At 58.5% G+C, this 55,949-nt stretch carries 57 protein-coding genes and 1 tRNA gene (2 of these 58 cut by a window edge); 36 read left to right on the top strand and 22 right to left on the bottom strand.

Annotated elements, in window-relative coordinates; genetic code table 11:
- Positions 1–153, bottom strand: the beginning of a protein-coding gene (locus GSF67_RS14450) for a DoxX family protein (RefSeq protein WP_006310072.1). Its footprint begins 297 nt before the window's first position; only the first 153 of its 450 coding nucleotides appear in the window; the start codon lies at positions 151–153; its stop codon lies off the left edge, out of view.
- A 136-nt stretch (positions 154–289) separates the two neighbouring features.
- Between GSF67_RS14450 and GSF67_RS14445 the strand changes: the two genes are divergently transcribed.
- Together GSF67_RS14445 and GSF67_RS14440 are read left to right on the top strand one after the other, a co-directional pair.
- Complete coding sequence (locus GSF67_RS14445) at positions 290–595, top strand: SelT/SelW/SelH family protein (RefSeq protein ID WP_006310071.1); 306 nt, start codon at positions 290–292, stop codon at positions 593–595.
- Between the two features lie 119 nt (positions 596–714).
- Positions 715–801, top strand: a tRNA-Leu gene (locus GSF67_RS14440).
- A 188-nt stretch (positions 802–989) separates the two neighbouring features.
- On the opposite strand, the gene GSF67_RS14435 is transcribed toward GSF67_RS14440, so the two are convergent.
- Positions 990–1,373, bottom strand: coding sequence for a pilus assembly protein N-terminal domain-containing protein (locus GSF67_RS14435; RefSeq protein ID WP_010970742.1), 384 nt, complete (start codon positions 1,371–1,373; stop codon positions 990–992).
- A 443-nt stretch (positions 1,374–1,816) separates the two neighbouring features.
- Between GSF67_RS14435 and GSF67_RS14430 the strand changes: the two genes are divergently transcribed.
- The 9 genes from GSF67_RS14430 to GSF67_RS14390 all read left to right on the top strand — a co-directional run bounded on the left by GSF67_RS14430 (position 1,817) and on the right by GSF67_RS14390 (position 10,733).
- On the top strand, positions 1,817–2,008 hold the full coding sequence (locus tag GSF67_RS14430; RefSeq protein WP_006310069.1) for a Flp family type IVb pilin: 192 nt from the start codon (positions 1,817–1,819) through the stop codon (positions 2,006–2,008).
- A 101-nt stretch (positions 2,009–2,109) separates the two neighbouring features.
- Entirely contained in the window at positions 2,110–2,622 is a 513-nt protein-coding gene (locus GSF67_RS14425) for a prepilin peptidase (RefSeq protein ID WP_006310068.1), read from the top strand.
- A gap of 133 nt (positions 2,623–2,755) precedes the next feature.
- On the top strand, positions 2,756–3,562 hold the full coding sequence (cpaB, locus tag GSF67_RS14420) for a Flp pilus assembly protein CpaB (protein ID WP_006310067.1): 807 nt from the start codon (positions 2,756–2,758) through the stop codon (positions 3,560–3,562).
- Positions 3,559–5,142, top strand: a complete 1,584-nt coding sequence (locus GSF67_RS14415; RefSeq protein ID WP_006310066.1) for a type II and III secretion system protein family protein — start codon at positions 3,559–3,561, stop codon at positions 5,140–5,142. Before cpaB ends, GSF67_RS14415 begins: the two co-directional genes overlap by 4 nt.
- Before the next feature lie 56 nt (positions 5,143–5,198).
- Positions 5,199–5,891: a CpaD family pilus assembly protein gene (locus GSF67_RS14410; RefSeq protein ID WP_006310065.1), complete on the top strand. Its 693-nt coding sequence runs from the start codon at positions 5,199–5,201 to the stop codon at positions 5,889–5,891.
- Positions 5,892–5,925: 34 nt separating this feature from the next.
- Complete coding sequence (locus GSF67_RS14405) at positions 5,926–7,209, top strand: CpaE family protein (RefSeq protein ID WP_006310064.1); 1,284 nt, start codon at positions 5,926–5,928, stop codon at positions 7,207–7,209.
- Positions 7,210–7,242: 33 nt separating this feature from the next.
- Positions 7,243–8,718 (top strand): CpaF family protein, encoded by a 1,476-nt coding sequence (locus GSF67_RS14400; RefSeq protein ID WP_006310063.1) that lies wholly within the window; start codon positions 7,243–7,245, stop codon positions 8,716–8,718.
- A gap of 14 nt (positions 8,719–8,732) precedes the next feature.
- Positions 8,733–9,737, top strand: a complete 1,005-nt coding sequence (locus GSF67_RS14395) for a type II secretion system F family protein (RefSeq protein ID WP_006310062.1) — start codon at positions 8,733–8,735, stop codon at positions 9,735–9,737.
- A 9-nt stretch (positions 9,738–9,746) separates the two neighbouring features.
- Positions 9,747–10,733, top strand: coding sequence for a type II secretion system F family protein (locus GSF67_RS14390; protein ID WP_006310061.1), 987 nt, complete (start codon positions 9,747–9,749; stop codon positions 10,731–10,733).
- A 63-nt stretch (positions 10,734–10,796) separates the two neighbouring features.
- Here GSF67_RS14390 and GSF67_RS14385 read toward each other — a convergent pair whose 3' ends face one another.
- Positions 10,797–11,621, bottom strand: a complete 825-nt coding sequence (locus tag GSF67_RS14385; protein WP_006310060.1) for a tetratricopeptide repeat protein — start codon at positions 11,619–11,621, stop codon at positions 10,797–10,799.
- A gap of 142 nt (positions 11,622–11,763) precedes the next feature.
- Here GSF67_RS14385 and GSF67_RS14380 point away from each other — a divergent pair, with 142 nt between their 5' ends.
- Entirely contained in the window at positions 11,764–13,158 is a 1,395-nt protein-coding gene (locus GSF67_RS14380) for a leucyl aminopeptidase (protein WP_006310059.1), read from the top strand.
- Positions 13,159–13,216: 58 nt separating this feature from the next.
- Here GSF67_RS14380 and pncB read toward each other — a convergent pair whose 3' ends face one another.
- The 8 genes from pncB to GSF67_RS14340 form a co-directional block, all read right to left on the bottom strand.
- Positions 13,217–14,521, bottom strand: a complete 1,305-nt coding sequence (gene pncB, locus GSF67_RS14375; RefSeq protein ID WP_006310058.1) for a nicotinate phosphoribosyltransferase — start codon at positions 14,519–14,521, stop codon at positions 13,217–13,219.
- A 191-nt stretch (positions 14,522–14,712) separates the two neighbouring features.
- On the bottom strand, positions 14,713–15,072 hold the full coding sequence (locus tag GSF67_RS14370) for a hypothetical protein (protein ID WP_006310057.1): 360 nt from the start codon (positions 15,070–15,072) through the stop codon (positions 14,713–14,715).
- Positions 15,073–15,167: 95 nt separating this feature from the next.
- On the bottom strand, positions 15,168–16,019 hold the full coding sequence (locus GSF67_RS14365; protein ID WP_006310056.1) for a C40 family peptidase: 852 nt from the start codon (positions 16,017–16,019) through the stop codon (positions 15,168–15,170).
- An 18-nt stretch (positions 16,020–16,037) separates the two neighbouring features.
- Positions 16,038–16,382 carry a helix-turn-helix domain-containing protein gene (locus GSF67_RS14360; protein ID WP_010970731.1) on the bottom strand — a complete coding sequence of 115 codons (345 nt, stop codon included), beginning with the start codon at positions 16,380–16,382 and terminating at the stop codon, positions 16,038–16,040.
- A gap of 364 nt (positions 16,383–16,746) precedes the next feature.
- The gene (locus GSF67_RS14355; RefSeq protein ID WP_006310054.1) at positions 16,747–17,853 is read right to left on the bottom strand and encodes a DUF475 domain-containing protein; all 1,107 of its coding nucleotides are present in this window, start codon (positions 17,851–17,853) and stop codon (positions 16,747–16,749) included.
- 291 nt (positions 17,854–18,144) lie between these two features.
- Entirely contained in the window at positions 18,145–19,071 is a 927-nt protein-coding gene (locus tag GSF67_RS14350) for a DMT family transporter (protein WP_174019720.1), read from the bottom strand.
- 116 nt (positions 19,072–19,187) lie between these two features.
- Positions 19,188–20,069 carry a LysR family transcriptional regulator gene (locus GSF67_RS14345; RefSeq protein ID WP_006310051.1) on the bottom strand — a complete coding sequence of 294 codons (882 nt, stop codon included), beginning with the start codon at positions 20,067–20,069 and terminating at the stop codon, positions 19,188–19,190.
- A complete protein-coding gene (locus tag GSF67_RS14340; protein ID WP_035214537.1) occupies positions 20,066–20,356 on the bottom strand; it encodes a putative quinol monooxygenase in 291 nt (96 codons plus the stop codon). Before GSF67_RS14340 ends, GSF67_RS14345 begins: the two co-directional genes overlap by 4 nt.
- A gap of 198 nt (positions 20,357–20,554) precedes the next feature.
- Here GSF67_RS14340 and GSF67_RS14335 point away from each other — a divergent pair, with 198 nt between their 5' ends.
- The gene (locus GSF67_RS14335; RefSeq protein WP_006310049.1) at positions 20,555–22,051 is read left to right on the top strand and encodes a CoA-acylating methylmalonate-semialdehyde dehydrogenase; all 1,497 of its coding nucleotides are present in this window, start codon (positions 20,555–20,557) and stop codon (positions 22,049–22,051) included.
- A gap of 96 nt (positions 22,052–22,147) precedes the next feature.
- Here GSF67_RS14335 and GSF67_RS14330 read toward each other — a convergent pair whose 3' ends face one another.
- Positions 22,148–23,197, bottom strand: coding sequence for a Fe(3+) ABC transporter substrate-binding protein (locus GSF67_RS14330; RefSeq protein WP_006310048.1), 1,050 nt, complete (start codon positions 23,195–23,197; stop codon positions 22,148–22,150).
- 173 nt (positions 23,198–23,370) lie between these two features.
- Here GSF67_RS14330 and rirA point away from each other — a divergent pair, with 173 nt between their 5' ends.
- The 7 genes from rirA to GSF67_RS14295 all read left to right on the top strand — a co-directional run bounded on the left by rirA (position 23,371) and on the right by GSF67_RS14295 (position 29,636).
- Positions 23,371–23,841 (top strand): iron-responsive transcriptional regulator RirA, encoded by a 471-nt coding sequence (gene rirA / locus GSF67_RS14325; protein WP_006310047.1) that lies wholly within the window; start codon positions 23,371–23,373, stop codon positions 23,839–23,841.
- Positions 23,842–24,008: 167 nt separating this feature from the next.
- Positions 24,009–25,055, top strand: coding sequence for an AbrB family transcriptional regulator (locus GSF67_RS14320; protein ID WP_006310046.1), 1,047 nt, complete (start codon positions 24,009–24,011; stop codon positions 25,053–25,055).
- Between the two features lie 150 nt (positions 25,056–25,205).
- Complete coding sequence (locus GSF67_RS14315) at positions 25,206–26,117, top strand: ABC transporter substrate-binding protein (protein ID WP_006310045.1); 912 nt, start codon at positions 25,206–25,208, stop codon at positions 26,115–26,117.
- 83 nt (positions 26,118–26,200) lie between these two features.
- A complete protein-coding gene (locus tag GSF67_RS14310) occupies positions 26,201–27,367 on the top strand; it encodes an ABC transporter permease (RefSeq protein WP_006310043.1) in 1,167 nt (388 codons plus the stop codon).
- Positions 27,364–28,302, top strand: a complete 939-nt coding sequence (locus tag GSF67_RS14305; protein WP_006310041.1) for an ABC transporter ATP-binding protein — start codon at positions 27,364–27,366, stop codon at positions 28,300–28,302. The genes GSF67_RS14310 and GSF67_RS14305 overlap by 4 nt, the downstream gene beginning before the upstream one ends.
- Positions 28,299–29,039, top strand: coding sequence for an ABC transporter permease (locus GSF67_RS14300; RefSeq protein WP_006310037.1), 741 nt, complete (start codon positions 28,299–28,301; stop codon positions 29,037–29,039). Before GSF67_RS14305 ends, GSF67_RS14300 begins: the two co-directional genes overlap by 4 nt.
- 108 nt (positions 29,040–29,147) lie before the next feature.
- Positions 29,148–29,636, top strand: a complete 489-nt coding sequence (locus tag GSF67_RS14295; RefSeq protein ID WP_035214535.1) for a gluconokinase — start codon at positions 29,148–29,150, stop codon at positions 29,634–29,636.
- A gap of 90 nt (positions 29,637–29,726) precedes the next feature.
- Here GSF67_RS14295 and GSF67_RS14290 read toward each other — a convergent pair whose 3' ends face one another.
- The 9 genes from GSF67_RS14290 to GSF67_RS14250 all read right to left on the bottom strand — a co-directional run bounded on the left by GSF67_RS14290 (position 29,727) and on the right by GSF67_RS14250 (position 40,624).
- Positions 29,727–31,028, bottom strand: coding sequence for an FAD-binding oxidoreductase (locus GSF67_RS14290; protein ID WP_006310035.1), 1,302 nt, complete (start codon positions 31,026–31,028; stop codon positions 29,727–29,729).
- A 1-nt stretch (position 31,029) separates the two neighbouring features.
- The gene (locus GSF67_RS14285; protein WP_035214563.1) at positions 31,030–32,391 is read right to left on the bottom strand and encodes a glutamine synthetase family protein; all 1,362 of its coding nucleotides are present in this window, start codon (positions 32,389–32,391) and stop codon (positions 31,030–31,032) included.
- 172 nt (positions 32,392–32,563) lie between these two features.
- Entirely contained in the window at positions 32,564–33,811 is a 1,248-nt protein-coding gene (locus GSF67_RS14280; RefSeq protein WP_006310033.1) for an FAD-binding oxidoreductase, read from the bottom strand.
- Between the two features lie 99 nt (positions 33,812–33,910).
- A complete protein-coding gene (locus GSF67_RS14275) occupies positions 33,911–35,539 on the bottom strand; it encodes an ABC transporter ATP-binding protein (protein ID WP_006310032.1) in 1,629 nt (542 codons plus the stop codon).
- The gene (locus tag GSF67_RS14270) at positions 35,536–36,036 is read right to left on the bottom strand and encodes a PIN domain-containing protein (RefSeq protein WP_006310031.1); all 501 of its coding nucleotides are present in this window, start codon (positions 36,034–36,036) and stop codon (positions 35,536–35,538) included. The genes GSF67_RS14275 and GSF67_RS14270 overlap by 4 nt, the downstream gene beginning before the upstream one ends.
- The gene (locus GSF67_RS14265) at positions 36,036–36,332 is read right to left on the bottom strand and encodes a hypothetical protein (protein WP_035214534.1); all 297 of its coding nucleotides are present in this window, start codon (positions 36,330–36,332) and stop codon (positions 36,036–36,038) included. The genes GSF67_RS14270 and GSF67_RS14265 overlap by 1 nt, the downstream gene beginning before the upstream one ends.
- A gap of 66 nt (positions 36,333–36,398) precedes the next feature.
- On the bottom strand, positions 36,399–37,544 hold the full coding sequence (locus GSF67_RS14260; protein ID WP_006310027.1) for an ABC transporter permease: 1,146 nt from the start codon (positions 37,542–37,544) through the stop codon (positions 36,399–36,401).
- Complete coding sequence (locus GSF67_RS14255) at positions 37,544–38,638, bottom strand: microcin C ABC transporter permease YejB (protein WP_006310022.1); 1,095 nt, start codon at positions 38,636–38,638, stop codon at positions 37,544–37,546. Before GSF67_RS14255 ends, GSF67_RS14260 begins: the two co-directional genes overlap by 1 nt.
- A gap of 141 nt (positions 38,639–38,779) precedes the next feature.
- The gene (locus GSF67_RS14250) at positions 38,780–40,624 is read right to left on the bottom strand and encodes an extracellular solute-binding protein (RefSeq protein ID WP_006310020.1); all 1,845 of its coding nucleotides are present in this window, start codon (positions 40,622–40,624) and stop codon (positions 38,780–38,782) included.
- Between the two features lie 202 nt (positions 40,625–40,826).
- Between GSF67_RS14250 and mepA the strand changes: the two genes are divergently transcribed.
- From mepA to dapB, 4 genes are all read left to right on the top strand, one after another.
- Complete coding sequence (gene mepA / locus GSF67_RS14245; protein WP_006310018.1) at positions 40,827–41,882, top strand: penicillin-insensitive murein endopeptidase; 1,056 nt, start codon at positions 40,827–40,829, stop codon at positions 41,880–41,882.
- A gap of 99 nt (positions 41,883–41,981) precedes the next feature.
- Positions 41,982–42,365: a methylglyoxal synthase gene (locus GSF67_RS14240; protein ID WP_006310016.1), complete on the top strand. Its 384-nt coding sequence runs from the start codon at positions 41,982–41,984 to the stop codon at positions 42,363–42,365.
- Between the two features lie 27 nt (positions 42,366–42,392).
- A complete protein-coding gene (locus tag GSF67_RS14235; RefSeq protein WP_006310013.1) occupies positions 42,393–43,415 on the top strand; it encodes a glucokinase in 1,023 nt (340 codons plus the stop codon).
- Between the two features lie 141 nt (positions 43,416–43,556).
- Positions 43,557–44,384: a 4-hydroxy-tetrahydrodipicolinate reductase gene (gene dapB / locus GSF67_RS14230; RefSeq protein WP_006310011.1), complete on the top strand. Its 828-nt coding sequence runs from the start codon at positions 43,557–43,559 to the stop codon at positions 44,382–44,384.
- Positions 44,385–44,393: 9 nt separating this feature from the next.
- Here dapB and phnF read toward each other — a convergent pair whose 3' ends face one another.
- Positions 44,394–45,131: a phosphonate metabolism transcriptional regulator PhnF gene (gene phnF / locus GSF67_RS14225; RefSeq protein WP_035214533.1), complete on the bottom strand. Its 738-nt coding sequence runs from the start codon at positions 45,129–45,131 to the stop codon at positions 44,394–44,396.
- Positions 45,132–45,213: 82 nt separating this feature from the next.
- Here phnF and phnG point away from each other — a divergent pair, with 82 nt between their 5' ends.
- From phnG to GSF67_RS14165, 12 genes are all read left to right on the top strand, one after another.
- Positions 45,214–45,675 carry a phosphonate C-P lyase system protein PhnG gene (gene phnG, locus GSF67_RS14220; protein WP_006310008.1) on the top strand — a complete coding sequence of 154 codons (462 nt, stop codon included), beginning with the start codon at positions 45,214–45,216 and terminating at the stop codon, positions 45,673–45,675.
- Positions 45,675–46,283: a phosphonate C-P lyase system protein PhnH gene (gene phnH, locus GSF67_RS14215; RefSeq protein ID WP_006310007.1), complete on the top strand. Its 609-nt coding sequence runs from the start codon at positions 45,675–45,677 to the stop codon at positions 46,281–46,283. Before phnG ends, phnH begins: the two co-directional genes overlap by 1 nt.
- Before the next feature lies 1 nt (position 46,284).
- A complete protein-coding gene (locus GSF67_RS14210; RefSeq protein WP_006310006.1) occupies positions 46,285–47,394 on the top strand; it encodes a carbon-phosphorus lyase complex subunit PhnI in 1,110 nt (369 codons plus the stop codon).
- A gap of 133 nt (positions 47,395–47,527) precedes the next feature.
- Positions 47,528–48,430 (top strand): alpha-D-ribose 1-methylphosphonate 5-phosphate C-P-lyase PhnJ, encoded by a 903-nt coding sequence (locus GSF67_RS14205; protein WP_006310001.1) that lies wholly within the window; start codon positions 47,528–47,530, stop codon positions 48,428–48,430.
- Positions 48,427–49,203, top strand: coding sequence for a phosphonate C-P lyase system protein PhnK (gene phnK / locus GSF67_RS14200; protein ID WP_006310000.1), 777 nt, complete (start codon positions 48,427–48,429; stop codon positions 49,201–49,203). Before GSF67_RS14205 ends, phnK begins: the two co-directional genes overlap by 4 nt.
- Before the next feature lie 67 nt (positions 49,204–49,270).
- A complete protein-coding gene (gene phnL, locus GSF67_RS14195) occupies positions 49,271–49,978 on the top strand; it encodes a phosphonate C-P lyase system protein PhnL (protein WP_006309999.1) in 708 nt (235 codons plus the stop codon).
- Positions 49,975–50,592, top strand: coding sequence for a DapH/DapD/GlmU-related protein (locus GSF67_RS14190; protein ID WP_006309998.1), 618 nt, complete (start codon positions 49,975–49,977; stop codon positions 50,590–50,592). The genes phnL and GSF67_RS14190 overlap by 4 nt, the downstream gene beginning before the upstream one ends.
- A 237-nt stretch (positions 50,593–50,829) precedes the next feature.
- Entirely contained in the window at positions 50,830–51,690 is an 861-nt protein-coding gene (phnC, locus tag GSF67_RS14185) for a phosphonate ABC transporter ATP-binding protein (protein ID WP_006309997.1), read from the top strand.
- A gap of 85 nt (positions 51,691–51,775) precedes the next feature.
- A complete protein-coding gene (phnD, locus tag GSF67_RS14180; protein ID WP_006309996.1) occupies positions 51,776–52,681 on the top strand; it encodes a phosphonate ABC transporter substrate-binding protein in 906 nt (301 codons plus the stop codon).
- 70 nt (positions 52,682–52,751) lie between these two features.
- Positions 52,752–53,738 carry a phosphonate ABC transporter, permease protein PhnE gene (gene phnE / locus GSF67_RS14175; RefSeq protein WP_050813462.1) on the top strand — a complete coding sequence of 329 codons (987 nt, stop codon included), beginning with the start codon at positions 52,752–52,754 and terminating at the stop codon, positions 53,736–53,738.
- A complete protein-coding gene (phnE, locus tag GSF67_RS14170) occupies positions 53,738–55,087 on the top strand; it encodes a phosphonate ABC transporter, permease protein PhnE (RefSeq protein ID WP_006309993.1) in 1,350 nt (449 codons plus the stop codon). Before phnE (GSF67_RS14175) ends, phnE (GSF67_RS14170) begins: the two co-directional genes overlap by 1 nt.
- Before the next feature lie 274 nt (positions 55,088–55,361).
- Positions 55,362–55,949, top strand: partial view of a DUF1045 domain-containing protein gene (locus GSF67_RS14165; protein ID WP_176072028.1) — the 5' portion only. Its footprint extends 111 nt past the window's final position; only the first 588 of its 699 coding nucleotides appear in the window; its start codon is at positions 55,362–55,364; the stop codon falls past the right edge of the window.

Raw genomic sequence — 55,949 nt, 5'->3', positions numbered from 1 at the left:
GAGAGGATTGACGATCTTGCCAAACCCATGGGTAACAAGAAGAAGCCCGGCCGCGACGCGCAGAATGGTCTCCACCAGATCATGGGTCGAATTATAAAGCGGCGCGACCGCCGGAACGAAAAGACGCTGACGATTATTCTCGAACTGGGCCATAGGATCTCCACGTTTCAGCCTTCGACAGCTTCTCTGTTCGCAAAGCCATATGATAAGAACAAGCACGCGCCCGGTAAAAACATGAGTATTAAAGTTGACATTATCGTGAGCATATTGCGCTGAAGGAGATTTTGGGATGTCCGAGACAAAACCCCGCATAGCCATTCGCTACTGCACACAATGCAACTGGCTGCTGCGCGCAGGCTGGATGGCGCAGGAAATCCTGCAAACCTTCGCTTCTGATATCGGCGAAGTCAGTCTCATTCCTTCGACCGGCGGCCTGTTCGAGATCACAGTTGATGGGACGATCATATGGGAACGCAAACGCGATGGCGGTTTTCCCGGCCCAAAAGAACTCAAGCAGAGAATCCGTGACATCATCGATCCGGAGAGAGACCTCGGTCATGTCGACAGAACGAAGCACGAGGGCCTCGACACCTGACCAGGCGACATGTTTCAACAGCCCGGATTAAGTTTTTTCCCTTTAAAATCAATGATCGTCATAAAAGTTCAAAAAGTCTGTTGACACCGGGCGGCTGCCCTCGTACATCGCTCTCCGTCGCCCAGATGGCGGAATTGGTAGACGCGCCAGCTTCAGGTGCTGGTACTCGAAAGGGTGTGGAGGTTCGAGTCCTCTTCTGGGCACCATTCCATTTTTGATCTTAGCCAGATCAAATACTTATCCGAAAAAAAAAGCAACATATAGCCGACCGGCAAATGCCGGGAAGCATGTTGCTTTTTTCGTCTTTTTCACGTTCAGAAAAGCTGAAGACGAGCGACTTCCGTTTCCATCGGAAGGCCTGCTGTCATGTCAGAATGATGCAAAAAGTGCCCTGTCAGGGCTGAGCGTCCTTGTCGCCGCTATTTTGCGAATGCTGTTCGCAATTCGGCGTACAGGACAGCACCGTGCGCTCCGTCTGGCGGAATACACGAACCGTATTACCCTCGTCGATGGAGACGAGAATGCGCTCATCCACGATGGGATTGCCTTCGGCATCAAGAAGCACAAGATTGGTCGTGCCAAAACTGCGCCCGGTTAGAACGATGGTCGTTGCATCAGCGACCGTGGCATCAGCGACCTTGGAGTTTCCGACGATAACCTTGCTCACGGGACGGTCGAGGCGGAGAACGCGGGCGTGATTCATCGAAACGCGCAATATATCGTCCTGGGCAAAAACCGGCTGCGCCGCAGCCCCGAGGAAGACGGACAAGCCGACCATGATTTTCGCCAGTTTTCCGGATGACACGCGTTTGGCCCTTGCTTACTATCAGCACAGTTTATTGCGCCACAGAATGCGCGGTTTTAGTGAATGAAGCGTTAAATGGCACGAATCCGCAATGCGGATGATCGTCACGTGTAACGAGATGGTATTTTCATCACTCTTCAATCGCCTCAAAACTGAACATGTGCGTCTCCGTGAAACGGCACTTCTAAAAAAGAGAAAAGTGATAAGGCTTAAAATACACTTATTTATCCGCAAATATAAAAATGCAGAAAATACTTTTCATTTTTATTTACCAAGAGGAACTCATCCTTCCGTTTACTTTGAGTTAATCGTTTTTTTTAAGCGCTTGGAAATCGCTCGGCTGTAGTTTGAACGCAACCGAACAACGGAGAACAGTTGTCGGCGTGCTGAACCAAACAAGATTTAGGAGAGACCTCATGACCAAGATTTTCGCTCGTTTCCTCAAGGACGAATCCGGCGCGACCGCCATCGAATACGGCTTGATCGCTGCCCTCATTTCTGTCGCCATCATCGGCGGCGCTTCAACGCTCGGCGGCAAGCTCAAGGACACATTTACCTTTATTGGCAAGTCGTTCACGGACTCCAAGGCTTCGACCGGCGGCGTCTGATCATTGAAAAGCATCGTGCAGGTGACGACCCCACACAAGTGCGGACGTTGCCTGCATTTTCGCGTGGCCGGCAGCACTAGGTCAACGAAGGTAGGCTATTTATGATTGTCGCGGCAATTTTTCTTATTCTTCCGCTTTGCCTTTGTTTTGCTGCTTTAAATGACCTTTTCAGCATGACGATCCCTAACGTGATAACCGTCGTGCTTTTATTGTCTTTCGCTTTTATCGCTCCCTTCGCGGGAATGGATTTTCAGACATTTGGTTTGAGTTTAGCGGGCGGACTGATTGTATTTCTTGGCTGTTTCGCGCTTTTTGCCGCCAATGTCATGGGCGGAGGCGATGCTAAGCTCTTAACTGGAGCGGCAGTGTGGTACGGTTTCAACATTTCTCTGGTAGAGTTTCTACTTGCCGTAACACTGGTCGGCGGAGCATTAACAGTCGGCATCCTGCTTCTGCGATCTCGGTCACAGGAAATCATGGCTTTCGGAATTCCCATTCCCGATTCCCTGATGGTTGCGCAGAAAATTCCCTACGGAATTGGTATCGCGATTGCGGGGCTTCTAACCTATGGCGAAGCTCCTCTCGTCAAAGCAGCGATCGCCAGTATTTTATAATTTCAAAAACTCTTATTTTTATCCTGAGATTAGAAGTTTGTTAACCACATACTTCAGGACAATATTAACCATAAATATACCAATCACGCGCCATCCTAAGGGAAGAAGAATCTGATTCCCTCAAGGATCGAGCATGAAACCGTCGCGTATCGTCATTCTTTCCGTTGCCCTGGTGGCCGCCGGTCTTGCCGGCCTCGTCGCCATGCAGATTTCCGGCGCGAAGCAGGTCATCGAAAAAGCGGAAACGATTATCCAGAAAGAACCGACGGTCAACGTTCTCATCTCTTCCGTCAATCTGCCCGTCGGCAGCCGTCTGAACGACAGCTCCATGCGCTGGACACCCTGGCCACAGGGCAATGTGGTCGACAGTTTCATAACGCAAGCGAAAAGGCCCGACGCCATCACCGAGCTCGCGGGCACGGTCGTGCGGTTGCCCCTGTTCGAAGGTGAGCCGATCCGGCCGGAAAAAGTGGTCGATTCCAGCACCCGCATCATGTCTTCGCTTTTGCCCGCCGGCAAACGCGCCGTCGCTACCGAGATTTCCGTCTCGACCGGTGCGGGTGGCTTCGTACTGCCGAACGACCGGGTTGATGTCATCATGGTCCGCAAGGGCGAGAATGGTAACTTCCTGACCGAAAATGTTTTGAACAACGTCCGTGTTCTGGCGATCGACCAGCAGATCAAGGAAGGCGAAGACGGCATAGCAGCCGTGGTCGGTGCTACCGCGACGCTCGAACTGACCCCCGAACAGGCAAAGATCATAACCGTGGCGCAACAGATGGCGGACCGTCTCACGCTCGCCTTGCGTTCAGTCGCAGATGCGCAGGAAAACGATACGCTTTCGGCCGGCCATCTTCTCAGCGGAAGTTCCGGCCAGCCGGAAATTCAGGTGATCAAATCCGGCTCGATCGTGAAGAGCGGTCAAGGAGCCTCACAGTGACCGGGGGGCTCATGACAAAACGTTTCAAACACCATCTGCGCTCGTCGATGGCAGGCGGGCTTGCATTCTGCCTGGCTTTTTCAGGCGTTCCCGGCCAGCATTCTCCCGATTTCCTGCGCACCAGCGAGGCGGAAGCGCAAAGCGCAAGCATCGTTCGGATCACCGAAAGTGGCACGGGCATTCGTAAGCGCCTTAAACTCGGGCTGAATAAGGCGCTGGTCATCGACCTGCCGGAAGATGCGCATGACATTCTCGTTGCCGACCCGAGCCTTGCCGACGCTGTGACCCGGACATCGAGACGCATCTACCTTTTCGGGAAAATGGTGGGACAGACCAACATCTTCATTTTTGGTGACGGTGGTCGGGAAATCGTCAGCCTCGATCTCGAGGTTGAGCGCGACATTTCGGGGCTGGAGGCGAATATCCGCCGCTTTATTCCCGAGTCGGACATCAAGGTGGAAATCGTCTCGGACAACATCGTTCTCACGGGATCGGTGCGCACGCCGCAGGATTCCGCACGCGCGGTGCAACTTGCCGACGCCTTTCTGAAGGGCGGCGAGGCCACCACACGCAACATATCGCTCACGGGCGGCAACAATGGCGGCGATGCGGCAATTTTTGCCGAGCGCCGGCAGGTATCGCAAATCGTGAACATGCTGACGATCGAAGGCGAGGATCAGGTAACGCTGAAAGTCACTGTCGCGGAAGTCAGCAGGCAGGTTCTGAAGCAGCTCGGATTTAACGGCTCGATCAGCAGTTCGACAAGCGGGAATGGTTTCGAATTTGCGAATCCATCCAATCTGGGCAATGCGATTGACGGCGCATCCAGAATTGCCAGCGGTGCGATAGGCTCGGGCTCCCTCAGATTTGCTTCCTATCTCAATGCCATGGAGCAGGCCGGCGTCATGCGCACATTGGCAGAGCCGAGCCTGACTGCTATTTCCGGAGAGCAGGCGAAGTTCTATGTCGGAGGCGATTTCAGGCTTGCCGCAGAACAGGAAGTCGACATCGACAAGGAAACCGGACGGCCGACGATTACACGAACGACTAATACGGTCGACTATGGCATCACTTTGAACTTCAAGCCTGTCGTGCTTTCGCCCGGCCGCATCAGTCTCAAGATTGAGACCAATGTTTCCGAGCCTACCTATGAAGGCAACGTTGTAACCGGAAATGGGGGTCGAACGATCCCAGGCTCAACCTTCATGTCGGTGCGCAAGCGCGAGACCTCCACGACGGTTGAGCTTCCTTCGGGCGGATCGATCGTGATTGCGGGTCTTGTTCAGGACAATGTGCGGCAGGCGATGTCCGGGCTTCCCGGCATGTCAAAAATCCCGATCTTTGGCACGCTTTTCCGCAGCAAGGAGTTCCTGCGCAACGAAACGGAACTTGTCATCATCGCGACGCCCTATCTGGTGCGGCCCGTTGCCCGCAACCAGATCGCCCGGCCGGATGACAACTTCAACCCGGAAAACGATGCGGCGATGTATTTCATGAACCGCGTCAACAAGGTCTATGGCCGCAAGGATCAGGTTCAGGCGGCTCCCTATCAGGGATCAGTGGGGTTCATCTACAAATGACGACGCGCGCACCCAGTTCCCTCTCCACAGCGAGCCCGATCCGGGCAGGAAACGTCATGCAGGAAAACTCTTCCGCCTTTTCCCTCCATTTGCCCGGAAGAAGGGCCGGCCTCCTCGCCGTGGCTGCGCTAGCTGCCGGCCTGCTGCAGGGCTGCGCGCGCGACCCGATGACCACCAATGCCATTCCCGACGATTATCGCACGCGCCACCCTATTACCCTGTCGGAAGCCGAGCATTCGCTTGATATTCCGGTTTCTGCCGGCGACAGCCGCTTGACCACGGCCATGGCAGACAATGTCCGTGGCTTTGCCCAGAATTATGCGTCAATGTCGACGGGTATCGTCAACATTCAGATGCCTTCGGGATCGCCCAATTCCGCAACGGCAGCGAGAATGGCGAAACAGATTCGCTCCACGCTTTCCGGCGCGGGTGTGGCTCAAGGCAAGATCATGGAAACGCGCTATGCCGCTTCTCCGAATGGCGACTCCGCTCCCATCCGCCTGAGCTATGTCGCCGTTACCGCGATGACCGGCCAATGCGGCCAGTGGCCTGAGGATCTTTCGGACAATACCTTCGCAAACAAGAACTGGTACAACTTCGGATGCGCCTCACAGAGCAATCTCGCAGCGCAGATCGCCAATCCCATGGATCTGGTCGGCCCGCGCGGCATGAGCCCAATTGATGCCGAACGCCGGGCGGTGGTTATCGATACCTATCGCAGCGGTACTTCAACAGCACCGACAAACTGATGCAGGTCCACCATTTCTCACGGCAGGAAAAACGATGAGCGCTGTAGAATACGACATCAAGCCAAGCGGTGGCGCGGAAGCCGAGCCGCCGCTGCGCGCTTCGGATATGGATCGCCTGCGGCCCCTGCCCCGTATCTCCATCCACGCCTTCTGCGTCAGCGACGCTATGCAGGCCGTCATGGAAGCTCTGTCGAGCGACAGGCGCATGAGCAGGGTTACCCTGCGGGTGACCAAGGGTGATATCAATGCGGCGGCGACGATGTTTTCCGCATCGCCCACACCCAATCTCATCATTCTCGAAACGGCTAGCTCGACTGCATCACTGCTGAACGATCTCGCGCCGCTGGCGGAAGTGTGTGATCCCTCCACCCGCGTCATCATTATCGGCCGGCACAACGACATCACGCTTTATCGCGATCTCATCCGCAACGGCATTTCCGAATATCTCGTTGCACCGGTCAACATGGCCGATCTGCTCGGTTCGATCGCCGCGATCTTCGTCGATCCGGAGGCCGAACCGCTCGGCCGCAACATCGCCTTCATCGGCGCCAAAGGCGGCGTGGGTTCCTCCACCATCGCGCATAATTGCGCTTTCGGCATTTCTAGCCTCTTCTCCACGGAAACCATTCTGGCGGATATGGATCTTGCCTATGGAACGGCCAATATCGATTTCGATCAGGATCCCGCACAGGGCATGGCTGAAGCTGTCTTTTCACCGGAGCGACTGGACGAGGTTTTTCTCGACCGCCTTCTGACGAAATGTTCCGACCACCTGTCGCTCCTGGCAGCACCGTCTCTTCTCGACAGGACCTATGATCTCGATCGTCAGGCGTTTCTGCCGATCCTCGAGGTCTTGCAGCGAAGCGCACCCGTTGCTGTTCTCGATCTTCCCCACCAATGGTGCGACTGGACCCGGGCAGTCCTTGCGGAAGCCGACGAGGTGGTCATTACGGCGGTTCCCGATCTTGCCAATCTGCGCAACACGAAGAACCTCTTTGATGCGCTGATCAAGCTCAGACCCAATGATAAGTTACCGCATCTCGTTCTCAATCAGGTCGGCATGCCGAAACGTCCGGAAATTATGCCGGCGGATTTTCTTGAGCCCTTGGAAATCGAGCCGGCCGCGATCATCCCCTTCGACGCACAATTGTTCGGAAATGCCGCCAATAGCGGCCGTATGATCAGCGAGATGGACGAAAAATCCCAGACTGCGGAAACCTTCTCGCAGATCGCACACACCATCACAGGCCGCTCCGTGATGCGCAAAAACCGGCGCGGCGGTCTGGAAAAACTGAAGAATATTCTCAAGCGCAAGTAGGCCTTCTGCCTGCGCCCTTAGACGGAAAAGCCGATGTTCGGAAAACGCGGGCCTGACGGCCCAGCCAGAAGCACGAAGCTGGAACCTGTTGCACCTGCGGTATCCATACAGGTGGCGACAGCGTCTGAGCTTCGCTCTCCTGCCACTGATACGCTCGAGCCCGGCCAATCGCCCGTCACCCGCCAGGTGACGACGGGCGCACCACTCTCACAAAAAAAACGCGCCCGCACGGAAGACTATTACAATACCAAAAGCCAGGTATTTTCCGCCCTCATCGATACCATCGACCTTTCGCAGCTCGCCAAGCTCGACGCGGAAAGCGCGCGCGAGGAAATTCGCGATATCGTCAACGATATCATCACGATCAAAAATTTCGCCATGTCGATTGCCGAGCAGGAAGAACTGCTCGAGGACATCTGCAACGACGTCTTGGGCTACGGGCCGCTGGAGCCGCTTCTCGCGCGTGACGACATTGCCGATATCATGGTCAATGGCTCCGGTCAGACCTTTATCGAAGTCGGCGGCAAGACTATCGAATCCGATATTCGCTTTCGCGACAATGCGCAGTTGCTCTCCATCTGCCAGCGCATCGTCAGCCAGGTAGGCCGACGCGTGGATGAATCGAGCCCGATATGCGACGCCCGCCTTCCGGACGGATCGCGTGTCAACGTCATTGCACCGCCGCTCGCCATCGACGGACCCGCACTGACGATCCGAAAATTCAAGAGGGACAAGCTGACGCTCGACCAGCTCGTGCGTTTCGGAGCGATCACGCCCGAAGGCGCGACATTGCTCAAGATCATCGGTCGCGTCCGTTGCAATGTCGTCATCTCTGGAGGCACCGGCTCGGGCAAAACCACGCTGCTCAATTGCCTGACGAGCTTCATCGACAAGGATGAACGCGTCATCACCTGTGAAGACACCGCCGAATTGCAGCTTCAGCAGCCGCACGTGGTGAGGCTTGAAACGCGTCCGCCGAATATCGAGGGCGAAGGCGAAATCACCATGCGCGATCTCGTCAAGAACTGCCTTCGTATGCGGCCTGAGCGTATCGTCGTCGGCGAAGTGCGCGGACCGGAGGTTTTTGACCTGCTTCAGGCCATGAACACCGGCCATGACGGTTCGATGGGAACACTGCACGCCAATACGCCGCGTGAATGCCTCAGCCGTATCGAATCGATGATCGCCATGGGCGGATTCACGCTGCCGGCCAAGACCGTGCGCGAAATCATCTCAGGCTCGATCGATGTCGTCATTCAGGCGGCCCGCCTACGCGACGGGTCGCGGCGGATAACGCAGATCACCGAAGTGATCGGCATGGAAGGCGATGTCATCGTCACCCAGGATCTGATGCGATACGAGATCGAAGGCGAAGATGCGCAGGGCAGGCTGATCGGCAGGCATGTATCGACCGGTATCAGCAAGCCGCATTTCTGGGATCGTGCACGTTACTACGGCGAAGATAAACGTCTGGCGGCCGCGCTCGATGAGATGGAAAAGTCATCCTAAGGAAAGCGACCGCCATGGACCCGACAATAGTGTTACTGGCCGTACTCGTCGCCATCTCGGCGGGCGCGCTCGCCTATGCCTTTCTTTTCCAGCAGATAGAGGTCGAGAAAAAGACCACCAGCCGCTTCAAGCGCGTGCAGGCCGCAGAGACGGATCATACCAATATCAAGGCAGCGCGCGACCGGGTCCAGGAACTCAGCAAGCGCCGCAAATCCATGCAGGACAGCCTGCGGGATATGGAAAAGAAACAGAATGAGAAGGCAAAAAAAGCAAAGAATGTCAGCCTGCGCGATAAACTCGTGCAGGCAGGGCTCACAATTTCCGTTCGGCAATTCCACCTTCTAAGCGTCGGCGCGGCGGCTTGTGCCGCTTTCATCTCACTTATCTATGGTCTGTCCTTATTGACCGCCCTCCCGATAGCCGTCGTCGCGGCTTTGGGACTGCCGCGCTGGGTATTGGTATTTCTCCTCAAGCGCCGGCAGAAAAAATTTCTTGAGGAGTTTCCCAATGCGCTTGATGTCATGTGCCGCTCGATCAAATCAGGTTTGCCGCTGAACGATGCGGTACGACTGATCGCCTCAGACGGCCAGGAACCGGTAAAAACGGAGTTCCAGCGGGTTGTCGATGCGCAGCAGGTCGGCATCGGCATTCCCCAGGGGATCGAGCGCATGATGCTGACCATGCCGCTTTTCGAAGTCAGCTTCTTCAGCATCGTCATCAACATCCAGGCACAGGCAGGCGGCAACCTTTCGGAGGCATTGTCCAACCTGTCCAGGGTGTTGCGAGATCGTAGAAAGATGCGCGCCAAGGTGAATGCCCTGTCGATGGAGGCGAAAGCGTCCGCCGTCATCATTGGCGCACTGCCTTTCATTGTGATGCTGCTGGTGCATTTCACGTCACCGGACTACCTCTCGATACTTTTCACGGATACGCGCGGACACCTCATTCTGGGTGCATCCGCAATATGGATGCTCATCGGGATTTTCATCATGCGTCAAATGATCAACTTCGATATTTGAGAGGCGACGATGACAGGAGATCTTTTTTCCCGCCTGACGGATCCGCAGACGATCATAGCCATTCTCGTGACGCTCGCGGTTTTCGCGACCCTCTATACGCTGATCATGCCTTTCCTAGAGCGGAAAGACCTCGCCAAGCGCATGAAAGCCGTTTCGTCAGAACGGGAACTCATTCGTAGCCGTGAACGCGAGCGCCTGGCGACTGTGACCCGCGACGGCAGAACATCCCTTCGCGGCAACAATAATAAATCTGCGCGGCGCATTGTCGAGAAATTCAATCTTCGGGAAGCGCTTGCCGACCAGAACACGATGAACAAGCTGCGCGCCGCCGGCTTCCGTTCACAGAATGCGCTCAATACATTTCTTGCCGCCCGGTTCGTCTTGCCGTTCATTTTCCTGGCGGTGGCATTCACTTGGGTTTTCGTGCTCGGAAACCTGGCTGACAAGGCTTTTGTCGTTCGGCTGATGGCCGTGCTTGTTTTCGGCTATATCGGTTTTTACGCCCCCAATATCTATGTTTCTAACCGCATGACCAAGCGGCAGGCCTCTATCAAGCGGGCATGGCCGGATGCGCTCGACCTGATGCTGATCTGCATCGAATCTGGCGTGTCAATGGAATCGGCAATGCGTCGTGTGGCGGAGGAAATGGGTGAGCAATCGCCTGAACTGGCGGAGGAGATGATCCTGACGACGGCCGAACTGTCTTTCCTCCAGGACAGGCGCACGGCTCTTGAGAATTTCGGTATGCGTACCCAGCTGGACGGCGTCAAAAGTGTGGTGCAGGCTCTTATCCAGGCAGAACGGTATGGAACCCCGCTCGCTCAGGCGCTGCGTGTTCTTGCGCAGGAAGGCCGCGACGAGCGCATGAATGAGGCCGAGAAAAAGGCTGCCGCTTTGCCGCCGAAACTGACCGTGCCGATGATCATATTTTTCCTGCCGGTCCTAATCGCGGTCATTCTCGGGCCAGCTGGCATTCGCGTTGCCGATACGTTCTGACGTTTACGCACAGCAGCAATCATTTATCTGCCGGGCCGCACTACAAATGTTTCAGAAAACCCATCAACCAGCCGGCTTGCCGTCTTTCTTCGCCAGCTGCTGCCAGGAGTTCTGCTGCGAAAGCATCGCACGCAGATACGTCAGGTTAGCCTGCGCCTGTTGAGCAGAGAGCTCCTGAACCGCGATGCGTTCGGCTTCAGCAAAGCGGCCCTGGAGTCCGACCACGAGTGCAAGGTTCTGGCGGACGCGGCTGTCGGCGCCCGGCTGGGAAATGGCCGATTGCAGATAGGTTTCAGCGGTGCGTGGATCGCTCGACAGGACATAGGACATGCCGAGATTGGACAGGACGCTCGGATCGTTCGGCTTGAGGTCAAGCGCCTGACGATATCTGGAACGCGCCTCGTTCGACCGTCCAAGCTGGTCGAGCACCGCACCCTCGGCGGAGTAGAGCCGCCAGTCGGGACGATCAGGCGTCTGCGCGCGCTGGATGGTCGAAAGCGCCTGCTCCAGCTGGCCGGCAGCCGCCTGCGACTTGCCATAGGCTGCAAGCACTTCACGGTCGGCCGGGTTGGCGATGGCGATCTGCTGCATGACGGCGAGAGCCTGCGTATTCTTGCCGGTCATCATCAGCACGCTGGCATAATTCATGCCGACGGACCTGTCCTTGGGGTTACGTTCATAGGCTTTGCCGGCGGTCTCTTCCGCCTGCCGAAGCTGCTCCATGTTCAGGTGGTCATAAGAACGCGTGGCGGCGGGAATGGAGCCGGTGGACATGCGATCCGGCTTGTTGGTGCTCGCGCATCCGGAAACAGCCAAAACCAGCGCTGCAAGACATGCACCCCGCAACAACCCTGTCCGGCGTGTCTCACCCAAAGAAAATGCAGTCATGGCAGCGCCCCCGCCCGAGAATGATCGATCTTGCGCCCGACACACGACAGACTCACATGACGCAACTTTCGCTTAAGCAATAATCTGTTAACCCTAACAGAGCGTTAATCGCACCGATTCTCGACATTTACGGAAGCATACCATGGCGCCCTATCAGTTCATCGAACGCCCCACCCCTTTCAGCTCGAAGGCCGGCAGCACATTGCCGGTTTTTGCCGTCACGCCAGCCCATATCGAACAGGGTGCCATAGACCCGGTCGCTCTGGACTGGGCGAAAAAGGCGGGGTTCAAGGCGGAAGCCGGCGCCGTCCTGCTCGTTCCCTCCTCCGATGGATCGCTGGGCGGTGTGCTGCTCGGCCTTGGTGGCAATCCTTCCGAAGTTCCCTTCATCACCGGGAAACTCGCCCGTGAGCTGCCGGAGGGCGAGTGGCACATCGAAACCGCGCCCCTGACGGCCAATCGCCTCGCGCTCGGTTTCGGCCTTGGCAGCTACCGCTTCGACAAATACAAGACCACCAAGACCAGCGGGGCAAAGCTTCTCATTCCGCAGGACGCTGAAGATGGCGAGATCAAGCGCGTTCTGGCAGGCGTGTTCCTTGCGCGCGACCTCATCAATGTTCCGGCCAATGACATGGGACCGGACGAGCTCGAGATTGCCTTCCGAGCGCTTGCCGCCCACTACAAGGCCAAGGTGAACGTTACGACCGGCGATGATCTGCTTAAAGAAAACTTCCCGCTCATCCATGCCGTTGGCCGCGCCAGTGAGAGCGCACCGCGCCTTCTGGAGATGAACTGGGGCAAAAAAGGCAATCCGCGACTGACACTGGTGGGCAAGGGCGTCTGCTTCGACACCGGCGGTCTCGACATCAAGCCTGCGGCCTCGATGGCCTTGATGAAGAAGGATATGGGTGGCGCCGCCAATGTTCTCGGCCTTGCGCTGATGATCATGGATGCAAAGCTGCCGGTCGATCTGCGCGTTCTCGTGCCGGCGGTCGAGAACTCCATTTCCGCCAATGCCTTCCGTCCTGGCGATATCTATAAAAGCCGCAAGGGGCTGACGGTACAGATCGACAATACCGATGCGGAGGGTCGTCTCGTTCTGGCGGATGCGCTCGCTTATGCCGATGAGGATGCGCCGGACTTGATGATCGATATGGCGACGCTGACGGGTGCCGCGCGTGTGGCGTTGGGCCCCGATCTTCCGCCCTTCTACACCGATGACGCGGATCTGGCGCATGATATCGCGGAAGCCAGCATCGATACGGATGACCCGCTGTGGCGCATGCCGCTTTACATGGGCTACGACAAGGATATCCGCTCGCGCGCAGCCGATATCACCAATGCGCCTTCTGGCGGCATGGGCGGATCGATCACCGCTGCCCTGTTCCTGAAGCGCTTTGTCACCAATACCAAGCGCTGGGCGCATTTCGACATCTACGGCTGGTCGCTGAGTGAGCGTCACCATTCGTCGATTGGTGGGGAAGCACAGGGTATCCGCGCGCTCTTTCATTACATCGCACATCAATTCGCGAAATAGTCTGCTGAATCGAGATCAGATTTGAAGGGCGCTTCCTTAACGGGAGCGCCCGGTTGCCTTAAACCAGTACCTTCTGTTCCTTGTGGTCTTCCTCGCCGAAGAACTTCAGATACCGTTCCACTTCGGCCGGATCGCCAGTGGCTTTTTGCGGATTGTCCGAGAGCTTCACCGCCGGGCGGCCATTGGCGTCGCTCACCTTGCAGACGATGGAAATCGGCTTAAGGCTGGCAATGGTCTTCGGCGCGCAGCCGGCAAAATCATTGGTGAGGTTGGTGCCCCAGCCGAAGCTCATGCGGACGCGGCCTTCAAAATGCCTGTAGGTATCGACGATGGCATCGACATCGAGACCATCGGAAAAGATCAGCATCTTCTTACGCGGGTCGCGGCCCATCTTCCGCCACCACTCGATAATCTTTTCACCGCCTTCAATGGGCGGCGCGCTGTCGGGGCGAAAGCCCGTCCAGTCAGCCACCCATTCCGGCGCATTGCGCAGAAACGCCGCCGTGCCAAAGGCGTCCGGCAGCACGATCAGCAGGTTGCCGCCATAAAGCCGGTTCCAGTCCTTTAGAACCTGATAGGGGGCGGCGGCCAGTTCCTCGTTCGTCTGCGCCAGTGCGGCAACCACCATCGGTAACTCATGCGCGTTGGTGCCGACGGCTTCGAGGTCGGAATCCATGGCGAGCAGGACATTGCTCGTGCCGGTAAAGGCAGGGCCGATGCCTTCCTTCAGCGCCTCGACGCACCAGCGCTGCCACAGGAAGCTATGGCGGCGGCGGGTGCCGAAATCGGAAATGCGCAGCCCCGGCAGTTCACGCAACCGCTCGACCTTTTCCCACATCTTGGCCTTGGCGCGGGCATAAAGCACGTCCAGCGTGAAATAACCGAGCGAACGCATGGCGCTGCGCGAGCGCAGCTCGTTGATGATAGACAGCGCCGGGATTTCCCAGAGTGTCGTGTCCATCCAGCGGCCATGGAAATTCAGCTCATATTGCCCGTCGCGCTTGAAAAGCTCGTATTCCGGCAATTGATAGCTGGAAAGCCAGGAGAGAAATTCCGGCTCGAAAATCTGCGAGCGGCCGTAAAACGTATTACCCGCAAGCCAGATATTTTCCTTTTTGGAGAGACGCAGGGTGCGCGCATGATCGAGCTGCTCGCGCAGTTCCATCTCGTCGATCTCTTCCGCCAGCCGCACAGTCTTGGTGCGGTTGATCAGGGAAAACGTCGCGTCGACTTCCGGATAGAGTTTCCAGATCATCTGCAACATCAACAGCTTGTAGAAATCTGTATCAATCAGGCTGCGGACGATCGGGTCTAGCTTCCAAGTATGATTGTGGACACGGGTGGCTATATCGGTCTTCGTCATACTTGCATTCCCCAATATCGGCCAAAGGTCAAAAAATAGCCGATGTCACTCCGCACCCCGGCAGGTATCAACCTGTCACGCAGAAGATTTATCTGAAAAAGCGACGACAAGTCCAGAGCGCCGGCAGCGGCAAATGGTTCCTCTCATTCCTGATGGACGATTTTCCGCAAACGCAGCTGGGCAAAACCGCTTCAGAAGGTCGGATCGACAGGGTTGATACCGGGATACCAGTCCTTGGAGATGGGATTTTTACCACCGAAACTGGAAATGCCGTTTTCATCGGTGCAGCGATACCCCTGAACAGGAAGCCCACGGCTGCCGAAAACATCCCGGTAGGGACCTCGGGAGTATCCCGTCACGCCGAGTTCGCTATGGCAGTTATAACGGACCTTGGGCTGCAGCGTTCGCGGGTCCTTGACGCCGGGCAGGTTTGCATAAGCATCCGGCGCAGTGGCAAAACCATTCTGGAAAACGGTCTGCGCCTCGGCCGATGTGTTCAGCAAGGCCGCCGTGAGGATCGCTGCCAGTCGTGTCGCCGTTCGTGTCTTCATCCGTGCCAATCCCGTACCATCATCCAACCGATGTAGGCCGTCGGGGGCTCTCGCACAAAGGGCCGGGCGGGCACAATGTCGTGAAAGCCGCCGTCTCAGCCTTCCAGGCGGCGGAAAGCCGTCGGCTTTTTATAAAGCCAGCCGATGCGCTCGATGGCCGCATCGAGATTTTCGCGGGCGACATTCATCGTGTGGCCATTGGCATGCAGCAACGTTTCCTCGTTTTCCATGAGGCCGACATGGCCCTTCCAGAAGACGAAATCGCCGCGACGCAACTCATCACGCTCGATTTCCACGCCCAGCGACTTCACCTGCATATCCGTGTCGCGCAGAACCCGGCGGCCGGTCATCGCCATGGAAAGCTGCACGAGGCCGGAACAATCGATACCGAAGCCGGAGCGCCCGCCCCAGAGGTAGGGTGTCTCGATAAAACGCAGAGCCACCGCCACATAGTCTTCTTCAAGTGCCGCATCCAAGGCCCGGCAATGGGCGGCAATGATGCCCTCGCCTTTTTCGGTCATCAGGTAGCGGGTGCCGCGGGTCTCCGCCTCACCGACGATACGGATCAGGCTGCCCATGGATAGCGCCGCGACCGGCGGTTTGCGCAACTCGGCCGAAGGATAAAGGAATGTGCGCGGTGCGATGATCTGATGCGTGGCGGCGACAACATTGCCGATCGCCGTTTCCGGCACATAACCGGCATAGCCATCCACATCCGCCTGCACCCAGGCCCAGCCATTTGCCCTGTCGAAAACGCGCACCGTTTCACCGCAGAGAAGCTCGGTGTCTATACCGGTGGCGAGATCGGGCGTCGGCCGCAGGCCGATGACCGGTGTGGTGACCTGTGCGGGCGAACCGCTGACGAAACGTTCGGCCTCTACCACACCCTGCAGTTTCGCATCGGCGAGATCGGGGCGGAAGACATTCAGGCGGCGGTCGAGCATCATGGGTTTCACATCCAGAGGTTAGATCTTGCGCGCCTGATCAATAATCAGATCGCCGAATTTTTCCAGATAAAGCGCACCGGCCACGGTGCGTTTTATCACGACATTGCGCCTGTCCCGCTCATCCCGAACCCGGTCGACCAATCCCAGCGCGCCTAGACTGTCGAGTGCGCGGGTGATGACCGGTTTGGTGACCCCCAGCATGGCGGCGAGACCCCGAACGGTATGCGGCGGCGGCACGAGATAAATCTGCAGCAGGATGGCCGTCTGACGCAAGGTCAAATCCGGCTGATCGTCAATGACCTGCGCCGTGGATACACGGTGCCAGAGGCCCAAGGCCTCCGTGGGTGACAATTGTGCAGGCAAGCAGGTGACCCTTCCCGTCGTTGTTCCACTGTTTTCATCCAACGCAATGGAAAACTCAAGAACCAACCGCACAAACAAAACCGCCGCGCGGCGCAGACCTTTAAAGATCGCGCGGCGCGGCGGCGTTATAGACCGGTGTTCCGGGCTTTTACGTCCCCTCTGGACTTGCCAGATGAGATGCAGGAAGCGTGCCAGTTTTATTGCAACGCACAAAATTCAGGTAAAACAATAACTTGGAACAAACATCCGCTTTTATGGGCAAATTTCCCTCAAGGAGAAAATAGCGACAAAAACAGGCAATAGGAGATATGATGCTTAAAAACTGCCTTCCGCCACAACGGCGGAAGGCGGGGATCGTTGTGGATCAGATTTCCGCACCGCGCGCCGCATCTGCGGCATCGGCACTTTGTTGCCGGTTATGCCGGATCGACGACCAGAGCGAAATGCCGATCAGGGTCGCACCACCAAGACCGGTGATGACCTCCGGTATATGGAACATGGTCTGCACATACATGATGACCGACAGGATCAGGATCGCGTAAAAAGCGCCATGCTCCAGATAGCGGTATTCGGCCAGCGTTCCCTTCTCCACCAGCATGATCGTCATCGAGCGCACATACATGGCGCCGATGCCGAGGCCGATGGCGATGATAAAGAGGTTCTGCGTCAGCGCAAAAGCACCGATCACGCCATCGAAGGAGAAGCTGGCATCCAGCACTTCGAGATAAAGAAACGCACCGAAACCGCCTTTGGCCGCGCCTTCCAGCATTTCCTGGCTGCGATCGAGAATACCGCCGACAACTTCCACCAGCAGGAAGGTCAAAAGACCCCAGATCGCCGAATGGAAGAAGGTGTTGGCAGCGACCGGACCGAGTTCCGGGTTGTCGCTGGCACCGATGATACGGGAAAACACCAGCATGACGATAAGAACGAAGGCAATCTCGATGCCCTTGACGGAAGAATAGGTGGCAGCCTTTTCCTCGATCCAGCGCACCCAGTGGACGTCCTTCTCATGGTCGAAGAAGAAATTGAGACCCACCATCATCAGGAAGGTGCCGCCGAACGCCGCAATCGGCAGATGGGCGTCACGCATGATTTCCGCATAACGCTCCGGCTGCGTGGCCGCCATCACAAGCGCCGTCCAGGGGCCGACATTGGCGGCAACGACGACGATGAGCAACGGGAAGACAATACGCATGCCGAAAACGGCAATGAGAATACCCCAGGTCAGGAAGCGATGTTGCCAGACCGGTGTCATGTCCTTGAGCTTGTTGGCATTAACGATGGCATTGTCGAAGGACAGCGAGATTTCCAGCACGGCAAGTACCGCGCAGATGAAGAAGATCGTCGCTGTACCGCTGATCGTGCCGGTCATTTCCCAGCCGAGGTAACCGCCGAGGATCAGGCCGACGACGGTGACGATAAATGCCCATTTGAAGTAGGAAAGCGTGGTTTTCTGCGCGGCGCTCATTTCCGGTCTCCTGCGATGACGAGCAGGTTCACGGACCGACGCAGGGCGTCAGGCCGCACGCAAAAAGCACGCGCGCGAAGCACATTCAGGTTTTTCATAGTTTTTAATCCGCCGGCCAATTTTGCAGGCGGTACCGACATCACGAGAGCGCCGTAAAACTCTCGCCAGAGGGGCCCGGCACCTTTGTTTCCTCTGCCCATACGAGACAAATTATCGCAGGGCCCTCTCTTACTTCCTGAAGATCACGCCTTCGTCAAGTCCCGTGATTGTGACCAAGACGAACTAGAAAGATCAAACCTGCTCCGCAGCCAGTCTGTCGGCCGCGTCGCGGCGTCGCTTGAGTGTATTTTCGCGGAAGAAAATATAAAGGCCGGAAAGAACAATCAGGCCAGCACCGACAACGATGCTGGTCTGCGGCACGTCGTTGAAGAACAGCCAGCCGAAGATCACCGCCCAGAGCAGCAGGGTATATTGCAGCGGCGCGACGGTGGCGGCGTCGGCAAGCTTCAAGGCCCGGTTGACCAACACATGCGCCGCCATGGCGACCACGCCGAGCAGGCTCAGAAACGCCAGGTCGAAGCTGGACTGGACAGGTAGCCAGCCAGATGGGGTCATGAATACCGCAACGATGCCCGCAAGCCCTGCGCCGATGATCTGCCAGAAGGCAAGCACCGTATCCGGCGTGTTGCGCAGCTGGCGGCCTGACAACATCATGAAGGCAAAGGCAGCGCTGCCGAGAATGGAAAAGAGTGCTGCGGAGGTGAGGCTTGCCGAGCTGGGTTTGAGCGCGATGAGAACGCCGACAAAACCGATGGCGATGGCCGTCCAGCGGCGCCAACCGACCTTTTCTCCGAGCAGAAACGGCGCCAGAGCGGCCACATAAATGGGAGCCGCCAGCCAGTAGGTCATGACATCCGCCAGCGGCAGGCTCGCCACTGCGAAATAGAAACAGAAAAGTTCGGCCGTCGAGAAGAACACACGCGCGACCTGCAGGCCGGGCCGCTCGACATTCACGAGGCCGGAAAGGCCGGCTCTCCAGACGATCGGAACGAGAATGACAAGTGCTGCCGCACTTCTGATCAGGATGACCTGACCCTGGCTATAGGTTGATACCAGCCATTTGCCCATGGCGTCGTTCAATGCAAAAAGCAGCATTCCAAGCAGCATGACGGCCACGCCGAGGCCAGTCGGCGAAAGCTTTCTTATCATAGTCGACATGTTAGATTCCGATTTCTCCCAATGGCTGCATTGGTCGTCCAGCCAGCAGCCCTTTGTCAAGCCCGGAACGACCTGCCATCAGCAATTAATAGTACTAATAGATCAACAGGCGGATGTCAGATGAAGATTCGCCGCTCTTCCGCGACCAGTTCCTGGAGAAAATCGACGACCGTGCGGACACGGACCAGCTGGCGGGCGGATTCGTGATAGGCCGTCCAGTAGGAGCGGCTGATACCGAGATGTGGCATAATCCTCATAAGTTCGGGATATTGCCCGGCGATGTAATTGTGCAGGATGCCGATCCCCGCCCCCGACCGCACCGCCTCCGTCTGGCCGGTGGCGCTGGAGATTTCAAAGGCCGCGTCCCAGTCACGCATGATCTCGCCAGTATAATTGAGCGAGGGTGAAAAGATCAAATCCTCCACATATCCGATCCGCCGGTGACGCTTCAGCGCCTCGACATCATCAGGCGTTCCGTGGTTGGCCAGATAATCCGTAGAGGCATAGAGGCCCAGCGAATAATCTGTCAGTTTCGAAAACATCAACCTGCCCTGCTCCGGCCGCTCGATGGTGATGGCGATATCGGCCTCGCGCTGCGACAAAGAGAAGGACCGCGGCACCGGCACGAGCTGGATTTTCAGGTCGGGGTAACGGGCCGTCAGCCGGCCGAGCCGTGGCGCGAGGAAGGAGACGCCGAGGCCATCTGGCGCGCCGATGCGCACCGTTCCCGCCACCGCCGTATCGACCCGTCCGAGATTTGCCTGGGCATTCAGCATTTCGGTTTCCATGCGCTCGGCGGCACCCAAAAACCGCTGACCCTCCTCGGTCATTTCGCAGCCATTCGTCCGACGGATAAACAACTGGGTCTTCAGCGCCTGCTCCAGCAGCGTCAATCGCCGCGAAAGCGTCGCATGGTTGAGTCCAAGCCGTTTTGATGCGGCGAGTATCTGCCCGGAACGGGCAACGGCAAGGAATATGCGGACGTCATCCCAATTCATGTCTTGCTGCGCATCATTACGGGTTCAACCTCGATCAAAGTAAGTGATGTCACCATTCCCACCACACCCTCCTTGTATTTCAGGAAGTGCGGCGTCTGCAGATGAGCCTCGTATGCCGCCTGGTTCGCATAAACTTCGAGGATGCGAAGCTTTTCCGGGCTGCCTTTGATCGCCACGGCGTTTAACGCAAGCACGCCATTTTCGAGACGGACCGAAGCCTCGATTTCCTCTGCAAGCAATCTGCGATAGGCTTCCAGATGGGTCGGATCGATCTCTATTTCAGCCATCCTCACGACGGGTTCATCGCTCGCCAATTTTTTGACTTTTTTTTTGGTCGGCGAACTCGCCGCTATCGGACATCAGGAAACGCCTCAAAACACTTATCGTACTTTAATTTACGCACAACGGTTTCTTATCCGAGTTCATTGCTTTGTACAAATTCAAGTGCAATGCTGCACCCATCAAAAAATCGCGGAGGATTACCCATGAAGGAAATCGGTCATTTCATTAATGGCAAGCATGTGCCGGGCGCCAGCGGCCGCACATCGAATGTCTATAACCCGGCAACCGGCGAAGTGCAGGCAACTGTCGCGCTTGCAAGCGACGCCGAGCTGCGCGCCGCCGTGGAAAGCGCCAAGGCGGCACAGCCGAAGTGGGCCGCCACCAACCCGCAGCGCCGCGCCCGCGTTTTCTTCAAGTTCGTCGAACTTCTGAACCGCGACCTCAACGAGCTTGCGGTTCTTCTCTCCAGCGAGCACGGCAAGACCGTCGAGGATTCCAAGGGTGATATCATCCGCGGCCTCGAAGTCTGCGAATTCGTCTGCGGCATTCCGCATCTGCAGAAGGGTGAGTTCACCGAAGGCGCCGGCCCTGCCATCGACATGTATTCGATCCGCCAGCCGGTCGGCATCGGCGCGGGTATCACCCCGTTCAACTTCCCCGGCATGATCCCGATGTGGATGTTCGCGCCCGCGATCGCCTGTGGCAATGCCTTCATCCTCAAGCCTTCCGAGCGCGATCCGTCGCTGCCAATCCGGCTTGCCGAACTGATGATCGAAGCCGGCCTTCCGGCTGGCATACTCAACGTCGTCAACGGCGACAAGGGTGCTGTCGACGCTATCCTTACCGACCCGGATATCGGCGCGGTCTCCTTCGTCGGCTCGACGCCGATCGCCCGCTATGTTTACGGCACCGCCGCCATGAACGGCAAGCGCGCGCAATGCTTCGGCGGCGCGAAGAACCACATGATCATCATGCCGGATGCCGATCTCGATCAGGCCGTGAACGCATTGATGGGCGCTGGTTACGGTTCGGCCGGCGAGCGCTGCATGGCCGTTTCCGTTGCGGTTCCGGTCGGTGAAGATACGGCCAATCGTCTTGTCGAAAAGCTCATTCCGCAGATCGAAAGCCTCAGAATCGGCCCCTACACAGACGACAAGGCCGATATGGGCCCGCTCGTCACCAAGGAAGCCCAGACGCGCGTCAGGGGCCTGATCGACAGCGGTGTCGAGCAGGGTGCGAAGCTGCTGGTCGACGGCCGTGATTTCAAACTTCAGGGTTATGAGGACGGCTATTTCGTCGGCGGCTGCCTGTTCGACCACGTCACCCCTGACATGGACATCTACAAGACGGAAATTTTCGGGCCGGTTCTGTCCGTCGTCCGCGCCAAGAACTACGAAGATGCGCTCGAACTGCCGATGAAGCATGAATATGGCAATGGCGTCGCGATCTACACCCGTGACGGCGACGCTGCCCGCGACTTCGCAAGCCGCATCAATATCGGCATGATCGGCATCAACGTTCCGATCCCGGTTCCGCTCGCCTACCACTCCTTCGGCGGCTGGAAGGCTTCAAGCTTCGGCGATCTCAACCAGCACGGCACGGATTCGATCAAGTTCTGGACGAAAACCAAAACGATCACCTCGCGCTGGCCGTCCGGCATCAAGTCCGGTGCCGAATTCGTCATGCCGACGATGAAATAAGCCGGAAAGCCGGTGGACAGGATAAAAAGCCCCGCTGTTGTTGCAGCGGGGCTTTTTTCTAGCGCTCGGAAGAGCGATTAGAAGTACGCGTGACGGTCAGTTGGTCGGGCCGTCGTTGAAACCCACTTCGTCCACCAGCTCTGAAGCCTGTTTGCGATGAGCGGCAATGTCCGTCAGCGGCAGCTTGTCAGGATTGATGGGGCCGAACCCTTTAACGACATCGGACGGCTCCGCACCCGGCAGTACCGGATATTCGAAGACCTGCTTGGCGTAGATTTCCTGTGCCTCCCGCGAGGCCAGAAATTCCATCAGCTTCAGCGCATTGTCCCTGTTGGGCGCATATTTTGTCAGGGCCATGCCGGAAATATTCACATGCGTGCCGCGGTCACCCGCATTGGGGAAGATCACCCGCACCGAACGCGCCCACTCCTGTTCGTCAGGTTCGCGATCATTGGTCAGCATCAGACCGACATAATAGGTATTGCCGAGGGCAATATCGCATTCGCCGGAAAAGATCGATTTCGCCTGGCTGCGGTCAGTTCCATCAGGCTTGCGGGCGAGATTATTCTTCAGGCCCGTCAGCCATGTGCGTGTATAATCGACGCCGTGATGGGCTATTATCGAGGCAATCAGCGCAATATTGTAGGAGTGCTGGCCATCGCGGATGCAGATCTTGCCCTTCCATTTCGGGTCGGCAAGCTCTTCATAGGTAATATCCTTCTGGGTTACCCGCTCCTTCGAAGCATAGACAACCCGGCCACGCGTCGTGAGGCCAAACCATTCGCCCTCGGGATCACGCAGATTGGCGGGAATATCCTTTTCGATGACAGGATCAGCCAGAACCGGCTGCGTGACCTTGCCCTCTTTCGCCTCGACGAGACGGGCGATATCGACCGTCAGCAGCACATCCGCAGGTGAGTTGACGCCCTCTGCCTGGATGCGTTCCACCAGCCCCTTGTCGAGAAACAGGACGTTCGTATCGATCCCGGTTTCCTTGGTGAAGGCATCGAGCAGCGGCTGGATCAGTTCAGGTTGGCGATAGGAATAGACGTTAACCTCCCCCTCTGCCAGAGCGGCGGGCGCGAGGGAAAGGATCGTCAGCCCTGAAAAAACGGCAGCGGAAAAGCGTGATTTCAAGCTTGCCATTATGAATGCCTCCATTACATTCCGATTCTTGACTTGTTTGTTCATGAATCATGAGGGCGGTCAACAAGGCTGTTCGAGAAATATCGGATGGATGCCAGTTTTTTCAGTTTCTGGAATTGTTCTAAACTGAAAAAGAGACTATATAACTCCACATTGAGAGTTAGGAGACCAGCATGCGTTTGACCAAACAGACCAACTATGCCGTTCGCATGTTGATGTATTGCGCTGCGAATGAAGGCAAGTTGAGCCGCATTCCGGAGATCGCCAGGGCTTACGGCGTATCTGAGCTGTTCCTTTTCAAGATCCTGCAGCCGCTCAACAAGGCGGGCCTCGTGGAAACCGTGCGTGGCCGCAATGGCGGCGTGCGCCTTGGCAAACCTGCCGAAAAAATCAGCCTGTTTGATGTCGTTCGTGTAACCGAAGACAGCTTCGCCATGGCTGAGTGCTTTGAGGACGGCGCCGTGGAATGTCCGCTCGTGGACAGCTGCGGCCTGAACTCGGCGCTGCGCAAGGCGCTGAATGCCTTCTTCGATGTACTGGCGGAATATTCGATCGATGATCTCGTCAAGGCGCGCCCGCAAATCAACTTCCTGCTCGGGATCGATACGGAAATGCCGAAGATTGCCGCACTTCCGGCAGCCTGATCGTTCCATAATCTATCCGGCAATTGCCAAGCCCGTGGCCACAGGTCACGGGCTTTTCTTTTATCGAATGTGCAGGAGATATAATATTTTTAGTCCCGCGTGTTGACGTCGCGGAAGGAAGCGGCGCATTTGGTCGCGAGCTTTTCAAGCAACCAACCAGCGTCGCAATGATCATCAAGCCTGAATTCCATACATTTGCGCTTACCGCCCTTGTCGGCAGCATGGGCGCACTGCTTGCCAGCCTGCTGCATATTCCCGCCCCCTTTCTTTCGGGACCGGCGCTCGCGGTAACCATCACCGGACTGGCGGGTGTCAAGCTCGGAATTCCCGCCTTCATCCGCAACGCCTGTTTCGTCGTCGTCGGCATTTCCATGGGAACGAGTGTCACGCCCTCGGTCATCGATGCCGCAAAGACATGGCCATTGAGCTTCGTCGTCGTGCTCGTCGCCGTCGTGATCATGCTCTACGTCGCTTACTGGATCCTGCATTACGGTTTCGGTTACGACCGGACAACGGCGATGCTCGGCGCTTCCCCCGGCCATCTCAGCTACATCATCAGCCTCGGCGCCGAGACGAAAAGCGACCTTGCGACCGTCAGCATTGTGCAGAGCGTGCGCGTGCTGGCGCTAACGCTTTCCGTGCCGCTGATCGTCGAATATTTCGATCTGGTCAGCACGGAACCCTTGATCACAAACCCGCCAATGGGCTTTTTTACGCTGGCGCTCACCATCGCCGCCTCGCTTCTGACCGGATGGCTTTTCCTGCGCTGGAAATTTCCCGCCGCCCTGCTGCTTGGTGGCGTTGCAATCTCCATAGGCACACATATTACCGGCCTCACCGAAGGTGGCGTGCCCAGCTGGCTCAGCCTGCCGGTCTATGTGTTGATTGGCTGCCTCATCGGCACGCGCTTTTCGAATGTCTCGCTGATGGAAGTGCGCAAGGGCTTTCTGGCCGGCTTCGTGGTCACCATTGCCGTGATGGTGATTGCAGGCACCATTGCCTGGCTGATTTCACGCGTGACAGGTGTTCCGCTCAATGCCGTCATGATCGCCTATGCGCCGGGCGGTCTCGAAACCATGGCGGCCATGGCGGTGATGATGCATGCCGATACCGCCTATGTCGGTTCGCATCACGTCATCCGGCTTCTCTTCTTGTCCGTGCTGATGCCCCTCGTCATGGGCAAAGATGCGCGCAAACGGGACGGCGACACCTGACGAACACTGGCCATCCGTGCCGACAGGAGCCATCGACGCTAAAATGCGGATGGCGTGCAACCTTTTTTTCTTCTAGCCGTTGATACTTCACCGCAATTGCGGCGGCGATTTTTCGCCTGTTCGGCAGGCTGACCCACCGGAGGACTATTCATGAACCGCTTGATGACGTTGACGGGCGCCGGACTTGCGCTTGCCTTTTCTGTTTCCATCGCTCAGGCGCAGGTGGTGGTGTCATCGAAGATCGACACCGAGGGCGGCGTTCTCGGCAACATCATTCTCGCCGTTCTCAACCAGAACAAGATCGAGACGACGGATCGCATCCAGCTCGGCGCTACCCCTGTCGTCAGAAAAGCAATCGCCGCGGGCGAGATCGACATCTATCCGGAATATACCGGCAATGCCGCCTTCTTTTTCTCCAAGGCGGATGACCCGCTCTGGAAGGATGCCGCCAAAGGCTATGAAGAGGCAAAAACGCTCGACTATGACGCCAACAAGATTGTCTGGCTTGCGCCGTCGCCTGCCAACAACACCTGGGCGATCGCGCTGCGCAAGGATGTCGCCGACAAGAACAATCTGAAGACGCTTTCCGACTTTGGCAAATATGTCGCCGGTGGTGGCACGGTGGTTCTCGCCGCTTCCTCCGAATTCGTCAATTCCGCCGCTGCCCTGCCCGCCTTTCAGACGACCTATGGTTTCACCATGAAGCCGGATCAGCTGATCACGCTTTCCGGTGGTGACACCGCGGCGACGATCGCCGCCGCCGCGAACCAGACGAACAATGCCAATGCCGCCATGGTCTATGGCACGGATGGCGGCATTGCCCCTTCCGGCCTTGTGGTTCTGGAAGACGACAAGCATGTGCAGCCGGTCTATCAGCCCGCGCCGATCATTCGCGAAGAGGTTCTGAAAAAGCACCCCAATATCGAGGAGCTGCTGAAGCCCGTGTTCGAAAAGCTTGATCTCGCAACCCTGCAGGATCTGAATGCCCGCGTGCAGGTGGGGGGCGAGCAGGCGAAGACGGTGGCGATGGACTTCCTGACAAAGAACGGTTTCGCCAAGTAGGGGCTCATGGCGCGGGAAGAGGATCATGAGAACGGAAGCGCTCTCATCATCCGATCCCAACCCAGGGTACAGGGGAGCAGGATTTGACGAAATGGCCTGACAAGGTGGGCGTGCTGATTTCGTGCCTGCTTCTTTATGCATTTTTTGCATCGCCATTCATGACGTTTCGCGCCAATAGGATCGTTCAGGGGGAAACACGAACGATCTTTGAGGCCCTTCCATTGGCGGCCGCGACGCTCCTTGCGGCCATCATTCTTCTTGCGGCCTTCTTCGCCTTTTTCCGCTTTCCCGCGTGGTTGAAACTCGCAGCGGCGCTGGCCGGTCTCGCGGCGCTCGCAGTTTTCGTCGGACAGGCGGCCTCCTTTCTCACGCCGGAAGGGAATAGTTTTGCCCGGGTTTCGCCGTCCAGCGGTTTCTGGTTCCTCTTTGTCGGGCTCGCTTTGCTCGCCACGGATTGTATCGCGCGTCTGGAGCCCAAACCCGCCATCCGGATCTTGCTGTTGCTCCTGGCGATAGCGGCGCTTTCCGCGATATTGGCAAGCGGCCTCTGGAACGATCTCTCCATCATCATGGAATATACCGGCCGAGCCGACATATTCTGGACCGAGGCGGTGCGGCATGTGGAGCTCGCCATCGGGTCGCTGATCGCCGCGACCGTCGCGGGCATTCCGCTGGGCATCCTCTGTTACAAGGTCGAGCGGCTGCGGGCAGGCGTCCTGAACAGTCTCAACATCGTCCAGACCATTCCCTCCATCGCGTTGTTCGGGCTTCTGATCGCGCCGCTCGGATGGATTGCGGCCACCGTTCCGGGCGCGGCGAGGATCGGCATTGCCGGCATCGGCATGGCGCCGGCTTTCGTGGCGCTGTTTCTCTATTCGCTGCTGCCGGTCGTTTCCAACACGGTGGTCGGTCTTGCCGGCGTTTCCCACGCGATCCGGGAAGCGGCGCGTGGGCTTGGCATGACACCGGTCCAGCGTTTACTGCGGGTGGAATTTCCGCTCGCCATGCCGGTCATCCTCACCGGCATCCGCATCGTGCTGGTGCAGAATATCGGGCTCGCGACAATCGCCGCCCTGATCGGCGGCGGTGGTTTTGGCGTTTTCGTGTTTCAGGGCATCGGGCAGACGGCCATGGACCTCGTGCTGCTCGGCACCGTGCCGACCGTTCTCCTCGGCTTTGCCGCCGCGATCACACTCGACGCCCTCATAGACAGCAATCTCTTCAGCGCAGGCGGAAGGCAGAAGCCATGATCGAAATCGACACCATCACGAAACGATATGGCGATACGACCGTTGTGGACCAGGTCTCGCTGACCGTCGCGCCGCGTACCGTCACCGTCATCGTCGGCACATCAGGATCGGGGAAAACCACCCTGCTGCGCATGATCAACCGGCTTGTGGAACCGACCTCCGGCACGATCCGCATCGACGGCGAAGACATCAGCGCCATTCCTGGTTTCAAACTGCGCCGCCAGATCGGCTACGCCATCCAGGGGCATGGGCTGTTTCCGCATCGAACCGTGGCGGAAAATATCGCGACCGTGCCGCAGCTGATCGGTTGGGATCACCAGCGCATCAAGGCCAAGATCGATGCGCTCATGCATCTGTTCCAGCTTGATCCCGCGCTTTATGCGGATCGTTTTCCGCATGAGCTTTCCGGCGGCCAGCAGCAGCGTGTCGGCGTGGCCCGTGCACTGGCCGCGGAACCAAACATTCTCCTGATGGACGAACCCTTCGGCGCGCTGGACCCGGTGACCCGCGCCAAGGCCCAGAACGACCTTCTCGATATCCAGAAGAAACTCGGTGTTACCATCGTCCTCGTCACGCACGACATGGACGAGGCTTTCCATCTGGCGGATCGCATTGCCGTGATGGACAAGGGCCGCATCGTGCAGGATTGCCCGCCGGCCGAGCTGGTGCTGAAACCGGCGACGGATTTCGTCCGCACCATGATTGGCGAAAACGAACGCGCGTTGAAACTGCTTTCGGTTCTGACCGTCGCCGACATCGTGGAGCCGGGAAGTGCAGAAGGTGCGCCGCTCACCGAAGGCACCAGCCAGCGCGATGCCCTGTCGGCCATGTTATGGGCGGGTCGCGATGTCTTGCCTGTCATAAAGGACGATGGGCAACCCATCGGCCGGGTGCGGCGTGATGTTCTCCTTCAGCGTGCCACTGGCGCCCCATGAAAAACGCCTTCTCTTTTCTCTCTCTCGGGCTTCTGGTGCTGGCGCTGATCATTTTTCTTGCCGCGCCGCAAATCTTCGCACCGATCTTCCGCCCTCTCGTGCAGGCCAATGCGCCGGCCATCTACACGCAGGCCAATCTCTTTTCCCTGACGCTGTCGCATCTGACCATCGTTGCGATCGCGACCGGCCTCGCCACGCTCACGGCAGGGGCGCTTGCGGTTCTCGTCACCCGGCCTTTCGGGGCGGATTTCCTGCCGCTGTCGCGCAGCATCGTCAATATCGGCCAGACCTTTCCGCCGGTGGCGGTGTTGGCGCTGGCCGTGCCGATGATCGGCTTTGGCGAGAAACCCACGCTCATCGCCCTGTTTCTCTATGCACTTCTGCCGGTGTTCGAAAATACGCTGACCGGGCTGACAACCCTGCCCGCTACGGTGATGGATGCCGCCAGAGGCAGCGGTATGACCGGCTGGCAACGGCTCACCAAAGTGGAGCTGCCGCTTGCCCTTCCGGCCATTCTCGCCGGCGTCAGGCTGTCGGCGGTCATCAGCCTTTCCACCGCGACCATTGGATCCACGGTTGCCGCCCGCACGCTTGGCGAAGTGATCATCGCCGGCCTGCAATCCAACAATCTCGCCTTCATTCTCCAAGGCGGTTTAATCGTTGCTGCACTGGCGATCCTGATCCACGCTGGCTTTTCCGCACTGGAAAAATCCGCAGCCCGCAAAACCGGGCACTGACATGCGGAGCCGTCCAAATTTAAGGTTCCCGCCATCCGCCGCGCATGGTAGGGGCTGACCGTCGAAATAGAAACATCAGAGGTTCGGGTGACACAGGCAATCGTCGTGATGGGAGTGAGCGGCTCTGGCAAGTCCACGGTCGCGGAAGCGGTGGCTGAGAAACTGGGCGTTGCCTTTATAGAGGGCGACAAGCTGCATCCCAAATCCAATGTCGACAAGATGTCCGAGGGCATTCCGCTGACTGACGACGACCGCTGGCCATGGCTCGATCTGATCGGTACGGAACTGCGCAAGGGCAGCAAAGGCAAGGGTATCGTGGTTTCCTGCTCCGCCCTCAAGAAAATCTATCGCGACCGTCTTCGTAAGGCGACCGGTGGCCCACTCGCCTTCGTTTACCTCGATGGCAGCCTGGAGCTTCTCAGCAAGCGCATGGGTGAACGCAAGGGCCATTTCATGCCGCTGTCGCTGCTTCAAACCCAGCTTGCCACGCTGGAAGTGCCGACTGGCGAACCAGGGGTCGTAACCGTCAACATCGACACCACCCCCGAAGAGATCACCGCAAACGCACTTGCCGGCCTGAAGACGGTAACGTTCTAGAGCACGTCCAGTCACGGCGGACGCGCTCTATCTCTTTGTTTTATCGCATTATCCGGACGTAAACCGCTACGCAGTTTTACTGGAAATGCTCTAGAGGCCGAGCTTGTCCCTCAAACCGTACCACCATGCACCAAGCATGGTCAGCGGCACGCGGAACGTCTTGCCGCCGGGGAACGGGTAGTTCGGCAGGGAACTCCAGATATCGAAACGTTCGGCGTGGCCGGCAACGGCCTCGCCCAATATCTTGCCGAGCAGATGGGTGGTCGTCACACCATGGCCGCTGTCGCCGTGCGAGAAATAAATATTATCCGAAAGCCTGCCCATATGCGGGATGCGCGTGAGCGTCAGTGCGAAGTTGCCACTCCAGGCGAATTCGATCCTGGTCTTTTCCAATTGCGGAAAGGTCTTCAGCATGTTCGGCCGGATCACACCGGTCAGATCGGCCGGATCGCTGCCGCCATAACCGATGCCGCCGCCATAAAGCAGGCGGTTGTCCGAGGTGCGGCGGTAATAATCAAGAATGTAATTGGCATCCTCGACGCAATAATTGGCGGGCAGAAGGGCCTCGATAAGGTCGGCATCGAGCGGCTCAGTCGCCATGACCTGGCTTGAGACCGGCATCATCCGCTCGCCGATTTCCGGCAGCAAAGTGCCGAGATAGGCATTACCGCAGACGAGAACGTATTTCGCCTTCACGCTGCCCATTGCCGTGCGCACGATGGGATTGGCGCCCTGCTCCACCGCGATGACGCGCGAATTCTCGAATATGCGGGCTCCCAGGCTTTCGGCCGCCGCCGCTTCGCCCTGCACCAGATTAAGCGGGTGGATGTGACCACCGAAGCGGTCGATCATGCCGCCGGCATAACGGTTCGTCTTCACATATTGGCCGACATCCGCCTCGGAGACCATTTCCAGACCGCCATGGCCGTGTTTTTCCCAATGGGCTTTGTGCGCTTCCATTTCGCGGATCTGCTTCGGCGTAAAGGCGGCGAAGAAGCCGCCGTCGACCAGATCGCAGTCGATGCCGTATTTGGCGACACGGCTGCGGATGATCGTCCCGCCCTCCAGCGACATTTCTCCGAGCTTCACCGCCTTTTCGTGGCCGTAACGTCGGGCGATGGTTTCGAGATCACGGCTATAGCCGTTGACGATCTGGCCGCCATTGCGGCCGGAAGCGCCGAAGCCGACCCTAACGCCTTCCAGAACGATGACGGCATAACCGCGTTCACTGAGTTCCAGCGCGGCTGAAATGCCGGTGAAACCGCCGCCGATGATGCAGACATCGGCCTCCAGCGCGCCCTCAAGCGTCGGTCGCACGGATTTGACATTGGCGGAGGCCGCATACCACGACGATGTGTGGCCGGGATTGGGAATGTTCGTTACCTCAGCCATCTCACACCGTCCTGATATAGGCGTCATATTCGACGTCGGTTACACGCAGGGAAAATTCGGAAAGCTCCTGCTGCTTGCAGGCGGAAAACAGCGTGCGGTACTTCTGGCCGAGCGTCGCATAGGCAAAGCTCGAACGCGTGAAGCGCTGCAATGCATAGTCCCAGTTGGTGGGAAGCGGTTCGTGATTGATCGCGTGGCTGTCACCGGCAATCGCGCCGCCGGGCTGGCGCTTCTCCTTCATGCCGGCGATAGCGGCGCTGAGGATCATCGCGAGGACCAGGTAGGGATTGGTGTCGGCGCCGGCGACGCGGTGTTCGATGCGGGTTGCCGCCTTGCTGGCCACGATGACGCGGACCGCAGCCGAGCGGTTGTCGATACCCCACGAAGCGTAGGTCGGCGCGTGTTCGCTTGGGGTGAGGCGGCGATAGGAATTGGCATGAGGAGCGAAGATCGCCATGCTCTCCCCCATGTTTTCCAACAGGCCGCCGACCGAGTGCATCAGCGCATCCGACGGACCGTTTTCCCCGGCGTAGATATTCCTGCCGTCCCTGTCGAGAACGGAAAAATGCACATGCATGCCGTTGCCGGCCTGCAGCCCATAGGGCTTGGCCATGAAGGTGGCGTCGAGTTCGTGCCGTCGCGCCACACCTTTGACGATGCGTTTCAGGAAGACGGCAAAATCGGCGGCCTGCAGGGCATCCGGCACGTGGTTGAGGTTGATCTCATATTGCCCGGGGCCATTTTCCCGCAGCGTCGTATCTGCAAGCACACCCTGGGCGCGGCAGGCTGTCGCGATATCATGGAAGACATCCTCGAAATCCTGCAATTCGGAAATCGATAGAACCTGCGTCTGGCCGGTGTGCCAGCGACCTTCGCGGCTGTGCGGCGGGCGCACCGGGTCAAGCGCCGAGCGGACGGGATCGATGAGGTAGAATTCCAGTTCGGTCGCCACGACCGGCGTGAGGCCAGCCTTTTTATAGGCGTTCAGAACCTGCGACAGAACATGGCGCGGATCACCATAAAATCCGGTCCCATCCGCGTTTTTCATCGCCAGCAGAACCTGCGCCGTCGGCCGGCCAAGCCATGTTACCCGTGACAGCGTACCGGGAACGGGGAAACAAAAACCATCAGGATCACCCGTGCCTTCGGCGAGACCTGCGGCGTGCACATCCCGGCCCCAGATATCCAGCGCATAAACGGATCGCGGGATCGCCATTCCCTTTTCAAGCACGTCAATTGCTCTCTCACGCGGAATCCATTTACCGCGCGGAACGCCGTTCGCATCTATGACGAAAGCTTCGAGAATTTCGATATCGGGATTATCAGCGAAAAATTTCTTTGCGTTTTCAATATCATACATTATGCACCAGCAAGCCGTTTCCATCTCGTTTCATGCGCAGCGAGTTTCGCTAACGAAAGTCGTCCTGCTGCTGATAGATGAGAAACCTCGCCACCATGATGACGTTTGCCCCTTTTCCCCTTTGTATATGATCATGTTACGTGGGCTATCACAGGAAGGCCAGCGGATTCGGCTGTCAGGGATTGAACCTTTCCGGACGATAGGCATCGATAGCGATAACAGGCGCTTCTCCCAGCATGGTTTCCGCCAGAACACGGCCGGTGATCGGCCCAAGCGTCAGTCCGTGATGGGCGTGGCCGAAGGCAAACCACAAGGTTCTGTGGCGCGGCGCCTTGCCGATGATCGGCATCATGTCAGGCGTGCAGGGGCGTGCGCCCATCCACGGTTCCGCATCCAGCCGGCCGCCAAGGGGAAAGACTGTGCGGGCAACCCGTTCCGCCCGCTCGATCTGTACGGGGGATTTCGGCGCATCGCGTTCGGCAAATTCGGCACCGGTTGTCAGGCGGATGCCCTTTCGCATCGGCGCCAGGAAATAACCACGCTCGGCATCGATCAGCCAGTTGTTGAGCTTTGCGCCCGACTGTGGCGCATAATGCATGTGATAGCCGCGCTTCACGCCGAGCGGGAAGCGATAACCCAGCCTTTCCGTCACCGTATCCGCCCAGGGACCAAGTGCCACGACGGCATGTTCGGCCTCCACCGCGCCGGTTTCAGTGCGCACTGTCCAGCCGCTTGTCGTCTGGCTGAGGGTGGAGGCATCGCCCCGGACAAAGGTTCCACCGAGGCTTTCGAACAGTTTGACATAAGCAAGCGTCAGCGCGTGCGGATCGCGTACTGACCAGGGATCATTCCATTTCAGGCCGCCGACGAAATCATGGCTGAGATGCGGTTCTGCCGTTGCCAGCGCTTCAGCGTCAAGTTTCGTATGGGAAATGCCGTGCTCGCGCGAAAGACGCTCAGCAAAGGCATAGTCAGCATCCCGCCTTTCGGCGGTTCTATAGGCCTCCATCCAGCCATTTTTGACGATCAGATCGACGGCCTTCGCTTCATCGATGAGGATATTGTGCTCGGACACGGAGTGCTCGATCAGCGGTGCATAGGCGCGGGCAATCGCGGCATGCCTGATGGCTGCGGAATTATACCAATAACGGCCGAGGAAAGGCGCAATCTTCGGCAGGGCCGAGAGGCGATAACGGACATCGATCCTGTTGTTCAGCGAATAGCGCAGCAGTAGCGCAAGGTCCTGCGGGAAGCCGTAGGGCACCACGCCCTCTCTCTGGATCAGGCCGGCATTGCCGAAAGAGGTCTCTTCGCCCGGTCCGCGCCGGTCCAACAGCACCACCGATTTGCCCCTGCGGGCCAGTTGCAAAGCAACAGAGACCCCGATGATCCCCGCTCCCAAAACGACCACATCCGCTGCCATCGCAATCAATCCGTTTCCATGTCACGCTGACCACAACATGGGTCGGCGTTTTCCGCAAAGCAACAAAAAATCATTGCCTTAATGGAAAGATGATGTGTCTTACTGGCTGACCGCCTTTGTTTCCACCGCCTCTATATTGAAGGCCGCTGCCAGCAGTGCCTTGGTGTAATCCTGCTGCGGATTGGCGAAAATCTCAGCCGCCGGACCGCTCTCCACCACCTTGCCGTGGCGCATGACGATCAGGTCGTTGGCGAGCGCCTTCACCACCTTCAGATCATGGCTGATGAAGAGGTAGGCCAGTTCATGCTTTGCCTGAAGATCGCGCAGCAGGTCGACCACCTGCGCCTGCACGCTCATATCAAGAGCGGATGTAGGCTCGTCCAGCATGACGAAACGGGGTTTAAGCACCATGGCGCGGGCAATGGCGATGCGCTGGCGCTGGCCCCCGGAAAATTCATGCGGATAGCGCCAGCGGGTGGCCGGATCGAGGCCCACCTCTTCCAGTGCCGTGGCAACCCGCGTATCGCGCTCGTCGGCGGAGAGAGACCGCTCATGGACCTTCAGGCCTTCGGCGATGATTTCGCCGACCGACATGCGCGGGCTGAGCGAACCATAGGGATCCTGAAAAACCACCTGCAGCCGGTTCCTGAGCGGCTTCATCATCTCATAGGAATAGCTGTCGATCGACTGGCCGATGAAGCTGATGCGACCCTTCGAGGCAATCAGCCGCGAGAGAGCGAGACCAAGCGTCGTCTTGCCGGAGCCGGATTCGCCCACTACGCCCACGGTCTGGCCGGCGCGCAGGGTAATGTCGATACCATCAACCGCCTTCACATGGTCGATCACCCGGCGCATCAGTCCCGCCTTGATGGGGAACCAGACCTTGATGTCGTCACCCTGCATAACCACCGGTTTGCTGGCATCGGAATGCGGCGGCTCACCCTTCGGTTCGGCTGCCAGCAAATGGCGGGTATAGGCGTGCTGCGGATCGGTAAATACCTGCTCCACCGTGCCGGTTTCAACGATCTTGCCCTTGGTCATGACGCAGACGCGATCGGCAAATTTGCGGACGATGCCGAGATCATGGGTGATGAACAGCATGGACATGCCGTGCTGCGTTTTCAGATCACCGAGCAGTTCCAGGATCTGCGCCTGCACCGTCACATCGAGCGCGGTGGTCGGCTCGTCGGCGATCAGCAGTTTCGGCCGGTTGGCGAGCGCCATGGCGATCATCACGCGCTGCCGCTGGCCACCGGACAATTCGTGCGGATAGGCCTTCAGGCGCTTTTCCGGCTCGCGGATGCCGACCTGCAACAGCAGTTCCAATGTGCGTTGGCGCGCCTCTGCACCAGCGATTGCCTGATGCAGCTCCAGTATCTCGCCGATCTGCCGCTCGATGGTGTGGAGCGGGTTGAGCGAGGTCATCGGCTCCTGGAAGATCATGGTGATGTCGTTGCCGCGCACGGCACGCAACGCCCGTTCCGGCAGGGTCAACATGTCCTTGCCGTCGAACAGGATTTTACCCGAAGGATGGCTCGCCGCCGGATAGGGCAGCAATTTGAGAATGGAATTCGCCGTCACCGACTTGCCGGAACCGGATTCCCCGACGAGGGCGACGACTTCGCCCTGCATCAGGTCAAAGGAGACGTGATCGACAGCGACACTGGTCGCGCCACCCTGATGGAAGGCGACGGAGAGATCACGGACGGAAAGAAGCGGCTGGATCATGCACTGAGGCTTTCGAGAAGGAGCTTTAGCGTTTCGACGTCAGGCCGAATAACTTGCAGAGGTTTCGCATTCTTAACGACGCCGTATCTTGTGTGGGTGAGATTATATTCTCCGCGAATTCCGAAATCGTTGGTCAGAAAATGCGAGCAACTCATCCCCACAGCCGTGGAAAGGTGAATGGCATCCGGCAGCTTTATCGAAGAATATTGCGCGCGCAGAACCGCAGCATAATGTAAAATTGGCTTCTCTACGGGAACCACACTGAGCCAATCGCTCGTCAATATCAGGTTTTGATATTGATCTATCAATTGATCGTTTCGCTCTTTGTAAGGTTTGACGACAAGCTCGGAGAACGTCAACTCGCTGGTGACGAATACTGGCGCTCTGGAGGAATCGACAAGAAAGAGGCCGGGGAGCATCTCCCGCGTCGCCTCCTCTCCTTCCATTGCCATGATAAAGACGTTGGTATCGATGTAGACCCTTTCAACGCCTTCCATTAATCATCCCACTCATCGCGAATTTCGCGAATTCGGGCAACTGCCTGTTCCGCCGTCACGCGCTGCGTATTGTTTTTTCTGTATTCAGCCATGGCGTTGACAGCCTGCTCGGCGGTCATCGATAGACGAGGAGTGTCAAGGAATGCAGAAAAGCCGGAGAGCTCATCAGTTTCATCCAAGCGAGTTGTATCCTCGACTTCAACCACGATTCGAACCATGGCTCCTTCATCGAGTCCTTCTCTGAGTTCCCGAGGCAGTTTGCTAACGGGATAGTGTTCTCTGACCACTCTATTCATTTGTCTTCACCCGTAGTGTCAATATTCGTGATCCTACTACAGAGCCGTTCAAAACACGACATATGATCACCGGAACGTCTTGCGTGGATCGAAGGCGTCGCGCACCGCTTCACCCACGAAGATCAATAGCGAGAGCATGATGGACATGGTGAAGAAGGCGGTGAGGCCAAGCCAGGGGGCCTGAAGGTTGTTCTTGCCCTGCGCGATCATCTCGCCCAGCGACGGCGATCCTGGCGGCATGCCGAAGCCGAGGAAATCGAGCGAGGTGAGCGTCGTGATCGAACCGGAGAGGATAAACGGCAGGAAGGTCAGCGTTGCCACCATGGCATTGGGCAGAAGATGCCGGAACATGATCGTCCAATTGCCGACGCCAAGCGCACGGGCAGCACGGACATATTCGAAATTTCTGGCCCGCAGGAATTCGGCGCGGACAATGCCAACGAAGCCGACCCATGAAAACAGCAGCATGATGCCAAGCAGCACGAAGAAGCCCGGCGGCAGAATGGCCGCGATGATCAGCAGGATGTAGAGCACCGGCATGGACGACCAGATTTCGATGAAACGCTGCAGAAGCAGGTCGGTCCAGCCACCGAAATAACCCTGAATGGCGCCGGCCGTGACGCCGACGAGGGCCGATGCGATGGTCAGTGTCAGGCCGAACAGCACGGAGATGCGGAAACCGTAGATCATTCGAGCCGTAACATCGCGCGCCTGATTATCGGTTCCAAGCCAGTTGAGATTGCCAAGCGTACAGCCGGGATCGGCATTGCCTTGCGGGTAAGCCGAGCAGCGCTCCTTTTCATCCATCAGCCAGAAGGGTGCCGTGGGCGCCGAATGCGGAATATTGGAATTGACCGTCTGGTAGGAATAACGGATCGGCGGCCAGATCATCCAGCCATTGGCGTTGATCTCGTCCTGAATGAAGGAGGATTTGTAATCAGTCTGGGCAAGAAAACCGCCAAACTTTTCTTCAGGATAATCAACCATGACCGGCACGAGAATCTCGCCCTTGTAGGAGGCGAGGATCGGTTTGTCATTGGCGATGAATTCAGCGATCAGGCTCAGTAAAAACAGGATCAGGAACAGCCAGAAGGACCAATAACCGCGGCGGTTGGCCTTGAAATTCTGCCAGCGGCGCTTGGTCGTCGGTGAAAACCATGGGCGCTTCGGCTTTACCAGCGTTTCGGTTCCGGCGGGCTGGGCAAGCGACATCACACGTCCCTCCGCTCGAAATCGATGCGCGGATCGATCCATGTGTAGATCAGGTCGGATAGTAGTCCGACCACGAGGCCCATCAGCGAGAAGATGAAGAGCGTGCCAAAGACGATTGGATAATCCCGGTTGACCACCGAGAGATAACCGAGACGACCGAGACCATCCAGCGAGAAGATATTTTCGATCAGCAGCGAACCGGTGAAGAAGGCCGAGATGAAGGCGCCCGGAAAACCGGCGATCACGATCAGCATCGCGTTGCGGAAGACATGGCCGTAGAGAACCTTGCGTTCGGAGAGACCCTTGGCGCGGGCGGTGACGACATATTGCTTCTTGATCTCATCGATGAAGGAATTCTTGGTGAGGAGCGTCGTCGTCGCGAAGGCCGAAAGCGAAAGCGCGATCAACGGCAGGGTCAGGTGCCAGAAATAGTCGATGATCTTCTGCCACCAGTTCAGCTGGTCGAAATTATCCGAGACCAGACCGCGCAGCGGAAACCAGTCGAAGAATGATCCGCCGGCGAAAAGCACGATGAGCAGGATACCGAACAGGAAGCTCGGCACCGCATATCCGATGATGATGATGCCCGATGTCCAGACATCGAAGGTCGAGCCATCGGAGACGGCCTTCTTGATGCCGAGCGGAATGGAAATCACATAGGAAATGATCAGGATCCAGAAGCCGAGCGAGGCCGAGACCGGCAGCTTATCGATGATGAGATCGATGACCGAGGAATTGCGGAAGAAGCTGTCACCGAAATCGAAGCGGATGTAATTCCACATCATTTCAAGAAAACGGGTGAGCGGTGGCTTGTCGAAGCCGAACTGTTTTTCGAGCTTCTTGATCAGCTCTGGATCAAGACCCTGCGCGCCGCGATATTTCGAGCCGCTTTCATCGAAACCACCGGACTGGCCCATGAGATCGCCGCCGCCCGAGAGCCGGTCGGAGGCGCTGTCGCCCTGCCCGGTCAGCTGCGCCACGACCTGTTCCACCGGCCCGCCCGGCGCGAACTGGATGACGAGAAACGAAATGCCCATGATGCCGACGATCGTCGGGATCATCAGTGCCAGACGTCTGAGAATATAGGCGCCCATCAGCCTCTGCTCCCGGCCGTTACGCCAGCGGTTTTCGTTTCAGTCAAACCCGGTCCTTTCGTGAAAGCGCCTTGCGTGCGCTCCAAGCGATTCGTCTCGCCCTATGTGAATCAAGCCTTCGCCGCGAAAGCAAGGCCGGCCTCAATTCCCGGCCTTGCCGGACCACCACGCATCCGGAAAACCGACGCCATATTCGGGCAGGTTTTCAGGGCGGATGAGGGTGTTCCAGTAAGCGATGAACATCTCGCCACGGTAAAATTGCGGAATGACATAACTGTTTGCCAAAAGCACCCGATCGAGCGCGCGGGCGGCGGCCACCTGTTCATCCCGGTTGGGCGCAAATATGACCTTCCGGACCAAGGCATCGACGGCCGGGTTCTTGATGCCGGCGAGATTGTTGGACCCCTGCCGGTCGGCGGCGGCCGATCCCCAGAAATCCGCCTGTTCGTTGCCGGGATTGGCTGATGTCGCCCAGAGCTTGATCGTGACGTCAAAATCGAAGCTGCGGGTACGGTTGGTATATTGTGAGGCATCGACGGTGCGGATGGTGGCGTTGATGCCGATCTTCTTCAGGTTCTGGACATAGGGAAGAATGGTTCTTTCCATGCCGGAGGAATCGATCAGAAACTCCATATCCAGCTGCTGGCCGGTTGCCGCATTGACCATGCGGTTGCCACGCAATTCGTAACCGGCCTCCTTCATCAGCTTCACCGCTTCGCGCAGATTGTCGCGCTGTTTGGCGGGATCGCCTGCTACCGGGTTGCGATATTCCATCGTGAAGACTTCCGGCGGAACCTGATCCTTCAGCTCCTGAAGAATTTCCAGTTCGCGGCCTGTCGGCAGGCCGGAGGAAGCCAGTTCGCTGCCCATGAAGAAGCTGGTGATGCGCTGGAACTGACCGTAAGCCAGCGTGCGGTTCAGTTCCTCGAAATCGAAGGCGTAGTTCAGAGCCTTGCGCAGCTTCGGGTTCTGGAACTTCTCCCGCCGCATGTTCGGCACGAAGGCCTGCATGATGCCGACCGAGCGATAGATATTCGGCAGTTCCTCTTTTTTAACGCGGCCTTCCTTCACGGCAGGAAAATCATAACCCGTGACCCAGCGGCTGGAGGACGCTTCCTGCCGGAAATCGACGGTGCCGGACTTGAAAGCCTGGAACTCCACGTCCTGATCGGCAAAGAAAGTGTAGGCGATGGTTTTGAAGTTGTTCATCCCCACATTCACATTGACGTCCTTGCCCCAATAATCGTCGCGGCGCTCATAGGTGACGGACGAGCCGGGAGAGACGGCCGCGATCTTGTAAGGGCCGGAACCCATGACCGGCTCCAGCGTACCACGCGATATGTCACGCGGCTTGCCATCGGGACCTGTGCCTTCCCACCAGTGCTTGGGAACGATCAGCAATTGCCCGACGATCTGCGGCAATTCGCGATTGTTCTTTTCATCGAAGGTGAAGGTAATGTCCCTTTCGCCGCTCACCTCTGCCTTTGTGACATGGGTGTAATAGGTCGCGAGTTGCGGGCTCAGATCCTTCGCTTTTTCGAAGCTGAAGACGACATCCTCAGGCGTTACCGGTTTGCCATCAGCCCATTTGGCGTCCTGCCGCAGCCGGAATGTCGCCTTCTCAATATCGTCGGGATAACTCACGCCCTCGGCCAGCAAACCGTAGGAGGCCGACAGCTCCTCTTCCGTTGATTTCATCAGCGTATCGTAAACCAGCGACAGGCCCGTTGCCCTTTCGCCCTTGGCAAGCAGCGGATTGAGCGTATCGAACGTGCCTGATGTCGACAGGCGCAAGGTGCCGCCCTTCGGGGCCTTCGTATTCACATAGTCGAAATGGTCGAAACCATCAGGGTGTTTCAGCTCCCCGACCGTCGAAATCCCCTTTCGCCAGACATCTGCCGACTGGGCGGAAGCCGCCGCCGGTATCAGCAGGGCGGATGCAGCGAGAGCGATAAGGATACGGGATTTCAATGGTGCCAATATCATCGGGGGAATGTCCCTGTTTTTGTGCTTGGTGGAGAGAGCATAAAAGAAAGATTGGCAAAAAACAGATGCGCTGACTCACAAGCTCTTTATCGGCGTCTTTATCCCCGCTTTGCGAGGGCCAGGCGAAACATGGTTTCAACAAAATCCAGTTCCAGTTTATTCTCGGGGCAAGAGAATCACCTGATCGGACGGGCACGGTTATATGACGGCGGGATCACCAAGAGTTTTGAAGGCAGCCCTGCTGGCGATGTCGGTCGTCTCGGCGCTGCAGTTGCAGATCGAGACCGCATCGGCCGAAGACCGGCCCGCGAAAGAGGTGTTTGGTCACATGGCCCTGCCTTCGGCGGCGGCCTCTCAACCGATTGGCTCCTATGCCAAGGGCTGCCAATCCGGCGCCATCGCCATGCCGACCGACGGTCCCGGCTGGCAGGCCATGCGCCTTTCGCGCAACCGGCGCTGGGGCCAGCCGCAGCTGATTTCCTTCCTCGAGCGATTTTCGCAGGATGCGCAGAAGATCGGCTGGCCGGGATTGCTGCTTGGCGATATTTCCCAGCCGCGCGGCGGCCCGATGCTGACCGGCCACGCCTCGCACCAGATCGGCCTCGATGTCGACGTCTGGTGGCGGCCGATGCCCTCCCCCCGGCTGACCGTGGAGCAGCGCGAAACGGTGCCTTTCATCTCGATGCTGGACAAGAGCAAGTTCCTGACGGTCGACGACCGCAAATGGTCACCGCTCAATGCCCGTCTGGTGATGATGGCGGCAAGTTACCCGCAGGTGGAGCGTGTCTTCGTCAACCCGGCCATCAAGCAGAAGCTCTGCCAGACATGGACCGGCGACCGCACCTTCATGGGCAAGATCAGGCCGATCTACGGCCATGACGAACATTTCCACATCCGTCTCGAATGCCCGCCCGGCGCGCCCAACTGCAAACCGCAGGCGGAGGTCGGCAAGGGCGACGGCTGCGACAAGTCGCTTGCCTGGTGGTTCACCAAGGAACCATGGGCGCCGCCGAAAAAGGACCCCAATGCCAAGCCGGTGAAACCGCGCCAGGTCATGGTCTCGGATTTGCCGGCGGCCTGCGCTGCGGTTGCGGCAGCTCCTTCCGCCAATCCCGAGGGGATTGCGGCTCAGGCCTATTCCTCCTCCCCTGCCCAGGCCGTACGTCAGCAGAATGTGGAACAGGTCATTCAAAACGCCCCGGCGATCCAGCCACCGTCCGATATTCCGCTTCCGACCCAGCGTCCGACATTGAACTGAAACAGAAATGAGGCATTGAACAGCTTCCCTTTTCAAATGGCGGCAAGCTGTTATAGAAGGCTTCAAATCGATTTAATTCTTTGAGGACAGGCTGGGACCATGGAAGGGCAACGCTGTATCGCGCTCATCGCTCACGACGAGAAAAAGGACGATATGGCGGATTTCGCCCGTCACCATCAGAAGGTGCTTGCCAGTTTCAGGATCGTCGCCACCGGCACCACCGGCGGACGTGTGCAGGAAGCCTGCCCGGGGCTTGAGGTCATCCGCCTCAAAAGCGGTCCTCTTGGCGGCGACCAGCAGATCGGCGCGATGATCGCCACTGGCGAAGTGGACATGCTGATCTTCTTTACCGATCCGCTGACTGCCATGCCGCATGATGTCGATGTGAAGGCGCTGACGCGTCTTGCCACGGTCTACGACATTCCCATGGCGCTCAACCGCGCCACCGCAGAAAACCTCATCGACTTCAATTCCGCCGACTGACCCGAACCCACCACAATGGAACAGGCAATGCCGAAGACGTCCGATACCGAATATCTGTCCTTTCCGATCCTTCTTGGTGACATCGGCGGCACCAATGCCCGCTTTTCCATCCTGATCGATTCCTTTGCGGAACCGGTGCACCTCACCACGGTGAAGACGGCGGAATATCCTGGTATCGATGACGCGATCCAGCAGGCGGTTCTGGACAAGACCTCGCTTCAGCCGGTCTCGACCATTCTGGCCATTGCCGGCCCGATCGAAGGCGACGCGATTCCGTTGACCAATTGTGATTGGGTCGTCAAGCCGAAAGACATGCTGGCCAAGCTCGGCCTGAAGGACGTCATCGTCATCAACGACTTTGAGGCGCAGGCTCTGGCGATTGCGGCTCTTGACGACGACAACCGGGAGCCTATCGGCTCCGGCAAAAAGGACATGCTGGCGTCGCGCGTCGTTCTTGGACCGGGCACGGGGCTTGGCGTCGCCGGACTGGTCTATGCCCGCCATATGTGGTTTCCGGTGCCTGGCGAAGGCGGGCATATCGATATCGGCCCGAGAAGCGCGCGCGACTATGTGGTTTTCCCGCATATCGAAACCATCGAGGGCCGCGTCGCCGGCGAACAGATTCTGTGCGGACGCGGGCTGGTCAATCTTTATCGGGCCATCTGCAAAGCCGATGGCATCGAGCCTGTCTTTTCCGATCCGGCTGATATTACCTCGCAGGGGCTTTCGGGCCAGAACGCGCAGGCAAAAGAAACGCTGTCGCTGTTCAGCACTTATCTCGGCCGCGTGGCGGGCGACCTTGCGCTGATTTTCATGGCCAAGGGCGGCGTCTATCTGGCCGGCGGTATTTCGCAGAAGATCATTCCGGCGCTGAAGAGCCCGGAATTTCGGGCCGCGTTCGAAGACAAGGCGCCGCACAGCGCGCTGATGCGGACCATCCCCACCTTCGTCGTCACCCACCCGCAGGCGGCCCTTTCCGGGCTTGCGACCTATGCGAGAACACCCTCCGATTTCGGCCTTGCGCTGGACGGGCGGCGCTGGCGAGCCTGATTACTCTCCTCTCAAAGGGGGCTATCCTTCCTATGTGATGCTTGCGAAGCGGGCGGGCGATCTTTAACGTCGCTGCTGCAAACATCAATCGACCGATACCGGCGGGTTCCGATCCGCCTGACATGAAAAGTGAGTGAAAACATGGGCAGCAGCGGCATGAAACTGGTGGTGGTCGGCGCAGCGGGCCGTATGGGACAGGCACTGATCCGTCTCATTCACCAGACACCCGGCGTTCAGCTGCATGCCGCAGTGGCGCGTGAAGGTTCGGCTTTTGTTGGCCGCGATGCCGGCGAGATCGCCGGTCTTGGCCCCATCGGCATCGAAATCACCAGCGATCCCTTACAGGCATTTCTGCATGCCGAAGGGGTGATCGATTTCACCTCACCGGCAACCAGCATCACCTTTGCCGGCCTTGCCGCGCAGGCCCGTATTGTGCACGTCGTCGGCACGACTGGTTGCTCGCCGCAAGACGAGGAAAAGTTCAAGGCGGCGTCGCGCCATGCCCGCATCGTCAAGTCAGGCAATATGAGCCTCGGCGTCAACCTGCTCAGCGTTCTCACCCAGCAGGCGGCGCAGGCGCTGGATGCGCAGAACTGGGATATCGAAATTCTGGAAATGCACCACAAGCACAAGGTCGATGCGCCCTCGGGCACCGCGCTGCTGCTGGGCGAAGCCGCCGCCGCCGGCCGCAAGGTCGATCTCACCGCCGCCTCCGTGCGCGTGCGTGACGGACACACGGGCGCACGTGAGGCCGGTACCATCGGTTTTGCCACGCTGCGTGGCGGCTCGGTCATCGGTGAACATTCGGTGATCTTCGCCGGCGAAGGCGAGCGCGTCGAGCTTTCCCATTATGCCGGCGACCGCTCCATCTTCGCACGCGGCGCGATCACGGCAGCAGTCTGGGCCTTCGACAAGAAGCCCGGTTTCTATTCCATGCTGGATGTGCTCGGCCTTTCGCAGGCGGAATAAAACCGTACCCTAATTCTCCACCGTGAATTCGACCGTATCGGCAGAAAATCGGCTGACGGCATATTGCACCGGCACGCCATCCATATCGGCATTCAATGCCTGCGTGACAAGCAGAATGGCCCCGGGCGATAGTTCGAGATCGGCCAAATCCTGCGTATCCGCGTGGATAGCAGAAATGACGGTGGAAATGCGCACGTAGTCCGCCACGCCAAGCGCTTTGAAAGCGGCCGTAATCGAGCCGCTTTTCCGATAGGCCTCGCCTATTCCGGCGAAACGATCCGCCGGGAACCATGTGGTCGAACGCGACACGGGGCGGGTGTCCGCCTTGCGCAAGGTTTCCAGACGAACGAGCGGCGCACCTGATGGCAATTGCAGCCGCGCTGCGAGATCGGCACTTGCCGGTTCGGTTGTGTGGGAAAGAAGCAGCGCCTCCATTTCCTTCACCTGATCGCCAATGCCAGCCGTGAAGCGCGTGCGCAGCGAAATCGGAAAGCTCAAACGCTCCTTGCGGGCGATCATCGTGCCCCGTCCCTGCATCGGCTCAAGAATGCCTTCGCTCGCCAGTGCGGCGATCGCACTCCGGACGGTATGGCGGTTGACGCCGAATTTTTCGGCCAGCGTCATCTCCGGCGGCAACATGCCGGTTTCGTCGTGATCACCGGCCGCGATCTCGCCTCTGATGCGGTCGGCGATCTGCCGCCAGAGCGCCACGCCGTTCTTTCTTTTCATCGCTGCTGCAGGGCTCATGTCACACGCTTGTCATTCATCGACGTTAATTGTAGCTTATATTGTATAGTTGTCTATATCAATAGACATTAGAGGTCAAGCGATGAATAACGAAGCTGCGAATATAGACAGTGAAAGGAAACGGGTGGCGGCGCTTCTTGCCCGTGCCACCGTTCAGGAACTGGAAACGGTCTGGAGCCGGCAGGATGCCAGCCCGCAGACGGAAAACGTGCGGGGGCCGGAAACCGGCCTCGTCATGGTCAAGGGCCGTATCGGCGGCGGCGGTGCGCCCTTTAATCTCGGCGAGACCGCCGTCACCCGCGCGACCGTCAAGCTGGCCTCGGGAACCGTCGGTCATGCGCATGTTCTCGGCACCGGCCGCAAGAAGGCCTGGTATGCCGCCGTTTTCGACGCGCTGTGGCAGGAAAGTCAGACCCGGGGCTTTATCGAGGCCGAGCTCCTTTCACCGGTCGAAAAGAGACTGAGCGAAGAGAAGCAACGGAAAACCAAAGAAACCGCAGCCACGCGGGTCGATTTCTTCACCATGGTTCGAGGAGAAGATTGATGGGTGTGAAAGCCGAAGCATTGACGGGCGGCTTTTCCAGCGCCGTCTTCGATTCCCAGCGTATTTTCAAGAAGCTGATGGACGGCATGGCCCGTCCGGGCACACCGCAGACAATCGAAACGGCGGTCGCCCCGCCGCTGCCACTTGCCGCCGCCACCGGTGCGGTTCTGCTGGCGCTCTGCGACCACGATACACCGGTCTGGCTGAACGGCGCATTGCGAAAGACCGCAGTGCCGGGCTGGATCGGATTTCACACCGGCGCACCTGCGACGGAAGAAAAAGCGGCTGCGCATTTCGCCGTCATCGAGGCGGGCAGCGCCATCGCGTCCTTCGGCCTTTTCGCCCAGGGCAGCCAGGAATATCCCGACCGCTCGACGACACTCATCATCGAATTGTCCGATCTGGACGGCGGGCGGGAATTGCTGCTCTCCGGCCCCGGCATCCGCCACGTCAACATCATCAGCCCTTCCGGCCTTCCGGATATATTCCCAATGCTTTGGGCTGAGAACAACGCCATCTTCCCGCGCGGCGTCGATGTCATCCTGACCGCTGGCGATAAATTCGTCTGCCTGCCGCGTACGACGCGCATCAAACCCGTGGAGGCATAAGATGTATGTTGCAGTCAAAGGCGGGGAGACCGCCATCGCCAATGCTCACCGGCTGCTGGCCGACCAGCGGCGCGGAGACCGCGACCTGCCCGCCATGACTGTGGCGCAGATCGTTTCGCAGCTGTCGCTCGCCGTCGACCGCGTGATGGCGGAAGCCTCGCTCTACGACCAGTCGCTTGCGGCCCTTGCCGTCAAGCAGGCGCGCGGCGATATGATCGAAGCCATCTTCCTGCTACGCGCCTATCGAACCACGCTGCCGCGCTTCGGCTATTCGGTTCCGGTGGATACCGCTGACATGGCGGTGCAGCGGCGTGTTTCCGCAACCTATAAGGATCTGCCCGGCGGGCAACTGCTGGGTCCGACCTTCGACTACACCCACCGGCTGCTCGATCCCTCCCTCCTCGAAGACGGGGCCGTCGAAACTGCTACCCAGCGGGAAGGTGAGCCGGAATATGTCATGCGCGTTTCCGATATCCTCGCCCAGGAGGGGCTGATCGAAAGCGACGGCGACATGCCGGACGATCATATTGCCGGCGACCTGACACGGGAACCGATGGAGTTTCCCATGCCGCGCGACCTGCGCCTGCAATCGCTGGCGCGCGGCGACGAAGGTTTCCTTCTGGCGCTCGCTTATTCGACACAACGCGGTTACGGCCGCACCCACCCCTTCGTCGGCGAAATCCGCATCGGTGAGGTGGAAGTAGAGCTTGATGTGCCGGAACTCGGCTTTTCCGTCTCGCTCGGCGATATCAAGGTCACCGAATGCCAGATGGTCAACCAGTTCAAGGGTTCGGCCAAGGCACCGCCGCAATTCACCCGCGGATACGGTCTGGTCTTCGGCCAGAGCGAACGCAAGGCGATGGCGATGTCGCTGGTCGATCGAGCGTTGCGCGCCGGCGAATTCGGCGAAGATGTCGTCGCCCCCGCGCAGGACGAGGAATTCGTCATCTCACATGCCGACAATGTGCAGGCGACAGGTTTCGTCGAGCATCTGAAACTGCCGCATTACGTGGATTTTCAGGCCGAACTCGGTCTGGTGCGCAAGATGCGCGCCGATTTCGAGGCAATCAACGCCAATGGCGCGGAATGGATGAGCGATGCGGCCGAATAGCTCAGCGGCTGTGCTGCTCGCCAAACCAGAAGGCGCAAAAGACGGTCGATGCTGCAAAGACAGCAAAGAACACGGCTGCAAGAATTCCAATCTCCATGAGCTTGTACTCCTTTTTTCACAAGGCTAACGCGCAATGCTTAAAGAAGTTTCATTTGACGACGGGCTGGCTGCCTACAACTTCGCCTATCTGGACGAACAGACCAAAAGGATGATCCGCCGGGCGATCCTGAAAGCCATCGCCATTCCCGGTTACCAGGTTCCCTTCGCTTCCCGTGAAATGCCCATGCCCTATGGCTGGGGCACCGGCGGCGTGCAGTTGACCGCCTCCATCCTCGGCCCTGATGATGTGCTGAAGGTCATCGACCAGGGCGCGGACGACACCACAAATGCGGTTTCCATCCGTGCCTTTTTCCAGAAGGTGGCTGATGTGGCCGTCACCACCCGTACGAAGGACGCGACGATCATCCAGACGCGGCACCGCATTCCGGAGGAAGAACTGCATTCCGGACAGGTGCTCGTTTATCAGGTTCCCATCCCCGAGCCCCTACGCTTCCTAGAGCCGCGCGAGACCGAGACCCGCGTCATGCACGCGCTGGAGGAATATGGCCTGATGCACGTCAAGCTTTACGAGGACATCGCCCGCAACGGCCGCATCTCCACCACCTATGCCTATCCGGTGAAGGTGGCCGGGCGCTACGTGATGGACCCGTCGCCGACACCGAAATTCGACAATCCGAAAATGAATATGTCGGATGCGTTGCAGCTGTTTGGCGCCGGGCGCGAAAAGCGCATCTATGCCGTGCCGCCCTATACCGATGTCGTCAGCCTCGACTTCGAAGATCACCCCTTCGAAATCCAGCGCTTCGACAAGCCCTGCGCCCTGTGCGGCGGTGAGAATGTGTATCTCGACGAGGTGGTACTGGATGACAAGGGCGGACGCATGTTCGTCTGCTCCGATACCGACCATTGCGAAGACCGCCGTGCTCATGGCCACAAGGGCCATCTGCTGGCGGATGTGAAGGAGGCCGCAGAATGAGCGACACACCGCTTCTGAAAGTCCGGGACGTTTCCAAATATTACGGCGACCGCGCCGGTTGCCGCAACGTGTCCTTCGAGCTTTATCCGGGCGAAGTGCTGGCGATCGTCGGTGAATCCGGTTCCGGCAAAACCACGTTGCTCAACTGCATTTCCACCCGGCTGATGCCAACGGCGGGCAGCGTGGAATATCGCATGCGCGACGGCTCAGTGCGCGACCTCTATCATATGGGCGAGGCCGAACGGCGTTTTCTGATGCGCACCGACTGGGGTTTCGTGCACCAGAACCCGGCGGATGGACTGCGCATGGCGGTGTCTGCCGGCGCCAATGTCGGCGAGCGGCTGATGGCCGTGGGTAACCGGCATTACGGTAACATCAGGCAATCGGCGAGCGAATGGCTGGAGCGGGTGGAAATCGGCACCGACCGTATCGACGACCAGCCGCGCGCCTTTTCCGGCGGCATGCGCCAGCGCCTGCAGATTGCCCGCAACCTGGTCACTTCCCCCCGCCTCGTCTTCATGGATGAACCGACCGGAGGCCTCGATGTTTCGGTGCAGGCACGCCTGCTCGATCTCGTGCGCGGTCTCGTCAACGATCTCGGCCTTGCGGTCGTCGTCGTCACCCATGATTTGGCGGTGGCGCGGCTGTTATCCCATCGCATGATGGTGATGAAGGGCGGTGACGTCATCGAACATGGCCTCACCGACCGGGTGCTGGACGATCCGCGCGAGCCTTACACGCAATTGCTTGTTTCCTCCATTTTGCAGGTCTAGCCGCGTCGCTCCGAAAAGTGGTCCCCGGTTTTCGGATAAAATCACGCGCAGGAAGAAAGAACCCACCATGACGACGCCCCTTATCGTTTCGGAAGTCTTCAAAAGCTTCACCATGCATCTTCGCGACGGCATCGAATTGCCTGTCGTCCGCGATGTCAATTTTTCCGTTTCGGGCGGCGAGTGCGTCGTGCTCGGCGGCCCTTCCGGCATCGGCAAAAGCTCGATCCTGAAAATGCTCTATGGCAATTACGCCATAGACAGCGGACAGATCCTCATCCGCCATCAGGGTGAGGTCATCGATATGGGCAATGCCTCGCCGCGCACGATCCTCGATATCCGCCACCGCACCATCGGTTATGTCAGCCAGTTCCTGCGCACGGTGCCGCGTGTCGCGGCCATCGACGTGGTTGCCGAGCCGCTTCTGGCGCGCAAGGTTGCCGCTGAAGATGCGCGTGAGCAGGCGGCCACGCTGCTTTCGAAACTCAACCTGCCACGGGAATTATGGTCGCTACCACCAGCAACCTTTTCGGGCGGCGAGCAGCAGCGCGTCAATATCGCCCGCGGTTTCATCACCGATCATGCGATCCTGCTTCTCGACGAGCCGACCGCCTCGCTCGACGCCACCAACCGGCGTGTGGTGGTCGACATGATCAGGGAGAAAAAAGAAAAGGGCACCGCGCTGCTCGGCATCTTCCACGACGAGGAGGTGCGCGAAGCCGTGGCTGACCGCATTCTCGACGTTTCGCAATTCTCTCCGCGGAAGGCAGCGGCATGAGTGTCAAGGTCGGTCTCGAACCCGTCATCCATGAAAGTGCCCGCGTCACCAATTCTTCGATCGGCCGCTATACCGAAATTTCGGAGCGCTGCCGCCTCGAGGAGGTCGAGATGGGCGACTACTCCTACGTCATGCAGGATGGCGCAATCTGGTGTGCCACCATCGGCAAATTCGTCAACATCGCCGCTTCCGTCCGCATCAATGCCACCAATCATCCGATGCAGCGGGCCACATTGCACCATTTCACCTATCGCGCCCGCAGCTACTGGGACGACGCCGAAGATGAAACTGACTTCTTCGCCGCCCGCCGCGCCAAACGGGTGGTGATCGGCCACGATGTCTGGATCGGCCATGGTGCGACCATCCTGCCCGGCATGACGGTGGGGAACGGTGCAGTCATCGGGGCCGGGGCGGTCGTTTCCAAAGATGTTGCGCCCTACACCATCGTCGGCGGTGTGCCCGCCCGGCTGATCCGCGAGCGTTTTCCCGCGGAGCTTGGCAAGCGCATGGATGATCTGAATTGGTGGGATTGGGACCATGCGAGGCTGCGCAGCGCGCTGGAGGATTTCCGCGCACTCGACGCCGAGGATTTCGTGGCGAAATATGGCGGATGAACTCCGCTTATCCCGAAGCAATTGCATTCCCGGGGCCATGTCCCGGGATTTCTGTTTGTCGGCTCCTGATATGCCAGGCGGGATTTCCACCGCATGACAAGCCTGACGAAGGTTTGTCGGCGAACCCCCCGGGTGTCGTATCTGTGAATTATGTAATATTTTCTTCATCAAACTGACACTCCCGCTTCACGCACCGCTGTTACGTCGAACCCCGTCAAAAGAAGATTGGACGGGGAAATGAGCTTTCACCTGAAGCAAGTCACGCGCCGTTTCGGCAAGCACACTGCGGTCGATTCCGTTGATGTCGAGATACCGCAGGGTCAGATGGTCGGTGTGATCGGACGCTCGGGCGCCGGCAAATCGACGCTGTTGCGCATGATCAACCGCCTCGTCGATCCGTCTTCGGGTTCCATTCATTTCAACGATACGGAAGTCTCGTCGCTGAAGGGTGCGGCGCTGCGCAACTGGCAGCGCGACTGCGCCATGATCTTCCAGCAGTTCAATCTGGTGCCGCGCCTCGACGTGCTCACCAACGTCATGCTCGGCCGCCTCAACCACCGTTCGACGGCTCTGAGCCTGTTCAACATCTTCAGCCATGAGGAACGGCTGATGGCGATCGCCGCGCTGGAGCGCCTCGGCATCGAGCATGTGGCCATGCAGGCGGCGGGCACACTTTCCGGCGGCCAGCAGCAGCGCGTCGCCATTGCCCGCGCACTGATGCAGTCTCCAAAGATGGTTCTCGCCGACGAGCCGATCGCCTCGCTCGATCCCCTCAATGCCAAGATCGTGATGGACGCGCTGCGCGACATCAACGAACGCGAAGGCATCACCGTCATCACCAACCTGCACACGCTGGATACGGCGCGCAATTATTGCGAACGCATCATCGGCATGTCTCAGGGTCGTGTCGTCTTTGATGGAACCCCCGACGAGCTGACGGCTGCCGCCGTTACCGAGATTTACGGAACCGATTCTCAAGGCTCCGGCATCGACGAGACCATGACCTCGACCAGCATCAATATTCCCGGCGCGCAGCTTGCCGCGCGTCCGGTTCAGCAATCTGCCGGCCCCGAACCGCTCGCTCTCGCCGGGCTCTGAGGAACCGCTCAGCATCGTTTGCGCCCGCGTCAAGGGCCGACATTTCACAACAAACTCCGGCTCGCCGGGAAACAGGAGAAAGTCCATGTTGAAGAAAGTCCTTCTTTCGGCAGTCGCCGTTGGCGTTCTGGCCGGTTCCGCCATGGCTCAGGACGTCAAGGTTCTGCGCATCGGTCTCGACGGTTCCGAAAACGAAGCCGACCAGATCCGCAACACCAAGTGCGTTGCAGATGGCCTCAAGGCTGCAACCGGTGTTTCCGAAGTTCAGGTTTTCCCGTCGCCGGACTATAACGGCGTCATCCAGGGCCTGCTCGGCGGCACCATCGACATCGCCTCCATGGGCGCATCCTCCTACGCCAAGATCGCTCTGGCCGACCCGAAGGCTGTCGACCCGATCCTGACCACGGCCGGCGCCGATGGTTCGACCGGTTATTACACGATCATGGTTGCCCGCAAGGACAGCGGCATCAAGACGCTGGCTGATGCCAAGGGCAAGAAGATCGGCTTCGCCGACCCCGACTCCACCTCCGGCTTCCTCGTTCCGAACGTGGCTATCCCAAAGGAAACCGGCGTTCCGGTCAAGGAATACTTCTCCGAAACCGGTTTCGGCGGCGGCCATGAGAACCTCGTTCTCGCCGTTCTCGACAAGAAGTTCGACGTCGGCACCACCTTCGGTTCGGGCGTTGGCAAGTGGGAAGAAGGCTACACCGCCGGCAACCTCTACCAGATGGTCAAGAAGGGCAATCTGGACATGGACGATATCGTTCAGGTCTGGAGGTCGCCGCTGATCCCGAACGGTCCGCTGATGGTCACCAACAAGCTCGGCGACGCGATGAAGCAGAAAGTCGAAGACTTCTTCATGGAACTGCCGAAGAAGGACCTCGCATGCTTCCAGGGCTTCACCCAGGGCAAGAACACCGCCTACATCAAGGTCGATCCGTCCTTCTACCAGACGATCATCGACGCCCGTAAGTCCGTTATCGGCGGCTGATCCTCAGATCATATCCGGAAGCGGCGGTGCCTTGCGGCGTCGCCGCTTTTGCCAATAAAGGAAAAGCGGCATGGCGACCACACTGCACAATGGTACCCTATCACCCGAGGGGTTGAGCGCATCGTCCCGGACGGTCATGCGCCATTATCAACAGCAGCTTGCGACACGACGGATCTATACCGTCATTTCGCTCGTGATCTTTCTCGTCATCCTCGCCGCCTCCCTGAATTTCGCCAATGCGGCCAATTCAGGCAAGTTCTTCGAGCGCCTGCCCTATTTCTTCGATTTCATGAAGACCTTCGTGCCTGACAGTCCGCTGGAAATCTTCCGGGCGATGTTCGACCTGCCGTCGCCTTATGCGGACGGTTCGCTGAAATATAATTATGTCGCCGATCGCGTTTACATCGCCGACGGTTTCTACATCCCGCACTTCATCTACCAGCTGATCATCACGCTCAATATCGCCCTTGTCTCGACAATCATCGGCACAAGTTTCGCCTTCGTGCTCTGCTTCTTTGCCTCCACCAATCTCGTCGGTGCCGGTCTTGTGCGCTGGGTGGTGCGCCGGGTGATGGAAGTGCTGCGCGCCTTTCCGGAAATCGTCGTCGCCGGGCTGCTGACCGCTATCCTCTCGATCGGTCCGATCGCCGCCATCATCGCGATTTCGGTCCATACGATCGGTGCGCTGGGCAAGCTGTTCTTCGAAGTCGTGGAAAATGCCGACATGAAGCCGGATGAAGGCCTGCGTGCCGCCGGTGCCAACTGGCTGGAGCGGGTGCGCTTCGCCATCGTGCCGCAGGTTCTGCCCAATTTCGTCTCTTATGCGCTGCTGCGCGCCGAAATCAACGTGCGCGCCTCCACCATCATCGGCGCTGTGGGCGGCGGCGGCATCGGCGAAGTCTTCCGCCTGTCGATCGGTAACGATCACGCCTCGAAGACCTATGCCATCATCATCCTTCTGCTGATCACCATCATCGCCGTCGACCAGTTCTCCAGCTGGCTGCGCCGCAGACTGATCGGCCAACAATCCTTCGAATTCGGACGGGGAGCGGCCTGATGTCGTCCAGCTTCATTCTCAACACCGCCGAGCGCGAGAGGCTGACGGCTGCGCATCCGCAGGTGTTCAACCGCAGTTTCATGCAGCGATATGGTCTGCTCGTCGGCCTTCTCGTCGCCACCGCTTATCTCATCGGCTGCTTTTTCTTCTTCAATGTCGGCCCGGCTTTCATGCAGGGCCGTTGGGATCGCGCCTCCAGCTATATTCAGGACTGGTATTCCTGGCGTGCCCAGCCGCGCCTGCGTTTCGAAGACGGCAAGGTCGCGCCGCAATGGTCGAGCCGCGGGCAATATCCGGCCGATGCAAAAATCGACTGGCTGCAGCCCCTGCCGGACGGCGGTTACAGCGTCGTTTATGCGGGCACACAAAACCGCCTCGATATAACGCCGACCCGGGTGGATGTTTATGTCGACGGCAAGAACTACCCCGTCATCATCAACGACGATGCAGTTGTTGCTCCGCAGGGCCTGCCCGACGAAATCCAGCAGGACGGCAAGAAGGTTCTCGTGCATTACGGTTTTGCCGGCCAGGCGGAGATCCGCACCAGCCAGGTCTATGTGCAGCGCCGCTTCCTCGGCTGGGCGAACTTCCTGTTCGACACCAAATCGGAATTCTGGGGCAAGGGTTATGGCGAGCTTGCGGCTCTCGCGCTCTGGGGAGAGCGGCTCGATCCCGCGCGCTCCAATATCGGCCATATGGTCGATGATTTCCTCGACAACAGCGTCTGGCAACATGCCGATATCCTGTCCAAGCTGATGCAGACGCTGGTCATGGCATTTGTCGGCACGCTGTTCGGCACGCTTGTCGCCCTGCCGCTCGCCTTCATCGCAGCGCGCAACATCACCGCCAACAGGGCGGCAAACTGGGGCATGAAGCGCCTGTTCGATTTCCTGCGTTCCATCGACATGCTGATCTGGGCGCTGTTCTTCACCCGCAGCTTCGGCCCGGGACCGATCCCCGGAATTGCCGCGATCTTCTTCACCGATACCGGCGCGCTCGGCAAGGTCTATGCCGAGGCGCTGGAAAATGTCGATGACAAGCAGCGCGAGGGCGTCAAGTCGGTCGGCGCATCCCCGATCGCGGTCAACCGCTTCGGCGTGTTGCCGCAGGTGTTGCCAGTCTTCATTTCGCAATCGCTGTATTTCTGGGAAAGCAACACCCGCTCCGCCACGATCATCGGTGCGGTGGGTGCCGGCGGCATCGGCCTGAAACTACTGGAAGCGATGGGTACCAATGCCGACTGGGACAAGGTCGCCTATATGGTCCTGCTCATCCTCTTCGTTGTCTTCCTGTTCGACCATATTTCCAATTCGCTGCGTTCGCGCCTGATCGGGAAAACACAGCACTAGGCATAAACGGGCGGGATAATGAAAGTCGCGATGACGTTCGTTATCCCGCACCGCGCACGCTCACGCAGTCCTGGTTTGCGCTGGCCATATCTCCTCACCATCTCCCTCTACGACTTCAGCGCGTTCGGAAGATTTGCCGCGTTTTGAATGCGCTTTTTTCCATCTGCATCATCATTCTGTCACGGAAAGCGATTACCTCGCACTCCTGACCTTGCGGGAAGCGGCCGAGTCACGCCAAATAGCTTCTCATCCCTGGTTTTCATGACACTGAAGAGTGCTTGCCGTGCGCTACGCCATCTATTTTTCTCCGGCTAAAGATCATCCGCTGACTGAAGCAGCGTCGCGCTGGCTGGGCCGCAATGCGTTTTCCGGCACGTTGCATGACGACCACGACGACTATGCCGATTTGACGGAGGAACCGCGCCGTTACGGTTTCCACGCGACTCTGAAAGCGCCTTTCGAGCTCGCCGAAAAATACAGCGAGGCCGAGCTGCTCGCGGCCCTCGAAGATTTCGCGGCCAATCAGTCCGCCTTCGAGATCCCACGCGTCGTCGTCGGCGCGCTTGGGCCGTTTTTCGCGCTGGTTCCGGATCGCGTTTACCAGCCGCTGCAGGATTTTGCCGCAGAGGTCGTTGATCACTTCGATAGGTTCCGCGCGCCCCTGTCCGAGACCGATATTGCCCGCCGGCGGCCGCAAATGCTGACGGAAAGCCAGCGACAGAATCTCTCTCTCTGGGGTTATCCGCATGTCATGGATGACTTCCGTTTCCACATGACGCTGACCGGCCGTATCGACGAAGAAGAGCAGCCCGCCGTGCAAGAGGTTCTCTCGACCCGGTTTACTGAATTCACCGACCGGCCC

The organism is Agrobacterium sp. CGMCC 11546 (genome assembly GCF_013365515.1).
GTDB classification, from domain to species: domain Bacteria; phylum Pseudomonadota; class Alphaproteobacteria; order Rhizobiales; family Rhizobiaceae; genus Agrobacterium; species Agrobacterium fabrum.
The sequence above is the reverse complement of the archived record's forward strand: the minus strand, read 5'-3'. Positions and strand labels throughout refer to the sequence as shown.

Excerpts from the sequence above, each read along its gene's own strand:
- GSF67_RS14265 (WP_035214534.1), bottom strand. The coding sequence starts at position 36,332 with ATGAATAGAGTGGTCAGAGAACACTATCCCGTTAGCAAACTGCCTCGG.
- GSF67_RS14320 (WP_006310046.1), top strand. The coding sequence starts at position 24,009 with ATGATCATCAAGCCTGAATTCCATACATTTGCGCTTACCGCCCTTGTC.
- cpaB (WP_006310067.1), top strand. The coding sequence starts at position 2,756 with ATGAAACCGTCGCGTATCGTCATTCTTTCCGTTGCCCTGGTGGCCGCC.
- GSF67_RS14205 (WP_006310001.1), top strand. The coding sequence starts at position 47,528 with ATGCTTAAAGAAGTTTCATTTGACGACGGGCTGGCTGCCTACAACTTC.
- GSF67_RS14290 (WP_006310035.1), bottom strand. The coding sequence starts at position 31,028 with ATGGCTGAGGTAACGAACATTCCCAATCCCGGCCACACATCGTCGTGG.
- GSF67_RS14315 (WP_006310045.1), top strand. The coding sequence starts at position 25,206 with ATGAACCGCTTGATGACGTTGACGGGCGCCGGACTTGCGCTTGCCTTT.
- GSF67_RS14260 (WP_006310027.1), bottom strand. The coding sequence starts at position 37,544 with ATGTCGCTTGCCCAGCCCGCCGGAACCGAAACGCTGGTAAAGCCGAAG.
- GSF67_RS14430 (WP_006310069.1), top strand. The coding sequence starts at position 1,817 with ATGACCAAGATTTTCGCTCGTTTCCTCAAGGACGAATCCGGCGCGACC.
- GSF67_RS14365 (WP_006310056.1), bottom strand. The coding sequence starts at position 16,019 with ATGATGCTCGACCGCCGCCTGAATGTCTTCCGCCCCGATCTCGCCGAT.
- GSF67_RS14300 (WP_006310037.1), top strand. The coding sequence starts at position 28,299 with ATGAAAAACGCCTTCTCTTTTCTCTCTCTCGGGCTTCTGGTGCTGGCG.
- GSF67_RS14390 (WP_006310061.1), top strand. The coding sequence starts at position 9,747 with ATGACAGGAGATCTTTTTTCCCGCCTGACGGATCCGCAGACGATCATA.
- GSF67_RS14250 (WP_006310020.1), bottom strand. The coding sequence starts at position 40,624 with ATGATATTGGCACCATTGAAATCCCGTATCCTTATCGCTCTCGCTGCA.
- phnE (WP_050813462.1), top strand. The coding sequence starts at position 52,752 with ATGGCGACCACACTGCACAATGGTACCCTATCACCCGAGGGGTTGAGC.
- GSF67_RS14235 (WP_006310013.1), top strand. The coding sequence starts at position 42,393 with ATGCCGAAGACGTCCGATACCGAATATCTGTCCTTTCCGATCCTTCTT.
- mepA (WP_006310018.1), top strand. The coding sequence starts at position 40,827 with ATGACGGCGGGATCACCAAGAGTTTTGAAGGCAGCCCTGCTGGCGATG.
- phnH (WP_006310007.1), top strand. The coding sequence starts at position 45,675 with ATGGGTGTGAAAGCCGAAGCATTGACGGGCGGCTTTTCCAGCGCCGTC.
- GSF67_RS14240 (WP_006310016.1), top strand. The coding sequence starts at position 41,982 with ATGGAAGGGCAACGCTGTATCGCGCTCATCGCTCACGACGAGAAAAAG.
- phnK (WP_006310000.1), top strand. The coding sequence starts at position 48,427 with ATGAGCGACACACCGCTTCTGAAAGTCCGGGACGTTTCCAAATATTAC.
- pncB (WP_006310058.1), bottom strand. The coding sequence starts at position 14,521 with ATGACGAAGACCGATATAGCCACCCGTGTCCACAATCATACTTGGAAG.
- phnG (WP_006310008.1), top strand. The coding sequence starts at position 45,214 with ATGAATAACGAAGCTGCGAATATAGACAGTGAAAGGAAACGGGTGGCG.
- GSF67_RS14345 (WP_006310051.1), bottom strand. The coding sequence starts at position 20,069 with ATGAATTGGGATGACGTCCGCATATTCCTTGCCGTTGCCCGTTCCGGG.
- GSF67_RS14445 (WP_006310071.1), top strand. The coding sequence starts at position 290 with ATGTCCGAGACAAAACCCCGCATAGCCATTCGCTACTGCACACAATGC.
- phnE (WP_006309993.1), top strand. The coding sequence starts at position 53,738 with ATGTCGTCCAGCTTCATTCTCAACACCGCCGAGCGCGAGAGGCTGACG.
- GSF67_RS14400 (WP_006310063.1), top strand. The coding sequence starts at position 7,243 with ATGTTCGGAAAACGCGGGCCTGACGGCCCAGCCAGAAGCACGAAGCTG.
- GSF67_RS14380 (WP_006310059.1), top strand. The coding sequence starts at position 11,764 with ATGGCGCCCTATCAGTTCATCGAACGCCCCACCCCTTTCAGCTCGAAG.
- GSF67_RS14410 (WP_006310065.1), top strand. The coding sequence starts at position 5,199 with ATGCAGGAAAACTCTTCCGCCTTTTCCCTCCATTTGCCCGGAAGAAGG.
- GSF67_RS14355 (WP_006310054.1), bottom strand. The coding sequence starts at position 17,853 with ATGAGCGCCGCGCAGAAAACCACGCTTTCCTACTTCAAATGGGCATTT.
- phnD (WP_006309996.1), top strand. The coding sequence starts at position 51,776 with ATGTTGAAGAAAGTCCTTCTTTCGGCAGTCGCCGTTGGCGTTCTGGCC.
- GSF67_RS14425 (WP_006310068.1), top strand. The coding sequence starts at position 2,110 with ATGATTGTCGCGGCAATTTTTCTTATTCTTCCGCTTTGCCTTTGTTTT.
- GSF67_RS14435 (WP_010970742.1), bottom strand. The coding sequence starts at position 1,373 with ATGGTCGGCTTGTCCGTCTTCCTCGGGGCTGCGGCGCAGCCGGTTTTT.
- GSF67_RS14275 (WP_006310032.1), bottom strand. The coding sequence starts at position 35,539 with ATGATCCAGCCGCTTCTTTCCGTCCGTGATCTCTCCGTCGCCTTCCAT.
- GSF67_RS14350 (WP_174019720.1), bottom strand. The coding sequence starts at position 19,071 with ATGTCGACTATGATAAGAAAGCTTTCGCCGACTGGCCTCGGCGTGGCC.
- GSF67_RS14305 (WP_006310041.1), top strand. The coding sequence starts at position 27,364 with ATGATCGAAATCGACACCATCACGAAACGATATGGCGATACGACCGTT.
- GSF67_RS14255 (WP_006310022.1), bottom strand. The coding sequence starts at position 38,638 with ATGGGCGCCTATATTCTCAGACGTCTGGCACTGATGATCCCGACGATC.
- GSF67_RS14405 (WP_006310064.1), top strand. The coding sequence starts at position 5,926 with ATGAGCGCTGTAGAATACGACATCAAGCCAAGCGGTGGCGCGGAAGCC.
- GSF67_RS14295 (WP_035214535.1), top strand. The coding sequence starts at position 29,148 with ATGGGAGTGAGCGGCTCTGGCAAGTCCACGGTCGCGGAAGCGGTGGCT.
- rirA (WP_006310047.1), top strand. The coding sequence starts at position 23,371 with ATGCGTTTGACCAAACAGACCAACTATGCCGTTCGCATGTTGATGTAT.
- GSF67_RS14270 (WP_006310031.1), bottom strand. The coding sequence starts at position 36,036 with ATGGAAGGCGTTGAAAGGGTCTACATCGATACCAACGTCTTTATCATG.
- dapB (WP_006310011.1), top strand. The coding sequence starts at position 43,557 with ATGGGCAGCAGCGGCATGAAACTGGTGGTGGTCGGCGCAGCGGGCCGT.
- GSF67_RS14340 (WP_035214537.1), bottom strand. The coding sequence starts at position 20,356 with ATGGCTGAAATAGAGATCGATCCGACCCATCTGGAAGCCTATCGCAGA.
- phnF (WP_035214533.1), bottom strand. The coding sequence starts at position 45,131 with ATGAGCCCTGCAGCAGCGATGAAAAGAAAGAACGGCGTGGCGCTCTGG.
- GSF67_RS14190 (WP_006309998.1), top strand. The coding sequence starts at position 49,975 with ATGAGTGTCAAGGTCGGTCTCGAACCCGTCATCCATGAAAGTGCCCGC.
- GSF67_RS14395 (WP_006310062.1), top strand. The coding sequence starts at position 8,733 with ATGGACCCGACAATAGTGTTACTGGCCGTACTCGTCGCCATCTCGGCG.
- GSF67_RS14280 (WP_006310033.1), bottom strand. The coding sequence starts at position 33,811 with ATGGCAGCGGATGTGGTCGTTTTGGGAGCGGGGATCATCGGGGTCTCT.
- phnC (WP_006309997.1), top strand. The coding sequence starts at position 50,830 with ATGAGCTTTCACCTGAAGCAAGTCACGCGCCGTTTCGGCAAGCACACT.
- GSF67_RS14335 (WP_006310049.1), top strand. The coding sequence starts at position 20,555 with ATGAAGGAAATCGGTCATTTCATTAATGGCAAGCATGTGCCGGGCGCC.
- phnL (WP_006309999.1), top strand. The coding sequence starts at position 49,271 with ATGACGACGCCCCTTATCGTTTCGGAAGTCTTCAAAAGCTTCACCATG.
- GSF67_RS14330 (WP_006310048.1), bottom strand. The coding sequence starts at position 23,197 with ATGGCAAGCTTGAAATCACGCTTTTCCGCTGCCGTTTTTTCAGGGCTG.
- GSF67_RS14210 (WP_006310006.1), top strand. The coding sequence starts at position 46,285 with ATGTATGTTGCAGTCAAAGGCGGGGAGACCGCCATCGCCAATGCTCAC.
- GSF67_RS14385 (WP_006310060.1), bottom strand. The coding sequence starts at position 11,621 with ATGACTGCATTTTCTTTGGGTGAGACACGCCGGACAGGGTTGTTGCGG.
- GSF67_RS14370 (WP_006310057.1), bottom strand. The coding sequence starts at position 15,072 with ATGAAGACACGAACGGCGACACGACTGGCAGCGATCCTCACGGCGGCC.